Below are 57,671 nucleotides of genomic sequence, written 5' to 3'. Positions count from 1 at the left end.
CGATGTCGGTGTTCTACTCCAAACTTCAGGAGCGGTTCCCCGACGCCCCGTTCTTCTACCTGTCCACCTCGCCGTGGAACGTCGAGGGGTCGATCCGCCACTGCATCGAATACCACGGCTTCCCGGAAGGGCCTCTGCTGCTGCGGGATCTCGATCCGCGGCCGAAAACCTTCATCCAGACCGGCGTGCAGCACAAACTGGAGTTCGTGGAGCAGCTGATGGCCGACTTCCCGCAGATGAAGTTCATTCTGCTCGGTGATGACGGCCAGAAGGATCCGACCACCTACGCCACCATCGCCCAGCGGTACAAGGGTCGTGTGCTGGCGATCGGCATACGGCAGCTCAATCCGGGGGAGAGCGGCATTCCGCTGCAGAAGATGGCCGGGGTCACGGTCACCCCGCCGGCCCCAGCCACCGACGTGCCGGTGTTCTACGGCACGACGGGCATGAATCTGATGAAGACGATGCTGCCGTATCTGAAGAACCTGCACGACTGAGCCTGACTGGGCGTATTCCGGGTGTATTCCGGCGCATTCCGGGCGTTTCCCGCTTGCGCCCTATGATGAACCGCGGCCGCAATGCGCCCATAGTCCGTATGGGCGTGCGATACTGAATCACATGACTTCTTCGGACTATCAGGGAGACCCCGCCTTCGATGACGTGGCCGGGCTCAAACCGCCCTATGCGGTGAAGGAACCGAGCCGTCGTGCGGCGCAGGGCGACGTATTCGACGACCCGTACGAGTGGATGCGCGACAAGGAATCCGCGCGAACCCAGCAGTACGTGGCCGCGCAGAACGAGTATTGCGAACGTCGTATGGCCGGGCTCAAAACACTGCGCGGCACGCTGTTCGAGGAGATCAAGTCGCGCATCCAGCAGACCGACATGTCGGTGCCGACCCGCATGAACGACTACTGGTATTTCACGCGTACCGAGGAGGGCAAGCAGTACGGCATTCAGTGCCGGGTGCCGGTGCGCGATGCGGACGATTGGGATCCGCCGACCATCAACGCGAACGGTATGCTGGCCGACAGTCAGGAGGACCAGACCGAGGAAGTGGTGTTCGACTGCAACGTGGAGTCGGAGGGCCATGATTTCTTCAACGTCGGCGGGCTTGATCTGAGCCACGACGGCCGATACCTGGCCTACAGCGTGGATACGGCGGGCAACGAGCGGTACGATCTGAGGATCCGCGATCTGAGGACCGGGGAGGATTTCCCCGAAGTGATCCACGAGGTCGCCGGCGGCGGATGCATCACGCCGGACGGCCGATGGGTGTTCTACACCCGCGTGGACGAGGCGTGGCGCCCGTACTGCGTGTGGCGCCACCGCATCGGCGCGTCGCCCGACGAGGACGTGGAGGTGTATCACGATCCCGATGACCGGTTCTGGGTGGGGGTCGGCACTTCGTTCGACGAGCAGCACATCATCATCGAATCCAGTTCCAAAACCACCTCCGAGGTGCTGATGCTTCCGGTGGAAACCCCGGAAGGTGAGTTCCGTCCGTTCATCGAACGCCAGCCCGGCGTGGAGTACGACGTGAGCTTCGCGCGCTTCGAGGATGAGCGCGGCGACATTCCGGTGGCGATGGTGATCCATAACGTCTCCAACCCGAATTTCGAGATCGACGTGATCGATATGCGTCTGCATAAGCCGCCGTACAAGCTCGGCGAGGGCATGTGCGTGGCGCAGGGCAGTCCGGCGGGATGCGAGCCGCCGCGCGGCGTGACGCCGTCGCCGGCCACGCGCGCCACGTTCTACCAGTCCGTGGGCACGATCTGCTCGAATCCGCGCAACCCCGCCGTCCTGCAGGACGTTCAGGGGCTGCGCATCGAAGGCATCGCCATGTACAAGCATTTCGTGGCGCTGTCGTACCGGGCCAATAGTCTGCCGCATCTGGCCGTGATGCCCAAACGGCAGGCCAAGGAGGATTTCCTCGCCAACCGGCAGTGGGGGTTCGGTGAGGTTCTGCCGCGCGTGGAGGGCAAGCTGTATTCGATCGGCATGAGTGGCAACCCCTCGTATGAGGCGCCGCGCATGCGCTACACCACCATGAGCTACACGCAGCCGGGGGAGCTGCACGAATACGATCCGGAAACCGACGAGGACGTGCTGCTCAAGCGGTCCACCGTGCTGGGCGATTACAATCCCGCGGACTACGCCGAAAAACGGCTGTGGGTGCGGGTGCGCGACGGCGAGCATGTGCCGGTGTCGTTGGTGTGGCGTCGCGGTACGGTGCCGGCTCTGGAAGGGGCCGCCGAGGGGCTGACCAGCGAGGTGATCGAGGCTCCTCGCGAGCTGACCCTCTCGCTGGAGGACTCCGCCTACAGCCAGTCCGTGCGATCCATGGAAAGCGTGGACGACGATGAGAAGCTGGAGCGGATTCATTCGAAGCCGTTGCGAGCCATGTTCATCACCGGATACGGCGCCTACGAGATCAGTTCGGATCCCACCTTCTCGGTGCCGAGGCTGAGTCTGCTCGACCGCGGCGTGCTGTATGCGGTGCCGCATGTGCGCGGCGGCGGCGAAATGGGTCGTGCGTGGTACGAGCAGGGACGCAAGCTGCATAAGATGAACACCTTCATCGATTTCGTCGACGCCACGGCCGCCCTGCAGCGTGCCGGATACGCCGATCCGCGGCACACCGTGGCCAACGGCGGTTCGGCCGGTGGCCTGCTGATGGGTGTGGTCGCGAACATGGCTCCGCAGCTGTATGCGGGCATCGAGGCCGACGTGCCGTTCGTCGACGCGCTCACTTCGATTCTCGATACCTCTCTGCCGCTCACCGTCACCGAGTGGGACGAGTGGGGCGATCCGCTGCATAATTCGAACGTCTATCGCTACATGAAGGATTATTCGCCGTATGAGAACGTGATGGATGCCGATGAACGCGAGCAGACCTTCGGCACCCGGCATTTCCCCGCCATGTTCATCACCACGTCGATGAACGACACCCGCGTGCTGTACGTCGAGCCGCTCAAGTGGCTCGCCCGTCTGCAGGAGCCTGCTGCCGAGGTCGACGCCGTGGCGAAGATCGAGGTCGAGGCCGGGCACGGCGGTGTTTCCGGCAGGTACAAGCGTTGGCAGGAGATCGCCTACGAGAACGCCTGGTGCCTCGCCGCCATGGGCATCGAGGATTGACGAAGCCGTCCATAAGGTGGTGTTCATAAGGCGGTGTCCACCAGACGGAACAGGGTAGGTTGATTTGGACGCAGCCACCTACCCTGTTGGGTATGGCAAATGACATCAAGACATTGAACCTCGCGGTCATTCCCGGCGACGGCATCGGCAAGGAAGTCACGCCGGTCGCCCAGGCCGTGCTCGAAAAGGCCTCCGAAGGCGTGATCAACTTCAACTACACCAACTTCGAACTCGGTGCCGAACGCTACCTGCGTGACGGCTCGAGCCTTCCCGACGAGGAGCTGGAGGAGATCAAGAAGCAGGATGCCATCCTGCTCGGCGCCGTCGGCGACCCGCGCATCAAGGCCGGCATTCTGGAGCGCGGCCTGCTGCTCAAGCTGCGTTTCGCCCTCGACCAGTACATCAACCTGCGCCCGACCAAGCTGTACAAGGGCGTCACCTCGCCGCTCGCCAACCCCGGCGACATCGATTTCGTCGTCGTGCGTGAAGGCACCGAGGGCCTGTACTGCGGTGCCGGCGGCGCGGTGCGCGTCGGCACGCCGAACGAGGTGGCCACCGAGGTCTCCATCAACACCGCCTACGGTGTGGAGCGCGTGGTGCGCTACGCCTTCGAACTGGCCATGAAGCGCAGGAAGCATGTGACCCTCGTGCACAAGAAGAACGTGCTCGTCAACGCCGGCGACATGTGGCAGCGCATCGTCGACAAGGTGGGCGAGGAGTACCCGGAGGTCACGCACGACTACCTGCACATCGACGCGACCACCATCTTCCTGGTCTCCAACCCGAGCCGTTTCGACGTGATCCTCACCGACAACCTCTTCGGCGACATCATCACCGACGAGGCCGGTGCCGTGGTCGGCGGCGTGGGTTATTCCGCCTCCGGTTGCATCAACGCCAGCAACGAGTATCCGTCGATGTTCGAGCCGATCCACGGTTCCGCTCCCGACATCGCCGGCAAGGGCATCGCCAACCCGACGGCCGCCGTGCTCTCCACCGCCATGTTGCTGCGTCACTTCGGATACGACGACATCGCCGCCCGCATCGACGCCGCCGTGGAAGCCGACATCGAGGAGCTCGGCTCCACCCAGCGCACCACCAAGCAGGTGGGCGACGATATTCTCGCCCGTCTCTGACGTCTCGTCTCCGTGCCGATCGGTACGGCTGCACAGGCCCTTCCACGGATTCCGGTTTCCGCGGAAGGGCCTGTGCGTTTTCCCGCATGCCGTCGGCGAGCGTATCCGCCGAGCGGCAAATCCCGACAGAATCCGGTGGAATGTTGCATCAGCCGGGTAACGTGGATCACATGATCAACAATGAGCCCCAGAAGTATAGTGAGACTCCGAATCGCATCGTGGGGGACGATGCACAACACGGTGATCAGAACCAGTACGGTGATCAAACCCAGTACGGTGATCAAACCCAGTACGGTGATCGAAGCCAGTACGGTGATCAGAACCAACGTAGCGATCAGCATCCGTCGTATGTCCAGCCGATACCGCAAACCGAGTATTCGCAATCGGCGCAGGACGCCTTCGTTCAGGCCGAGCAGGCCGCCGCGCAGTACACCGGCACCCAGCCGCAGTTCGGCGCCGGTGCCGTACCGACATCCGGTGCCGGTTCCGACGATGGGTTCTACGGCCGCGGCGGCGCGTATCAGGGTGGTCCGCAAAGTCCATACCCGCAGCAGCCCGGCTACGGCGCGCAGTATCCGCAAGGCGATCAGCCCGGCCCGTATCCGCAGAGCCCGTATCCGCAGGCCGGACCGTACCAGTCCGGCCCGGCCGGGCAGTATTCCTCCGGCCAGTATGGCCAGTATCCGGCGGGATCGTATCCGCCGGATGGCCAGTATCCGCCGAACGGCCAGTATCCACAGGATGGTCAGTATCAGCCGGGAGATCAATATCCGTCGTACCCGCAGTACGGTCCGTACCAGACCTACGGCGTGGGGGCCAAATCCAAAATCGGTGCCGGTCTGCTCGGTATTTTCCTCGGCTGCTTCGGCGTGCATAACTTCTACCTCGGCTATACGGGCAAGGCGATCGCCCAGCTGCTGCTGACGCTGGTCGGATGGATCGTGCTGTTCGGTCCGCTGGTCTCCTGCATCTGGGGGCTGATCGAAGGCATTCTGATCATCGCATCCAAGCCCGGATCGCCGTGGCACAAGGACGCCAACGGATACGAGCTCCAGGATTGACGGATCGTGCCTGATGGACCATGCTGACGGACGGTGATGATCGATGGGCGCTGTGATCGGCAGAGGACAATGCAAGACCCCGCGAGGCAAGCTTGTGGCGGTTTCGGTACGGCTGGACGGTATCGGCGGCGAGGACATCCGAATCGTCGAAGCGCATGTGGACGGTGATTTCCTCATCGACGTGCGCGGATCATCCGATGACCCCGCGGCGATTGCCGGTGCGGGCACCGATGGTGACGCGAATACGGGCGTTGCGGCCGACGACATGACGCTGATCGCCGATCTGGAACGAACCATCGAACGGCAATCGCCGCCGATCGATCCGGATCGCTTTCGCGCTGATCTGATCACGGTACTGACCGACCATCCCCATGCCGGACTGGTCGGGGTCTCTCCCGATGCGATCATCACGGCCACCGGTCGGGCGATCCGCGACGCCGGGGGCGATGATGCGACCGGAACCGGTGTCGTGACTGCGAATCAAGCTGATTCCGCTGTGCCTGATGCTCCATCGCTTGATGGGCAGGGACTGTTCGCCGAACGATGGCACGATCTTCATCCACAGATCATCCTCGACGCCGAACCCTACGCGCCCGCACTGCAGATGGCCCTCGACCAGACCATCGCCGAAGCCGTCGCCGCCGGATCCATGCCGCCGACGTTGCGATTCTGGCGATGGGCCGGCCCGGCAGTCGTGATCGGCGCCTACCAGTCGGTACGCAACGAAGTGGATGCGCAGGCGGCGGCCGTGGCCGGCTTCGATGTGGTCCGGCGCGTAACCGGCGGTGGAGCCATGTTCGTGCGGCCGGACGACACGATCACCTACTCGCTCTACGTTCCCGCGTCATTCGTGGCGGGAATCCCCGCCGAGGAATCCTACCGGCTCTGCGACGCATGGGCGTTCTCGGCATTGCGCTCGCTGGGCGTGCCGGCCGTCCCCCAGCCGCTCAACGACATCGCCATGCCGGACGGCGGCAAGATCGGCGGTGCGGCACAGCGGCGCTTTCCCGCCCGTCGCGGCTCGTCAGGGCCGGGATGCGTGTTGCACCACGTCACCATGGCCTACGACATCGACGCCGAACAGATGGTTCGGATGCTGCGTGTTTCACGTGAAAAACTCAGCGACAAAGGCGTGCGTTCGGCGAAGAGGCGTGTGGAGCCGATCCGCATGAACACGACGCTGAGCCGTGAGCGTTTCGTCGAGGCCTTGCGCCGCCACGCGCTCGCCGACATCGCGGGCGCGCGATCGGCTGAACTGTCGGTCGACACCATCGACAGGGCCCGTGCGTTGGCCGCCGAACGGTTCTCGAATCCCGCGTGGACCTACCGGATCGATTAGCCGATCTGGTGTTCGGGAGGCCGGATCGAAGAGCCGGGGGAACGGGTACCGGTGAATGGTATCGGGCATCGGCGATTGGCATTCCATGATGGTGTTCCGCAGCGGATGAGTGTAAGAATGGGAGGTATGAATTATGTGTCTCAGTCGCCTTTGCACAACACCGTCAACAAGGTCGCCGTCGACCTGTTCAAATTCGGTTACCGGAACGTGGCCAAGAAGGCCTTCTTCGCGATGCCGCCGGACGATGCCCATGAGGCGATGATCCGGGGATGCCATGCATTCGGCGAGATTCCGCCGGTGATGTGGATTCTGCGTCAGACTCTCGACTACACCGATCCGGCATTGGAGACCGAGGCCCTCGGCCTGAAATTCGCCAATCCGTTCGGACTCTCCGCCGGCCTCGACAAGGACTGCCAGCTGCCCAAGGTGCTCGATGCCGCCGGATTCGGCTTCGAGACCGTGGGCTCCACCACATCCCGTCCGTGCGCCGGCAATCCGCGGCCGTGGTTCCACCGTCTGCCCGAATACGGTTCGATGATGGTGCATGCCGGACTGGCCAACGACGGTTCCGAAACAGTGATCGCCCGCGCCGAGAAGGCATACACCAATATGAGGTCGATGCGGGTCTCGGTGTCGATCGCCCGCACCAATGACCGTCTCGCCGGTGATATCGACGAAGGCATCGAGGACTATCGGATCTCCTTCGAACGGGCCGCGAACCGCACCGACATGATCGAGGTGAACATCTCCTGCCCGAACACCATGGCCGGCGAACCGTTCAACACCGATCCGCGGAATCTCGATCGGCTGTTCGATGCGCTGGACGAGGTGCCGCGCAGCCAGCCGGTGCTGGTGAAGATGCCGCTGAACAAGACCTGGCCGGAATTCAAGGCGCTGCTGGACGTGCTGGCCGAACATAATGTGCAGGGGGTGAGCATCGCCAATCTGCAGAAGGATCGCACCGGCATGCCGGACGTGCCGAAGGACTGGCTCGGCGGCCTTTCCGGTCTGCCCTGCCAGAAGGCCAGCAACGAGATGATCGCACGCACCTACGCCGAATTCGGCGACCGGTTCACCATCGCCGGCATCGGCGGCGTATTCACCCCTCAGCAGGCATACGACAAGATCCGCGCCGGCGCATCGCTGGTGATGTTCATCTCATCGCTGATGTATGTGGGGCCGCAGAACATCGCCACGTTGAAGCGCGGGCTCGCGGAACTGCTGCGTGCGGACGGCTTCGACAACGTCGCCGAAGCCGTCGGTGTGGATGCGATCGCAGGGAAGTGATCGCCGGGTAGGGGCTAGAACGCGCCGCGCAGATACGACGGCGGGTAACCGACCTGTTCGGCGCTGATGCCCAGCTTGTAGGCGGCGCGCAGAGGCCAGTACGGGCTGCGCAACGCGGCCCGGCCGATCTCCACGGCGTCGGCGTCGCCGCGTCGCACGATCTTGTTGGCCTGCTTGGCCTTGGTGATCAGACCGACCGCGGTGGTGCGCACGCCGGCGCGCTTGCGGATCTCGGACGAGAACGGTACCTGGTATCCCGGTTCGACGGGGATCGTGACGCCGGGGATGATGCCGCCGGTGGAGACGTCGATCAGATCCACGCCGTGGCCGCGCAGCACACGGGCCGTTTCCACGGTCTGATCGAGATCCCAGCCGCCCGCGGCCCAGTCGGTGGCGGAAACGCGGACGAGCACCGGCAGATCGTCGGGCCATACGCTGCGCACGGCGTCGACCACTTCGACCAGCAGTCGCATACGACCGTTGAGATTGCCGCCGTATTCGTCGGTGCGTTCGTTGGTGAGCGGGTCGAGGAACTCGCTGAGCAGATATCCGTGCGCCGCGTGGATCTCCACCACTTGGAAGCCCGCGTGCAGCGCGCGCTGGGCCGCCGTGCGGAACTGGTCGATGATGCCGTGGATCTCGTCCACGCTCAGTTCGCGAGGCGTGGCGTAGTCGCCGAATGGAATGGGGGAGGGTGCCACGGTCTGCCAGCCGCCGGCTTCGCCGGGCACGGTCGCGCCCTCATAGCCTACGGTGAACGAACCGGTGGAGCCCTTGCGGCCGGAGTGATTGAGCTGCACGCCGGCCACGGCGCCGGCCGCGCGGATGTCGCTGACGATCCAGCGCCATGCGTCGATCTGATCGTCGTTCCACAATCCCACGTCATTGGGCGAGATGCGTCCCTCCGGGCTTACCGCGGTCGCTTCGGCGATCACCATGCCGAAACCGCCCAGTGCGCGGGACACATAATGCTGATAATGGAACGGTGTGGGCTTGCCGTCCTGCGCCGTCACCGCGTACATATCCATCGGTGGCAGCCAGATTCGGTTGCGGATTTCCAGACTGCGAAGCGTGATCGGATCGAACAGACTGGCCTTGCTCTTGTCGACGTTCTTTGCCATTGGCTCTCCTTAGACGTTTTCGCCCACCAATGGATCCGGAACCATAGATGAATACGGAGACCATAGATGAATACGAAAACAGGCGTAGGGTATGGTTTCATCCCCTACGCCTGTTTTAGCACAAGCCGTCGGCTCGATTCGCGGTGTTACTGCTGCTTCTTGGTGGTGTTGCCGGCAGTGTTGCCGGTGGTGCCGCTGGTGGTTCCCGAGGTGCCGGTGGTGCCGGAGGTCGTGTTGCCGGCTGCGGTGCCCGACGTGCTGTTGCCGCTGGTGCTGCCCGTGTTACCGCTGGTGGTACCAGCGGTTCCGGTGGTGCCGGTGCTGCCCGTGTTGGCGGCCGGTGCGGAGCCGGTGTTCAATGTGGAGGCCGGATCGCCGTAGTTGTTGTCCACCGGGATCTTCGCCGAGGAAAGGTAGTTCTCCATGAACTCCTTCCACGTCGGCAGTGCGATGTCCGCGCCGTACCAGGTGCTGCGGTACACGCCGTTGATCGTGCCCTCCAGAGGGGTGCCGGAGTTCTCCGCATTGGTGATGATCACGAAGGCGGCCACCTGCGGCACGAATCCGGACGTGGCCAGTGCGTTCTGCTCCGAGGTACCGGTCTTCGCGAAGGTCTTGCGGTTGCCGCTCAGCTGCGCGTCCTTGGCGATGCCCTGCGTCACGTTGAGGTTCATCGCATACGCCGTGGTCTGGGCAACTTCCTTCGAGATCGCCTGATGGCAGTTGGCGCTCGGCACCTTGTATTCCTTGCCGCTGCTGTTGGTCACCTTGGTCAGGGCGATCGGGGTGCATTCCACGCCGTTGCCGGCAATCGTGGCGTACACGTTCGCCATCGTCAACGGGGAGGACTGCTCGGTGCCGATCACCATGGAGGGGTTCCAGATCGTGCGCTTGGTGATGTCGTTGCCGTTCGCATTGTGGTATCCGAGGGTCTTGGCGGTCTCCGCGATCTTCTGCAGACCGATCTGCTGGGCCATGGCGCCCTGCGTGGTGTTGTGGGACTGGTTCAAGCCCTGCAGCGGGGTTTCGGGGCTGACGGTGCCGCCGCCCGAGTTCTGCACCTCCCACACGTTGGAGTATCCGCCGGCGCCGGGGATCGAAGCGTAGGAGTAGGCGGTGGAGGTGACCAGCGGTTCGTTGAGCGAACGTCCGGTGCTCAGCCATGCCGCCATGTTGATCGGCTTCCATGTGGAGCCGACCTGGAAGCCGTCGCCGCCGCCGTCCGCACGGTCCACGGCGTAGTTCATCGACGTGCGGGTGGTGCCCGGGGCTCCGTTGACGTCATAGGTGCGGTTCTGGGCCAGCGCCAGCACCTCGCCGGTACCGGGCTTGACCGCGGCCAGAATGTTCTCGTAGCCGCTGGGGTCGTTCTCCGGCAGGTTGTTGCGTACGGCGTTCCATGCGGCGTTCTGCGCGTTGACGTCCAGCGTGGTGTAGATGTTGAGGCCGCCCTCCTTGAGGAGTTTCTTGCGGTCGTCGAGCGTCTTGCCGAATTCGGGGGCGCTTTCGATCTGACGCAGCGCGTAGTCGCAGAAGTATGCGGCGTTGCCCGCGGCCTGGCATCCCACGGCCACGTCCTTGACCTTCAGGGTCTTCGCCAGCGGGATCTTCTTGGCCGCGTCGGTCTGCTTCTTGGAGACGAAGCCCCATTCGCTCATCAGATCAAGCGTGATGTCGCGCTGCTTCTGGGCTTCCTTGGGGTTGACGGTCGGATCGTAGCTGGCCGGGTTCTTGGTGATGGCCGCGATGGTGGCGGATTCCACCAGATTCAGGTCCTTGGCGCTCTTGGAGAAGTAGCGCTGCGCGGCGGTCTCCACGCCGTACACGCTTTTACCGAACTGGGCGATGTTGAGGTAGCCCTGAAGAATCTCGGCCTTGCTGTACTTCTTCTCCAGCTCCACCGAGATCAGCATCTCGCGCAGCTTTCGCGCGATCGTCTCCTCCTGCGCGTGGTAGGCGCCGATCGGATCGTCGTTTTCCAGCGCCTGGTCGATGAGCATGTTCTTCACATACTGCTGGGTGAGGGTGGAGCCTCCCTGGGTGTCGCCCTTCTTGACATAGGTCTGCACGAAGGCTCGCGCGATGCCCTGCGGATCGATGCCGGTGTGATCCCAGAACCGGTGATCCTCGCGCGCCACCACGGCCTTCTGCATCAGGTCGCTGATGTTCTTCAGCGGCACGATGATGCGGTTCTGCTCGTAGAACGTGGCAAGCACGGTCTTGCCGTCGCGGGCGTACATACGGGACTGCTGCGGCAGATCGGCGAGATCGAAGTTGACGTCCTCGGCCTTGAGCTGCTCCGTGAGGTTATTGGCCACGGTATTGGCGCCGAACACAGCGGGAAGCAGGAATCCGGAGGCCACCGCACCGCCTGCGAGACAGAAGATAACGTAGGCGAGCAGCAGCGTGAACACACGACGTGCGGTCTTTGGTTTCTTTTCGGGCATGGTGACCATTCTAAATTGGCCGCTCTACCTTTGATTTGTTCCCGGTCGATCTCCACAGCACCGACAATCGACCGGGAACGTCCTGCCTTCCCCTCCGAGGGGAAGGTGGCCGGCGTATGCCGGTCGGATGAGGTGGTTTGGCGAGGCTTGGTGTTGTTGGGCTGGTGTTGTGTTTGGGGCACCTCATCAGTCTCGTTGCACTCGACAGCTTCCCCCCGTGGGGGAAGCCGAGAAAAGCCGCGGCCGTAGGCCGTCCATTCTTGCGGTGAAGGTGGCCGGCGTAGCCGGTCGGATGAGGTGGAATAAGAGAAGCCGGTGAGATCGACTGCCCGCTTATTTACTGGTTCACTGATGCGCCCGGCGAATCAGCTTGCCTGGCTGGTAGATGATGATCGTCCGGCCTTTGCGGCTGATCCACCCGCGTTGCGTGAACTCCATCAGCGCCTTGTTCACGGTTTCGCGCGACGCCCCCACCAACTGGGCCATCTCCTCCTGGGTCAGATCGTGCGGCACCACGAGTCCGTCCTCGCTGGGCTCGCCGAACCGCTGGGCAAGATCGATCAGCGTTTTGGCGAGACGGCCCGGCACGTCCATGAACACGAGGTCGCCGATGCGCTCGTTGTTGAGTCGGGCGCGGTTGGCCATCACCTGCAGCATGTCGATGGCGACGCGGGGATGCTCGTCCAGCCATTCGAACATGGCGCTGCGCTCCAGTGAGGAGACGACGGTACCGTTGGTCATCACGATGGCCGATGCGGTTCGTGGGCCTCCGGTGGGATCGAACACCGGAATCTCGCCGAGCAGTTCGCCGCGGCCGGTGATCGACAGCAGATGGATGCGGTGATCGGATGATTCGCGGGTGAGCTTGACCCGGCCTGTTTCGACCAGATAGATGCGATGGTCGGTATCGCCTTCGCGAAAGATCGTGTCTCCCTTGGCATAGTATCGGCGCTGTAGATGCGGGAGCAGCTGATCGGCTTCTTCGGGGCGCACCTGCTTGAACAACGCGGTGTGCAGGAGAGCGTTCCGCTGATCCTCCATCGTGTTGGACTCACGGATCACGAGGGTCCTCACCTCCATACGTCATCGTTATTTGGGTTTTCTGACCCTTGGCGTCAATAGTCTAGCGCGTCGCGCGGCCAAGATGAACAATCGGTGACAAAAGATGTCAATTTGTGAATCAAATATAGTGGAATGGTGATGGCGAAAGGGGATTGGCATGGCGAATGGGGCCGATATGCGGACCTTGGTGGTGATGCCCACCTATAACGAGAAGGAGAATCTTCCGATTACCGTGGGGGCGGTGTTCTCCTATTGCCCGGACGCGCATGTGCTGGTGGTGGACGATAATTCCCCGGACGGCACGGGTGATCTGGCCGAGCGGATGGCCCGGGAGCCGGTCGGACGGACCGCGCGGAACGAGCCGCGATTGTTCGTGCTGCACCGCACGCGGAAGAACGGTCTTGGGCCGGCGTATCTGGCGGGATTCCGTTGGGCGCTGGATCGCGGATACGAGGTGATCTGCGAGATGGATATGGATGGTTCGCATCGTCCGCAGGATCTGCCGCGGCTGCTGGCGGCGATCGGTGGGGGGTGTGCGGATCTGGTGATCGGATCGCGTCGCGTGCCCGGCGGTCGCATGGTTGACTGGCCGTGGTATCGCGATCTGATCTCCCGGTGCGGCTCCTGGTATGCGCGGTTCATGCTCGGCGTGAATGTGCGCGATATGACCGCCGGATTTCGGGCGTATAGGGCCGAGACGTTGCGGCGTATGGATTTCGACGCCATTGAATCGGGCGGTTATGTGTTTCAGATCGATATGACCAGGCGGGTGGCTGCGATGGGTGGTGTGATCCGCGAGGTGCCGATCGTGTTCGAGCAGCGGGCTCGCGGGGTGTCGAAGATGAACGGCGGAATCGTGGTTGAGGCGATGGCGCGGGTTACGCGATGGGGGTTGCGGCGGCTGTTCTGCCGGCGTGGATGATTGGCGGATGATTCGTGGGGCATGGTCGGTTGTGGGGAGACGGTTGTGGTCGTCCGTGATGGGTATGGCCGTTTGGCTTCGGCGTTTCCCAATGGTTGCTAAGGGTGCGTGTGGATGTGGGTGTTTCGGGCGGGCTTATCGGCGAGGATTGTTACATTGAGTTTGCTTTTGTGAGTGGTTGTGTGCGATAATGTTCATATGATTTCCTCACAACGACAGCATGTGATCCTGAGCAGGCTTCGCACGCGAGGGGCGGTGCGGATCACCGCACTGAGCAAGGAACTCGGCGTCTCATCGATGACGATCCGCCGAGACATCGCCGACCTCGCCGACAAGGGACTGCTCAAGCGCGTACACGGCGGCGCGGTCACCACGAGCACATTGCTCGCCGAACCCCTGTTCTCCGTCAAATCCCAGATGGACGTCGGTCTCAAGGATGCGATCGCCCGCCGTGCCATCGACTACGTGTCGCCGGGCGACGTGATCGCCATCGGCGGCGGCACCACCGCCTACATCTTCGCCCAGCATCTGCTGGAAAGCGAAAACTCCTCCGGTGTGACGATCCTCACCAACTCGATCCCCGTGGCCGAACTCGTGCAGGCCATGGAAAACAAGGACGCCGAAGTGATCGTCACCGGCGGCGTGCTGAGCCGATCCAATTCCCTCGTCGGCCCGATCGCCGACAAGGTGATCTCCTCGCTGCGAGTCAACACGCTGTTCCTCGGCACGCATTCGGTGTCGATGCCGCGCGGATTCCTCACCCCGAACTCGCTGGAATCCGCCACCGACGCCGCGCTGATCAACATCGCCGACCGCAGGATCGTACTGGCCGACCATACCAAGTGGGACAACACCTCGCTGAGCATGTTCGCCAGTTTCGACGACATCGACGTGCTGATCACCGACGACGGGCTCAACCGTTCATATGCCGAACAGGCCAAGGATTTGCTGAAAGAACTCGTCCTGGCATCCCAGGGCGAACCCGACAAGGAAAGAGAACAGAACTATGAGTGATTTCGCGCAGTATGTTCCGGGCGAATATGCGAGGAAGCATATTCGGATCACGCCGACCAAGCTGGCGGATGGCCGAGACTTCTTCTATCTGGACGATGACCCCGAATACGTTTCCGGGGCCAGGACCCGTGAACTGAAGGATCCCCGTCCGCTGGCATACCGCTTCGCCAACCAGCTGAACGCAGCCGGCGAGGAGGTGCCGTACGCGGCCCCCGAAATGCGCCGCGACCCGCTCACCGGAGACTGGATTCCGATGGCCACGGCCCGCATGAACCGGCCGATCACCGCAGGCCCCGGCGCCACCGCGAAGGGCAATCCGCTGGCCGCCCGCAAACCCGGCGATCCGTATCAGGACGGCGAGGTGCCGGACGTCGACTACAACGTCGTGATCTTCGAAAACCGATTCCCCTCGATGGTTCGGGTGCCGGATCGTTCCGATGCGGTGACCTACGTGGATGACAACCCGCTGTGGCAGAAGAAGATGGCCGTCGGACGCTGCGAGGTGATCTGCTTCGACCCGAACGAGCATGGTCTGCCCGCCGATCTGCCGGTGAGCCGTCTGCGCACGGTGGTGGAGGCGTGGGCCTTCCGTACCGCCGAGATCTCGAAGATCGAAGGCATCGAACAGATCTTCCCGTTCGAGAACCACGGCGCTGAAATCGGCGTCTCGTTGGCGCATCCGCACGGTCAGGTGTACTGCTATCCGTTCATCGCGCCGAAGATGGAGCAGGAGCTCAAGCATACCGAGGCATATCACGAACGGACCGGCGGCAACCTGCTCAAGGACATCATGAACGCCGAGCTCGACGCCGCCGAGCGCGTGGTGATGCGCAACCACAGCTGGGTGGCCTACGTGCCGGCCGCCGCGCGCTGGCCTCTTGAAGTGCATGTGGCTCCGGTGCGCGACGTGCTCACCATCGACGAGCTCAACGACGATGAGCGCTGGGATCTGGCGCAGATGTACTCCACGCTGCTCAAGCGTGGCAATGCCTTCTTCGACAAGGGCGACGGCAAGGGCATGGATCTGCCGTACATCGCGGCATGGCATCAGGCGCCGATCCGCGATCCGCGTCGAGAGAACTACCGTCTGAACCTCCAGTTCTTCTCCTTCCGCCGGGCCGCCAACAAGATCAAGTATCTGGCCGGATCGGAGTCCGGCATGGCCGCGTGGATCTCCGACACCACGCCGGAGCTGATCGCCAAGCGCTTCCATGAGCTTGGCCCCATCGATATCGCCTAGGGGACGTTCGGTATCGTCTGGAGGATGTTCGAGCGTATGAGCATCGGACGGCATGTGTTTCTCGACACGCTCCGGGCCGCTCCGGCCGAGTCTTTACGGTCGAGAAACACATGCCGGCCTCTGCGCTGGCTCAAGCGTTGTCTGGAAAGCCTCGCGGCCGTTGGGGTCGGCGTATGGCTCCCGACCGTAAGCTTGGGGAGGCGTAGCCTCCCCGGCCGAACGGCCTTGAGTGTGTCGGGATCCATACGTCGGCTTCCACCAAGCATGCCGGGTGATCGTGGTGATTGCGTGTTAGGCGCATCCACACTACACTAAACAAATAACGCACAAAACTTAACATTTTTACGACATGTTCTTTCAGCCATGCTGCAAGGAAGGAGAATCATGGCAAAAGTGCAGTTCATCGCTCCGATCGAAGCCGAAGAGGGCGTCGATCGTGCCACCGCATTGTTCGAAACCACGTTCGGCAACAAGCCGGAAGGCGTATGGAATGCGCCGGGCCGCGTGAACCTGATCGGCGAGCACACCGATTACAACGCCGGTTTGTGTCTGCCGATCGCGCTGCCGCATCGCACGTACATCGCGTTGAAACCACGAAACGACACCAAGGTGCGCGTGGTTTCCGACATCGATCCCGACCATGCCGTCGAAGCCGATCTGGAGGGGCTGGAGGCCGGAGGAGTGGAAGGCTGGGCCGCATATCCGGTGGGCGTGGCCTGGGCGCTGCGGCTCAAAGGCTTCAACGTCAAGGGATTCGACGCCGCATTCGTCTCCTGCGTGCCGCTGGGCTCCGGCCTGAGCTCGTCCGCCGCCATGACCTGCTCCACCGCGCTGGCGCTCGACGACGTGTACGGACTCGGCTACGGACAGTCCGACGCCGGCCGCGTGACCCTGATCAACGCCGCCATCAAGTCGGAGAACGACATGGCCGGCGCATCCACCGGCGGGCTCGACCAGAACGCCTCGATGCGCTGCACCGAAGGCCATGCGCTGCTGCTCGACTGCCGTCCCGAGCTCACCCCGCTGGAAAACGTCTCCCAGCAGCCCTTCGACCTCAAGGCCCACAAGCTTGAACTGCTGGCGTTGGACACCCAGGCGCCGCATCAGCTCAACGACGGGCAGTACGCCGAACGCCGCGCCACCTGCGAGAAGGCCGCCGAAATCCTCAAGGTGCCGAACCTGCGCTACTGCGCCGACGGCATCATGAAGGCCGGCGATCCGTTCCAGGCGCTCAAGGAGACGCTGGACGCCCTGCCCGACGAGAACATGAAGCGTCGCGTGCGCCATGTGGTCACCGAAATCGAACGTGTGCGCACCTTCGTCCACGCCTTCGCCGACGGTGACATCGAACAGGCCGGCCGGCTGTTCAACGCCTCGCATGATTCGCTGGCCACCGACTACGAGGTCACCGTGCCCGAGCTCGACGTGGCCGTGGACGTGGCCCGCCGCAACGGCGCCTACGGCGCACGCATGACCGGCGGCGGCTTCGGCGGCTCGATCATCGCACTGGTGGACGAAGGCCGCTCCGAGGAGATGGCGCAGCTCATCGCCGACGAATTCGAACGTCGAGGTTTCCACGCTCCCAGAGCGCTGGCCGCAGTGGCGTCCGCATCGGCATCCCGGAACATCTGAATCGGAGGCGCGGCGGGCGACACGCCCGATTCACTTACGAGGATGCGCGAAACATGCTAGCTTGACAGCTGACTTCCAAAACCGCATGCCTGAAGGCGTTTCATTTCGCCGAACGGCATGCGGTTTTTGTTGTTTTCGCAGTGGGCCGGCGATCCGAGCCGGTCCATCAGTCGACATGAGAAGCGGGGAATCACCCGAGATCGTTCCGGTGTGCATCGCCGGACCATATGGAGAATCAACAAGAGGGTTATGCTGTCTGAATCGCAATCCGCATCCATGCCCGCAGCCGGAAATGCCGCGGGCCCCACTGAATCCCACGAAACCACTGAATCCCACGAAACCGTGGTGCTTCCGGAATCCGCGCCGCGATTCCGTCATCCGCACCGGGTGATGCTCGGTCTGTATGCCGGTGCATTCCTCGGCATGCTGTCGGAAACCTCGATGAACATCGCCCTGCCTGATCTGATGGACGAATTCGCCGTCTCCTCCGGCACCGCCCAGTGGATGGTCGTCGGCTACATGCTGGCCATCGGCGTGGTGCTGCCCTGCGTCGGATTTCTGCTCAAATGGGTCAGAGCCAAGACATTGGTGGTGTTTGCCATGACCTGCTTCCTCATCGGCGCGGTCGTCTCCGCGATGGCCCCCAGCTTCCCGGTGCTGCTCGCCGGTCGTATGCTGCAGGGCGTCGGCACCGGCATCGTGCTGCCCACCATGTTCGCCGCGATCATGCGCGTCTTCCCGCCCACCCGCATCGGCGCCGCGAACGGCGTGGCCGGCCTCGTCGTCATGCTTGCCCCCGTCATCGGCCCCACCCTCGCCGGCGTGCTGATCGGCGCGGTCTCGTGGCGTGCGATCTTCGTGATGTTCGCCGTCGTGGCCGTCATCTCCCTCGTGCTTACCGCCGTGTTCTTCGTCACGCCGATCGAACGGACCCGTCCCTCCGTCGACCTGCTCTCCGTCCTCGCGTCCGTCACCGGTTTCGGATGCCTCGTCGCCGGCGTCAGCCTGATCTCCGATCTGGGCTTCTCGGTCACGGTGATCGCACTGCTCGTCGTCGGCATCGCGGTGCTGGCGTTCTACGCCTACCGTCAGCTCACGCTTGCGAACCCGCTGCTTGATCTGCGGGTGCTCGGCATCGCCGCGTTCCGCACCCCGGCGATTATGGTCACCTGCTCGTTCGCCTGCACGCTGGCGTTCATGTACCTCGTGCCGCAGGAACTGCAGCGAGGCCTCGGCCTGAGCTCCACGCTGGCCGGTCTGCTGATGCTGCCTGCCGGCATCGTCAACGCGGTGTGCTCCCTGCTCGCCGGTCAGATGTACGACCGGCATGGTGCCAAGCGTCTCGTCTGGTTCGGCGGGGCGATGGCCATCATCGGCGGCGCGCTGTTCATGGTCATCGGCGTCGCCTCGCCGGTGGCGCTGTTCCTCGCGGCCCATATCGTGATCATGATCGGCATTCCGTTCATGCAGCAGTCCGCGCAGTCCGCGGCGCTGCGGAGTCTGCCGCGGGAGCTGTCGGCGGATGGCAGCACGGTGCTCAACACCATGCAGCAGGTGGTCGGCGCGGTCGGCACCGCCATCGCCACCTGTCTGCTCGGACTCGGCCAGACCCACTACACCGCGGCCGGCGGAACGAACCCCGCGCAGGGATTCGTGGACGGCTCCCGATACGGCTACGTATTCGGATTGGCGCTGATCGTGCTGGTGTTCGTGTTCTCGTCCGCACTGCACGAGCGCAAACCCGACATCGCCCAGGCCGTGGAGAACGGCTACAAGGCCAAGGAGCGGGTCAAAGCCGCCTGATCTTGCCTTCCCCTTAGGCCGAGCCGTGAAGAAAAAGCCGGAGGCGTTTTCAGGCGAGGGCTCGCCGACAGGCGAGCAGAAAAGGCGCGGCCGTAGGCCGTCCACTCTTGCGGGGAAGGTGGCCGACGAAGTCGGTCGGATGAGGTGGGGGCGAAGTGTGGTGTTGATGGGCTGATGTTTGGTTCGGGCCACCTCATCAGTCAGCTTTGCTGACGGCTTCCCCTCAAGGGGAAGCCGGGTGGAATCAGTTCTTGAAGCTGTGGATCGGGGCGGGAATACGGCCGCCGCGGGTCACGAAGGCCTCGCAGCTGGTCTGGTTCACCGGAATGATCGGCGCATAGCCCATCAGACCGCCGAAGTTCGCCATCTCGCCCACGCCCTTGCCGGCCACAGGGATCACGCGCACGGCGGTGGTCTTCTGATTCACCATGCCGATCGCGGCCTCGTCGGCGATCATGCCGGAAATTGTGGCCGCCGACGTGTCTCCCGGAATGGCGATCATGTCAAGACCGACCGAGCACACGCAGGTCATGGCCTCCAGCTTCTCGATGGTCAGGCATCCGGAGGAGGCCGCGTCGATCATGTTCTTGTCTTCGGAAACCGGAATGAACGCGCCGGAAAGGCCGCCGACATAGCTCGAAGCCATGATGCCGCCCTTCTTCACCTGATCGTTGAGCATGGCCAGCGCCGCGGTGGTGCCGGGCGCACCCACCTGCTCCAGACCTATCTTCTCCAGCACCTCACCGACGGAATCGCCCACGGCAGGCGTCGGGGCGAGCGACAGATCGATGATGCCGAACGGGATGCCGAGGCGGCGGGAGGCCTCCTGCGCCACCAGCTGGCCCACGCGGGTGATCTTGAACGCCGTGCGCTTGATCGTCTCGCACAGGAACTCGAAATCCTTGCCCTTGGCCGCGTCAAGCGCGCGGGAGACCACGCCGGGGCCGGACACGCCCACGTTGATCACCGCGTCGCCTTCGGTCACGCCGTGGAATCCGCCGGCCATGAACGGATTGTCGTCGGGCACGTTGCAGAACGCCACGAACTTCACGCAGCCGTAGGAATCATTGTCGGCCGTACGCTCGGCGGTGTCCTTGATGATATGGCCGAGCAACTCCACCGCGTTCATGTCGATGCCGGTCTTCGTGGAGCCCACGTTCACCGACGAGCACACCAGATCGGTTTCGCTCAGCGCCTGCGGCAGCGAGCGGATCAGCAGCTCCTCGGCCGGGGTCATGGCCTTCGATACCAGAGCGGAGTAGCCGCCGATCAGATCGACGCCCACCTCCTTGGCCGCGCGATCCAGCGCGTGGGCGATCTTGACGAAATCCTCACTCGTCCTGCAGGAGCTCGCACCCACCAGTGAGATCGGGGTGACGGTGATGCGCTTGTTGACGATCGGAATGCCGAAGTCGCGGCTGATCTCCTCGCCGGTCTTCACCAGATCCCTGGCATACGAGGTGATCTTGTTGTAGATGTTGTCGCAGACGGTGTCCACATCCGCGGCCGCACAGTCCAGCAGACTGATGCCCATCGTGATCGTGCGTACGTCGAGCTTCTCCTGCTCGATCATCTGATTGGTCTCATGGACCTCCATGATGTTCAGCATGTCGTGCATCCCTTCCGATCAGACGCGGTGCATCTTGGTGAAGATCTCTTCGCGCTGGCAGCGGATGCGCACACCGATGTCGTCGCCCAGATCCTCAAGGTTGCCGACCATGGCGCTGAAATCCTTGTCGGATTCCGAATAGTCGACGATCATCATCATGTTGAAGAAGCCGTCGATGATGGTCTGCGAAATGTCAAGCACGTTCACATGGTGCTTCGACAGGTACGTGCAGACGCGGGCGATGATGCCGACCGTGTCCTGACCGACGACGGTGATGATTGCCTTGTTCATGAAGTCTCCTCTGAAGGCTGCGATACGACTGAAATCTCAGACCTATCCAGTTTACCGGCCGCAACGTATTTCGGTTCCGGCGTCTCACGCTCCGCCGGCAAATCCCAGTTGGCGCCAGGCTTCGTAGATGGCGATGGAGGCGCAGTTCGTCAGGTTCAGGCTGCGCAGGCTCGGTCGCATCGGCAGACGCACCTGCTCGGCCACATGCGGACCGGCCATGATGTCCATCGGATCGGGGATGTTGCCCGGCTCCGGCCCGAACAGCAGAATGTCGGTCGGCCGGTATTCGATGTCGGTGTACAGCTTCGTGGCGTGCGCGGTGAAGGCGATGATGCGTGAATCCGGCATCGACTCCACCAGATTCTCGAAGTTCGGATGCAGCACCACATGTGCCATGTCGTGGTAGTCGAGGCCCGCGCGGCGCAGTTTCGTATCGCGCAGATTGAAGCCCAGCGGCTCCACCAGATGCAGAATCGTGCCGGTTACCGCGCACAGACGGATCGCGGAACCCGTGTTGCCGGGAATGCGAGGCGAGTAGTAGCACAGGTGAGGGGTGACGGTTTCGGTCTGCGCGGCCTTCTCGGCCGAGAGCATGGCGTCCACCACGCTGATCGGATTGCCGTGCGCGTCGGTCACCAGTTCGTCGGGCCCGTAGTTCGACTTGCGATAGCCGTACTCGAACATCTTCTCCACTTTGGATTCGGGATCGGCGTGATCGATGTGATCGGCGTGATCGACGTCCTTGATTTCGGGATTGTCTGCGGGGTTCTGCTCCATATTCACAGTCGTCAAGAATAAGAACGCCAATCGACACGACTGGGAAGCGGGGCGGATTCGGCGACGGCTCCGGCGCCGGCATCCGATATGGTTCGGTACAGTAAGTCTGCGGGGTCCGGCGAAGGAATTCGGCGAGAGGATCCGGCAGGGAGATTCGGCAGGAAGATTCGATATGGGCGAGGTGGGTGAAACGGCATGGGGGAGACGGTTGATATGACGGAAGCGGACGGTACGCGCGAAACCGTACGGCGGCATCTCGCCGCATGGTGGGAGACCAACGCCCGCGATCTGCCGTGGCGGTTCGGACGAACCACCCCGTGGGGTGTGCTGGTCTCCGAAGTGATGAGCCAGCAGACCCAGATGAGCCGCGTGGTGCCCTACTGGCGGTCGTGGATGGCCGCTTGGCCGGACGCCGCCGCGCTCGCCGCCGCATCCACCGCCGAAGTGATCACCGCCTGGGGGAAGCTGGGATATCCCCGTCGCGCTTTGCGATTGCAGGAGTGCGCCCGCGTGGTGGCGAACGAATGCCACGACGATCTGCCCGAAACCTACGACGGGCTGACGGCTCTGCCCGGCATCGGCGACTACACGGCCAGTGCGGTGATGAGTTTCGCCTACGGCAAGCGGATCGCGGTGATCGATACGAATATTCGACGGGTGCTTTCCCGCGTATTCGACGGCAGGGAGTCGTTGGGCGGCGCGACAAGCCGGGCTGATCGCGAGCTGGCGCAGCGGGTGCTGCCGGACGATGCCGTTCGATCGACGGTATGGAACCAGTCGGTGATGGAGTTGGGGGCGGTGGTGTGCACCGCCAAGAAGCCGATGTGCGAACGGTGCCCGGTGTCGGCCGAATGCCGGTTCCTTGCGGCGGGAAGACCGGGGCTCGGTGAACGTCGGACAAGACCCCGTCAGCGGTTCCAGGGTACGGACCGTCAGGTTCGGGGACTGGTACTGAACGCCTTGCGCGCCAAACCGCAGGGGAGTCAGACCATCGGCCGTGAGGAGATCCGGGCGCTGTGGAAGGATCGGGTGCAGCTCGACGCGTGCATCGCCTCGCTTGACGAGGACGGGCTGATCGAGATGATGCCCGACGGATCACTGCGGTTGCCGGACTGATTCGCCGGTCTGCAGGACTGATTTGCCGGTGGCCGTACACTCGGAGATATGGTCAAGCGCACAACAAGGAAACCCAGCAAACGGCAGCAGGCAATCTATCGACGTCGACGCATCATGGCGGCCGTGCTGCTGGTGGTGGCGCTTGCGCTATGCGGCGGCATCGTCTTCGGCGTGATCAGCGTGGTGCGCGGTATGGCCGGTGGGGAGCAGTCCCGGTCACAGGCGACGAATTCACAGTCGGCGGCGAAGTCCGGCGGCGAATCGTCCGACGATCAGGCATCGCAATCGGCGTCCCCGTCCTCATCGAAGAGCCCGAAGAAAACCGCGGGTATTCCGGACTGCACCGCAGCGGACGTCGATCTTTCCCTCACCGCTCAGAGTGCGGTGGTCGGCGTCGGCGGTTCGGTGACGTTCAAGGCCGCGATCGACCATCAGAGCGATCAGGATTGCCTGATCGACAGTTCCACCAGCGGGCTCGTTCTTACGATCTCCTCCGGTGCCGAGGAGGTGTGGAGATCCAATGTGTGTCCGGCGGACTCCAATCTGCTGCTGCTGAACGGCAACGACAAATACATCCAGTCGATCGTCTGGAACACCAACAGTTCCGGCAGCAAATGCGTGGCCGACGCGAACCTGCCGAAGGTGAACGCCGGCACATACACGGCCCGGGTCTCGCTGCGTGACGCGCCGAAAGCCGAATCCGACCAGCTGTCGGTCACTGTTCAGTAGATGGCACTGTGCAGTAGATGGCACCGTGCAGTAGAGGCTGCTACCGCCGTTCCACGCCCATCGCCTTCAGCGCCCGTGCCAGCGTATCGGCCTCGATGATCTCCAGTCCTTCGATTCGCAACGGTTTCACCCCTTTTCGTCGTCTGGGAACCACCACATGGGTGAATCCCAGACGGGCGGCCTCCCGCAGTCGGTATTCGAGCCGGGGAACCGGCCGCACCTGTCCGGTGAGCGAAATCTCGCCGATCGCGGCCCAATCGCGCGGGATGGGGGTGTGGAACGCGGCGGAGGATAGTGCGGCGGCCACTGCCAGATCGCAGGCCGGCTCCTTGGCCAATCCTCCCGCAATGGTGGAGATGTACAGATCATTGGTGAGCAGTGGTACACGGCCGTGGCGGTACAGCACCGCCACCAGCATGGCCAGACGGTTCGAATCGATGCCGTTGGTGGCTCGTCGGGGGGTGGGGAGCACCGAATTGGTGACCAGCGCCTGGATTTCGATCGGCAGACTGCGATGCCCATCCACGGTGAACGTGACGCAGGTGCCCTCCACGGGCGCATCGGAATCGGAAAGGAACAGCGAGCCGGGGTTGGTCACCTCGTCGATGCCCTCGCCGCTCATATCGAAGCAGCCCACCTCGTCGGTCGGGCCGAACCGGTTCTTCACCGCGCGCAGCATACGCAGCGCGGTCTGCGGATCACCCTCGAACTGGCAGACCACATCCACCAGATGCTCCAGTGTGCGCGGTCCGGCGATCGACCCGTCCTTGGTGACATGCCCGACCAGCAGCACCGGAACATCAAGGGTTTTGGCCACATCGATCAGCGCGCTCGCCACCTCGCGCACCTGCGTCGAACCGCCGGAGATGCCGTCGACGTCCTGCGAAACGATCGTCTGCGCGGAGTCGACCACCGCCAGTTTCGGCCGCACCTGTTCGATGAGGCCTAGGACCGTGGCCAGATCGGTGGTGGAGGCGAGCAGCAGGTCGTCGCTCATCGCCCCGATGCGTCCGGCCCGCATGCTCACCTGCGCCTGCGACTCCTCGCCGGAAACATACAACACCGGTCGGTCGGTTTGCGGCTCATCGCCGTCACCGGTCTGCCGGTCTGCGCTTTGCGCCACGCGCCCTGCGGTTTCCAGCAGCAGGGTCGATTTGCCGATGCCGGGCTCTCCGGCGATCAACGCCACCGATCCGGGAACGATGCCGCCGCCGAGCACCCGATCGAACTCCTCGAACCCGGTGGAAACGCGGGAGACGTCATGCGAATCCACGTCGGTGATCGGGGTGGCGAACCCAACGGGTACCTGTACGGCGCCGGTACGTGATGCGCGAATCGGTCCGCCGCCACTGCCCCGACCGGCTGTCGCGGCGGTGGCGGCTGATGCGTTGGCTCCGCTCGCAGCCACCGTTCGGGAGCGTGCGCTCGGTCGGGCTTCGCGGAACTCCTCGATGGTGCCCCATTGACCGCATTCGGGGCATCGGCCGAACCATTTGCCGCCGCTCCAACCGCATTCCGAACAAAGATACTGAGTCGAGGATTTCGCCATGTCCCAAGCATGGAATCGCATGTGGACAGCGGCTTCGGTGGCCTCGGAGAGTCCACGGCGAGCGTCCTAACGCCGTGAGAGAATCGCCCTATGTCTAATAACGCTTCTACTTCTTCCCGCCGTCGTCTGGTTGTGATCGTCGTTGCGGCCGTGGTCGTGGTGCTTGCTCTGCTGAGCGCGTTCGTATGGCCGGGCTGGGCCGTGCGCAAGCCGTCCACCGAAGCCACCGGGCAGTCCACGTCCACTCAGACGCAGTCCGCTCCCGCCACGCCGACCATCAAGGCATCGCCGCTGCCGAGCAATGCCACCGCCCTGCTGAAGGCGGCCGCGCCGGATACCGTGGATGAAACGGCCTACGCCCGCGTGAAGACGCAGAGCGCCCAGGATTGGGCTTCCGCAAATCCGATCGAGGAATACACGGTTACGTATTCCACCGGTCAGACGGCCAAGGATCTCACGTTGCTGACCGCGCAGTGGTCCGATGCCGCCTCGGCGCAATCCCAGTACAAGAAGGTGACCGATGCGCTGAAGGGGGAGACGCTCGCCCAGGGCAGCGTGAAGGTGTCGGGGGCGGCCAAGGGTTCGTATCTGGTGAAGGTCGACGATGACGATGACGCCAAGGCGGTCGCCGTATGGCAGAACGACACGGTGGTGTTCCAGGTCACCGGTCCGAAGGCCGACGTGCTGGATTTCTACCAGAAATTCCCGCTGTAACCTCCCGTCAATGCCCCGTATCCTTTCGAAAGGTCGTGTTCGTCCGAGAACCGTAGTACTATTGGGCAAGTTGCAATCTTTTCGATATGTATAGGAACGGAGGCTGAGATGGGTTCGGTCATCAAGAAGCGCCGCAAGCGGATGAGCAAGAAGAAGCACCGCAAACTGCTGCGTAAGACTCGCCACCAGCGCAAGTAGTCTTCAGCGCCTCTGGCGCAGAGTCGCGTAATGGTGCGGCCAACGGGAAAGCCCCCGGAATCATTGAGGTTCCGGGGGCTTTCCATATCAACCCCTGAGGAGATCACTTCTTGCCTTCCCCCTAGGCCGTCCATTCTTGCGGTGAAGGTGGCCGACGGAGTCGGGTTCAATTCTTGCCTTCCCCTGCTAGGGGAAGGTGGCCGGCGTATGCCGGTCGGATGAGGTGATGTGGCGAGGCTGGGTGTTGTTGGGCTGATGGTTTGCTCGGGCCACCTCATCAGTCAGCTTTGCTGACAGCTTCCCAGCAAGAGCGGACGGCCTACGGCCGATGTTTTGCTGGCTCGCCTGTCGGCGAGCCTGAGTCCTAAAAACGCCTCTGGCGTTTTCTTAACGGACTCAGCCTAAGGGGAAGCCCGGAAGCAACGCTGAGGGCTCGCCGACAGGTGAGCGGAAAAGGCGCGGCCGTAGGCCGTCCATTCTTGCGGTGAAGGTGGCCTGCTGGGCGGTTTAACCGCTTCTTGCCTTCCCCTGCTAGGGGAAGGTGGCCGGCGAATGCCGGTCGGATGAGGTGGATGTAATACGAACCATGTGCGCGGCATTCTGCACAGAATCCCTGATTTACAATTCGGCATTTTGCACCAAAAAGCCGTTCTAAAATCCGGTATTTTGCACATACAAGGCGGAAAATGTTACTCTCATAAGGGATTTAGAGAGGAACAACCATGCTTGAGCGCAAAATCTCGAACGACCTGCTGGAATGGAAGCGGAGCGGCACTGGCAAGGCACTGCTGCTGACCGGCGCTCGACAAATCGGCAAGAGCTACGCAGTGCGCGAGTTCGCCAAGCGTGAGTATGCCCATTACCTTGAAATCAACCTGTACGAAAACAGGCAGGCGGCCCGCGCGCTCGCGTCGGCAAACGATGTGCAGGAGTTCATCAGTCGCCTGACGCTGTTCTCCTCTTCGCCGCTCGTTCCCGGCAGTACGATGATTTTCATCGATGAGGTGCAGGAGTCGCCGGACGTGATGACCATGGTCAAGTTTCTGGTGGCCGACGGCCGTTTCGATTATGTGTTCTCCGGCTCCATGCTCGGTACCGAGTTCAGGGGCGTGCGCTCCTATCCGGTTGGCTCGGTCATTGAGAAAACCATGCGTCCCATGGATTTTGAGGAATTCTGCTGGGCCATCGGCGTGCGGAAGACGACACTGGAAAGCATCCGGGAATCCTGTCGGTCGGCCACACCGATCGACAGGTACGTTCATGATGTGATGATGACGAACTTCCGTACCTATTTGGTAGTTGGCGGCATGCCGGAAGTCGTCCAGCGTTTTCTGGAGACCAAAGGCGATTTGGCGGCGGTACGCGCGGTGCAGACCGAGTTGAACCGGCAGTATCGACACGATATCTCGCAGTACGCGGGCAATCGCGCATTGCAGGTGCAGGATATCTTTGACCGGCTCCCCGCTCAGCTGATTGACGGCAACGGCAGATTCGCCGTCTCTTCCATCAGTCCCGGTGCCCGGTACGATCGCAACCAGAAGGATTTTCTCTGGCTGGTTGATGCAGGTGTGGCATTGAAAACCAACTGTGTCACCGAACCGAAATCGCCGTTGAAACGTACCTCGCAATCGCCGAAGTTCAAACTATACCAGTCTGATTCCGGCATGCTCATGGCGCGATATCCACAGTCAACCGCTCAGGCCGCATATCTCGATGATTCCTCTCCGAACCTCGGTGCGATCTATGAGAACGTGATCGCCCAGGAGCTGACGGCGCAAGGCGTTTCGCTGTATTACTACATGGCGAAGAAACATGGCGAAGTCGACTTTATTGCAGACACGAATGCCAATTCCGTAGTGCCGTTCGAGGTTAAGTCGGGACGGAGTTACCGCACACACGCCGCAATCAACGCTGTATTGGCCAATTCCGAATATCACGTCTCTCAGGGTGTGGTGCTGTCCCGCTCCAATATCGAGCAGGATGGCGGAACGACCTATCTGCCGCTGTATGCCATGTACTGTCTGCGTGACATCTGCGACCTCGTATCCATTTCGGACGATGGTTCCGCCCCCGGTTTCTCGCTGTCGACACAACCGGTATAACCGAAAGTCTTTTGCCTTCCCCCGGTGGGGGAAGGCAGGGCGGCCTACTTGTTGCCGTTGGTCATCACGCGCGGACCGTTCGGGTCGCCCACGATCACCGTGTCCACCATGTTCAGGAAGAGTCCGTGCTCCACCACGCCGACCATGTTGATCAGATCCTCGGCCAGATCCTGCGGATGGTCGATGCGGTTCAGATGCAGATCAACGATGAAGTTGTTCTCATCGGTGCGCACTTCGACGCCATCGGCGTTCTTGCGCAGCACGGGGTGGTATCCCTTGGCCTCCAGCTTGGAGACCACATGGCCGACGCCGAAGGGGATCACCTCGACGGGCAGCGGGAACGCGCCGATGGTGTCGACCACCTTGGACTCGTCGACGATCCACACGATCCTGTTGGAGTTGATCGCCACGATCTTCTCCCACAGCAGGGCTGCGCCGCCGCCCTTGATGCCGTTGAAGTTCTTGTCCACCTCGTCGGCGCCGTCGATGGTCACATCGATGTGATCGACGTCGTCCACATCCACGATCTTGATGCCGTAGCTTTCGGCCTGAGCCTGCGTACGGCGGGAGGTGGTGACGCCGGTGAACTCCAGGCCCTCCTCCTGATGGCGGCGGCCCAGCTCGTCGACGAGGAACTTCACGGTGGAACCGGTGCCCAGACCGGCGACCATCCCGTTTTCGACGATCTTGGCGGCTTCGATGCCGGCTGCCTTCTTCAGTGCATCCTGCTGTGCCTTATCCATGGGATTCTCCTTCTGATCAATGGTGGACGATCGAACTTTGAACGTTCTTATCACTCCTGTGATCAGTGTATGCAAGGCGGCCGATATTACGCCGCTGCGTCGTCATGCGGTGCCGGACGGGTATGCCGTGCGGCGACCTACTTGACGCGGGCGTGCAGCGTCACCGGCCCTTCGAGCTGCATGGTGCCGTCGGCGGCCACCGTGCCGGTGAAGGTGATCGTGCCGCTGATCGTGATGCTGCCGCCGTGGAACGCCGGCGAGCTGGACGGTGGGGGAGTGATGCGGATGGTTCCCGAAGCATGCAGCCCGCCGGATGAACGTGCGGCGTCGGCCTGTGCTGTCGGGGCCTGCGGCGCTTCCGCGGTATCGACTGCCGTGGCTCTGTCGGCTGCCGGAGTCGTGACCCCCGTATTCAGGTCAGGATTCTTTTCGGCGGCCTGATCGGTACTGAACTGCAGATCCGGTACGCCTTCCGGTTCTGTCAGCATTTCGGCAAGCGATGACTTGCCGGGTCGCTTGCCGCCGGACTGCTCGGCATCCGGCCGTCCGTCGCCGGTTGAACCGGCATCCGCGTAATGCGATTGCGTGCGCAGCGATTCGGCGTCGGCCTGGCCGTCCAGCACCAGCTGCACGTCCGGTGGAACGTCCAGCCCATCCGCATACTCCGATGCGATCAGCGACTGCCATCCTTCGATGGGCAGATATCCGTCACGGGCCCCCGAACGACAGTCGCCGGCATAGGTGCGGGCCAGCTCGTCCACCAGCTCGTTGCCGGCATTGCCGGCATGGCCCTTCACCCACTTGAAATCCACGGAACCGGGGCGTTTGGCGATCTCCTCATCGATCGCCTTGATGATCTGCGCGTTCTTCACCGGCTTCTTCTGCGAATTGCGCCAACCGTTACGCTTCCACCCCTTGACCCATTTGGTCGAACAGTTGATCGCGTACTGGGAATCCGATTCGATCAGCAGTGGTTCATCCCCCGGATGCGCGCGCAGCGCCTCCAATACGGCGCACAGTTCGCCGATCTGATTGGTGCCATTCGTCGCACCTCCCGCATCATAGCCGTGCTCGTCATGCCGATGTCCCGGTTTGCCCCCCGTATGCTTCTCATGATCGGCCCATGCCCAGCCCATCGGCCCGTTGGGATTGCCCAAAGCGCTGCCGTCGGTGGATACCACGATGGTCATGTTCTACTCCTTGTGTGCGTTCATATGCGATGTGCGTCTATATGCGCAACCCCGTCCCGCAGTGCCGTCAGTGCCGTTCTCGACCGCGATTCCGCTGGGTTCGGCATGGTCCCGATGTCCGTTACCAAGCATAGCGGCCGACTGTCGTGTGATCTTTCTCACACCTATTGATGTTCCGATGATGTTCTGATATCGCGCGCGCGATTACGTAGTTTTTCCGGGGAAATCAAGACTTGAGAAGTCGATTTTTCGTCTCGTATATTGCTTTCGATCTTTACGGAGCAGGCCTGTCACAGTCACCATCGGTTGAGGAAGCGGCCGTGAAGAACGAACGTTTCCCCGTGATTCCAAGCGTTTCGCGGCAATGTGGACCGCATGCGGATTCGGGGCGAGGAACATGAGATGAAAGGAACGGCAGTGTTCTCGAACAACAAGCGGATGGCCGCATTCGCCTCGATCGCCGCGCTCGCCATGCTCGGCACGGGCCTTGTGGCACCGGCGGCCTCGGCGGCCGAAACGACTGACTCCACGGTCAGCGACGCCAGCCTCAGCTGGGGCCTGAGCAAGATGGCCACCGGCGGCTCCTGGGTGGGAGGATGCAACTTCCTCTCCGCAGGCAAGGCGGGCAAGGTCGACGCCGGCAAGACCTCCATGGGCGTGTGGACCACGCAGACCCCGCAGCCCGGATACCAGTCGGCCGACGGCAACGTCAGCATCAAGGCCCCCGATGCCAGCGGCAAGCTGACGGTCACGCCGACGTGGGACACCAAGTGCCTGACCCCGACCGGCGCGCAGGCTTCGGCGTACGTGGGCGGCAACGGCACATCCACCGACGCCACGGTCAACTTCAGCAAGGGAGTCGGCACCGTCAACGCCAAGACCAACACCGCCGACATCAAGTGGACCGGTTCCTTCACCGTCGCGTTCTACGGCGGCATGACCTACTGGTTCGCCTCGGATCCGGAGCTCAAGGTCAACGCCGACGGCACCGCAACGCTCACCGCCGACCTCGGCGGCTACGCCTCCGACCGCAACAACCCCGGGTCGCTGACCGACATCCCCGTCGCCAAGGACCAGACCATCGCCCAGCTGAAGAACGTGAAGGTCACCGACAACGGCTTCACCGTCACGCCGGAATACGATTCCATCAAGACCACGGAAGTGCCGGGCGGTGGCTCGTGGCCGCAGGACTTCGTCAGCTTCCAGGACAAGACCGGTCAGTCGTCGTACTGGTACAACTCCGGTACCTCCGACGCGAACGCCAAGGCCAAGTCGCCCACCCCGATCACCGTGGCCTACACCGCCAAGGCGCCCGAACCCGTGGTGAACGTGCCCGGTGCTCCGGCGAAGCCGACCGCCACCGCGGTGAACGGCGGCATGGCCGACCCGTATCAGGTGAAGATCGACTGGAAGGCCCCGGCCGACAACGGCGGCTCCGCCATCACCGGCTACACCGTGACCCTGACCCCGTCCACCGGCAAGGCCGTGACCAAGGACGTTGACGCGAATACCACCTCCGTCACGTTCGGCAAGCTCACCACGCCGAGCGTCTCCTACACCGCCACCGTCGTGGCCAAGAACATCAAGGGCTCCTCGCAGTCCTCCGCCGCATCCAACGCCGTGGTGGCGAACGCCGACCCGACCTCGACCCCGGCCATCACCGCCACGCCGACCGAGAACATCGATCCCTCCAAGAGCAACACCTTCACCGTCAGCGGCACCGGATTCACCGGCGGCGCCGCGGCCTACGGCACCTACGCGTTCGTGATCGACTCCTCCCTGTGGAAGCCCGGTCAGACGTTCGAACTCTCCTATGCCCGCAAGGTCGCCGGAGTCTCCTGGGTGAAGCCCGCGCAGATCACCGACGGCAAGTTCACCGCCACCGTCGATGTGGCGGCAGGCAAGCTCGAATACGGCAAGACCTACGTGGTCGGCACCGTCGCCGCACACCAGCTGGCCCCGACCGATCGTCGCCTCGATGCAGCCCAGGCCATCACCCTCAAGGCTCAGATCCCGACCGCCCCGAGCGATGTGACCATAGCCAAGTCCGGTGAGTCGAACGCCACGGTGAGCTGGAAGGCCCCCGCCGCCGCGGCCAACGACTCCAAGGTCGCCAAGTACACCGTGGTGGTTTCCGACAAGTCCGGTAAGCAGATCGCCACCAAGGACGTCGCCGCGGTCGCCGACCAGCAGGGCTACGTCGTCACGTTCGACGATGTGGCCAAGCCCGCCACCACGCTGACGGCCACCGTCACCGCCGTCGATGCCAAGGGACAGCAGTCCGCCGCCGTCAAGGCCGCAAGCGAACTCGTCACCCCGGCCGTCGCACCGTCCGCCCCGAACGGCGTGACGATCACCGCCGGCGTGCACGAGCTCACCGCCGGCTGGACCGCCCCGTACGACGGCGGCTCCGCCATCACCGGCTACACCGTTACCCTGACCGACAAGGACGGCAAGACCAGCACCGTCACCGTGAAGGCTCCCGTCACTCAGACCACCTTCAAGGATCTTGATCCGACCTCCGAATACACGGTTTCCGTCGCCGCGGTGAACGCCGTCGGCACCGGAGAGGCCGCCACTTCCGCCGCGACGAAGCCCCAGGCCATCAAGCCGACGCTGTCCTTCGCGGACGCCGACAAGAAGGCGATCACCTCGCTGACCCTGAACGCCGCCGAAACGAAGATCGTCTACGCGGTTGTGCAGGGCGAGCTGACCGGAGACGTCACCGTGAATTGGGAGTCCTCCGACACCAACGTCGTCGCGTTCCCCACGCAGGACGCCGATGCCGAGAACACCGAGCAGACCGCCGTCGGCTATGACGAGCAGTCGCTGATCGCGGGCGAGGCCGGAACCGCACAGGTCACCATCACGGCGACCGTTGACGGCACCGAGCTCAGCACCGTACTGCCGGTGACCGTGAAGGCCGCCGCCAGCAACAATGGTGGCAACAGCAACAACGGTGGCAGCCAGAACGGCGGTCAGAACAACGGCCAGTCCGGCACCACCAGCTCCGGCAGTCAGAGCAATGCAGGCGGCACGACCACCAACGGTACGGCCACCAGCTCCGGCACCACCAACGGTTCCGGTACGGCCACCTCCGGCAAGACCGGATCCGCCTCCGCTACCGCGGCGAAGGCCGGCACCCTGAGCAAGACCGGCTCCGCCGTGATGGGCATCGCCGCCGTGACCGTCCTGCTGGCCGCGGGCGCCGGCGTCGCCTTCGCGCTGCGCCGTCGCGTCATGCGCTGACCCCGTCATGCAGTGATCCGCTGACAACAGTGATCCGTCGACGGCAATGATCATCGACGGCGGCATCGATCACCACACACTGTCCGGCCGGAACCGCACAACCGGCCGGGCAGTGTTTTCTGCGGGCAGTGTTTTTCTGCGGACACTGTCCCCGCAGCCGCTGCTGTTCCGCAGACCGCTTCCATAGACCCAGAAAAACCGGAAGGAACCGTTCATGACCAGCGGACATCCGTCCATGAACCACGGACATCCGATCGTCGATCACCGCCGCAGCGCCACGGCGCTGCTCGCCGCGGCCATCGCCGTCGTATGCCTGCTGCTCACGGCCGGATGCGCCAACATCGGCACCATCTCCGAATCCGCACTGGAATCCTGCGAGGTGCCGACGGCCTCCGAAACCCCGAACCCGCCCAAACTGCCGAACGTCACCCGCGCCAATCTCAAGGACCCCAGGCGGATCACCGGCCCGACCACCGCATACACACGTTCCGACCAGATCATCCCGATCTCCAACGCACCCTTCGAACAGCAGAAGCTGCCCGTGACGGTCACCAGCGCCGACGGACCGCGGCAAACCGTCACCGACACCACGCGCATCCTCGCCCTCAACCAGAACGGCGGTCTCGCGGCCGCCGTATATGCGCTCGGCTTCGGATGCAATCTCGTGGGCCGCGACACCGCCACCGGTTCCTCCGGTATGGACCGACTGCCGAAGGTCACCGCCAACGGCATGGATCTCAACGCCGAAGCCATCCTGGCGCTCGAACCCACCGTCATCATCACCGACACCAGCATCGGGCCGTACGACGTGCAGATGCAGCTGAGGCAGTCCGGCGTGCCGGTCGTGTTCGTACCGCTGACCAGCAATGACGGGGTCGCCGGCGTCGGCAGGCAGATCCAGGCCGTGGCCGACGCGCTCGGCGTGACCGATCTGGGCCGCAAACTCGTCACGCGGACGAACAGCGAGATCAGCCAGACCATACAGACCATCAACCGGACCATGGCACCCACCGAGGAAAGCCGCAAGCCGCGCATCGTGTTCCTCTACGTGCGAGGCAAATCCATCTACTACTGGTTCGGCGAAGGCTCCGGCGCCGATTCGCTCATCCAATCCATCGGCGCGAACGACGTGGCCAAGGAAGTGGGTTTCAAGGGCATGGCCGCCACGAACGCCGAAGCGCTGATCAAAGCCAAACCCGACGTGATCCTGGCGATGACCCTCGGCGTGCAGTCGGCCGGCGGCATCGACGGGCTGCTCGACCTGCCGGGCATCAAGGAAACCCCGGCCGGTCAGCATCGACGCGTCGTCGATATGAGCGACTACGAGATCATGAGCTTCGGGCCGCAGACCGCACAGGTGCTGGCCGCGCTCGCCACGGCCGTATACGCGCCCGAACGGTCGTACCAGCCCGAACACGAACCCGAGGCGGTGGAAAAGAGACTTGACGAGATGAAGCAGGAGAACACCAAGTGACACACAGTGCGGCAGACAGTGCAACCCCGGACGCCGAAGCGTCCGTAGTCGGACGGCGAACCGGCGTGCCAGCAGGCCGCAAGCCGCGTATCGGCAGAACGACGCTGACCTTCATCGTGCTGATCGTCGGACTGCTGATCATGACCGTGGTATCGGCCTCGCTCGGCCAGCTGATCATCCCGTTCGATCAGGTGATCGGCTCCGTGCTCAACAAGATCGGCATCCACTGGCTCGAAGGCCCCACACGCGCCTTCGGCAACGAAGCGTTGTGGAACGTGCGGTTCCCGCGCATCGTCATGGCCATCGTGGTCGGTGCCGCGCTCGGCGTCGCCGGCGCCGTCATGCAGGGCGTGTTCGGCAATCCGCTGGCCGAACCCGGCACCGTCGGCGTCTCCTCCGGAGCAGCGGTCGGCGCCAGCGCCTCGATTCTGATGGGATGGAACTTCCTCGGCGCGTTCACCACGCCGTTCCTCGCCTTCGTCTGCGGCCTCGCCACCACCATGTCGGTCTACCTGCTGGCCCGTCGCGGCGGGCGCACCGAAATCGTGACGCTGATCCTCACCGGTGTGGCGGTCAACGCCATCGCCGGCGCACTCATCTCGTTCTTCACCTTCGCCGCCCCCACCAACGCCCGCGATCAGATCGTGTTCTGGCAGATGGGTTCGTTCAACGGCAGTCGCTGGCAGCAGGTGGCGCTGGTCGCACCCATGTGTCTCATCGGCATCATCGCCGTGCAGTTCATGGCTCGTCGTCTCGATCTGCTCTCCCTCGGCGAGAAACCGGCACGCCACCTCGGCGTGAATGTGGAGCGACTCCGATTCGGCTCCATGCTCGCCGTGGCGCTGCTCGTCTCGTCGGCGGTCGCCTTCGCCGGCATCATCTCCTTCGTCGGCCTCGTCGTGCCGCATCTGCTGCGCATGATCCTCGGCCCCGAACACAGAACCCTGCTGCCCGCCTCCGCGCTCGGCGGCGCACTGCTACTCACCATCGCGGATTTCGCCGCCCGCACGACGATCCGGTTCGCCGATCTGCCCATCGGCATGCTCACCTCGCTGGTCGGCGGCCCGTTCTTCTTCTGGCTGCTGCGACGCAGCCGCGCCAAATCAGGAGGCTGGGCATGAGCATATCGATTCGACCGCCATGGAACACCACCCATCGCACGCCGCGCATGCCCGACCCCGGCGTCTGCGTGCTGGCGCTCGACCGGGTAAGCGTCGAGATCGGTGATCGCCGCATTCTCTCCGACGTCACGCTCGACGTCCGCGCCGGCGAGGTGCTGTCGCTGGTCGGGCCGAACGGAGCCGGCAAATCGACGCTGCTGAACGCCATCACCGGCGACGTGCCGCTGTCCGGCGGTGACGTCTCCCTGTTCGGCCGTCCCCTCGCCGCATGGGATGCCGCCGAGCTGGCCATGCGGCGCTCGGTGCTGCTGCAATCCGTCGACGTGACGTTCCCGTTCAACGTGGAAAGCATTGTGCGCATGGGGCGCTCGCCGTGGGAGGGCACCGCCGGCGAGGCGGACGACGACATGATCGTGGATTCCGCCATGCGCATGACCGAGGTCACGCCGCTTGCCGGGCGCGTGTACACGTCGCTGTCGGGCGGTGAGCGGGGCCGTGCCGCGTTCTCGCGCGTGCTCGCCCAGTCCGCGCCCGTTCTGCTGCTTGATGAGCCGACCGCCGCGATGGATATTCGCCATCAGGAGATGCTGATGCGCATCGGCCGGGAGTATGCGGCCGCCGGATGCGCGGTGGTGGTGATCGTCCATGCGCTCGACGCGGCCGCCGCATGGTCGGATCGGGTCGCGCTGCTGGAGCGGGGGCGTCTGCGGGCGATCGGCACGCCGGAGGAGGTGTTCACCTCGACCATGCTCAGCGACGTCTACCAGTGTGAGATCGAGGTGCTTCCGCATCCGGACGGCGGGTTGATCATTCTGCCGAAACGACCGGCGGTGACGCGCAACGTCTACGGGTATCGACGGGTTCGGGAGGACGAACGGTGAGCGGGATGATGAGAAGGCGGCCGGTGTCGGGCCGTGCGGCGAGGTTTGCGGGGCCACTGATCGCGATGCTGACGACGATCATGATGATCGCGGCGATGGTCGTGATGGACGTCGTACGCGACGTGCGGCCCGCGCAGGCGGCCGGCGCTCGGGTAAACGTCAGTGTGGAGGGTGGAACGCTTAATCCGACCGGCAAGACGGTCGTCGATCTTTCCGGCAGTGGATTCCAGTCCGTACAGGGTGGATTCGGCGGCATATACGTGCTGTTCGGGTGGGTGAATGATCCTTCGGGCGGCTCGTGGAGACCGTCCCGGGGCAGCGTGACCGGCGAAAGCTACCGGTATGTGCCCGACGACGAAAGCAATCCCGCGGGATATGACGTGTTCGTGGCCTTTCCGGGAGACACCACGGCTTCGGCGGCGAACGGCGGGCAGATCGCGGCGAACGGCACATGGAGCGCGAAGATCACCGTTCCCGGAGCGAAGTTCACCAGCTACGACCGGTCGAACAATCCGATTGCGGTGGATTGCACTGCCGTGCAGTGCGGCATCATCACCATCGGTGCGCATGGGGTGACGAATGCCGCGAACGAGACGTTCACGCCTCTGCGGTTCGCATCGCAGGGGAACGCGGCCGCCGGCGATGGGAATTCGTCCGGAGCCGCATCGACCTCAGGCGGATCGTCCGGAGCGGCTTCGGCTTCGGCCTCTGCCGCGGCGAAGGCCAAGCAGGAGGCCGCCAAACAGCAGGCGGCCAAGGCGGCGGCCGAAAAGAAGGCGGCCGAGGAAGCCAAACAACGGGCGGCCGAAGCGGCGAACGCGAACGATACGGCCGCAGCAGCGAATACCGATGACGGATCGGGGAACACGATGGAGGGAAATGATATGAGCGCACAGATTCCGGCGCTGGGTATTGCAGGCTGGCTGATCGTGGCCGCGATCATCATCTTCGGTATCGCCGTCATCGTCCTGGCGGCCGGTGTCGGGGGGTATCTTGCGGCGAAGTCGCTGCTGCTCGGCATCTCCCCGGCGGCATTGGATAAGGAGATCGCCAAACGGGAGCGGAAGGCGGAGGCCGTTCGGGCGCGTGAAGCGGTGAAGACCGCCAAACGTCGGCGTCGGCAGTATCGGCGACTGGTCAGGGAGCAGGCCAAGGCCGATCGGGCTCAGTCACTGGCCGAGGATTCCACTGTGGCTTCGGATTCCACTGTGGTCGCGGATTCCACGCTTCGCGGGTTCTTCTCCCGGCACGATGGTGGGCGCGACAAGAGCACGGAACATGACAAGGGTGCTCAGACCGGCAAGGGCACAGAGAACGGCAAGGGGGAGCAGTGATGAGCATCGGTCGGATCATATTGAAAACCCTGTGCGCCGGCGCTTCCGTGGTGGCCATATGCGCCGGTTCGGTCGCGGCGATCGCTCCCGCGGTGGCCGCAACGTCGAACGCTGATTCCGAAACGGGCGGAACGGCTTCGGATTCGCCGATCACCGTCACCGATGCCGTGTTCGACTGGGGGGTCAATCCGGAAAGCGGCGGCGGATCGTATTTCGGCGGGTGCAATGCGCTGTCCGCAGGTACGGCCGGTGACGCCGGGAAGAGCGCCGTGTGGACGGCCTCCTCCACCGGCATCGACGGTAAGGCGCTGTATCGGACGGTCGATGAATCCGCTCACGCCGAGATTCTCAAACCATCCGCCGATGGCACGCTGAAACGGGTGGACGGTTTCTCATCCCGCTGCACCAATCGTGAAGGCACCGACATTTCCGGCGCCACCGGAGGATTGACCTTCGCCAGCGGATCGAATGCCGGTCAGCGTACCTATTCGGAGAACATCGTGCGACTCTCCGGTGGAACGGGAACCATCGACGCCGCGACGAAATCCGCAAGCCTCACATGGAAGGGCGCTTCGTTCACCATCGCCTATTACGGCGGATTGACGTACTGGTCGATCTCCGACCCGACGCTCACCATCGTGAACGGCAAAGGGACGCTTACCGGTAGGGCGTCCGGCTACGGTGCGGATATGAACGATCCGGGCAAATGGGAGAAGATCACATCGGCGACCATCCATCTGGCTGATTTCGCTACCGGATCGGCCAGCGGCGCCGATCCGCAGATCGCATTCGACACCGATGCCGGTACGATCACGGCGCAGCCGGATTATCTGGGCGTGAGAACCGGGGCGTCGGCATCCGCCATGCAGGCTGCGAAAACCTCGGCCAACGCCGGATGGTGGGGAGCGTTTCCGCAATCGTGGGTGTCGTTCAACATGAGTACCGGCCAGTCGTCGTATTGGTTCACGACGAGCGGAGACGCCGCAAGCATTCAGCCGCGTAAGGTGGCGTCGCCGATCACCGTGTCCTGGAAATCGACGTCGTCCACGACCGGAACGCGACCTGGCGCGCCCACGCTCACCGGACATGACACTGCCGGTGCCGATCGGGTCGAAGTGTTCTGGAAGGCCCCGGACGATCAGGGTGATCCCGCCTATTCCGGATTCGTGGCCACCGCCAGACCGAAATCCGGTGGAAGCGCGGTGACCGCCACCTTCGACAGGGATGATCGCAGCGGCGTGATCACCGGGCTGAAGTCTTCGACGGTCTACGAGGTGACCATCGCCGCCGTGAACGCGCTCGGCTCCGGAGGCTCGTCGAATACGCTGACCATCACCACGGCCGCGAACGGCACGACGGATGGCGGTTCCGGCAACGGTACCGGCGGCAACGGTGGCTCCGGTGGTGGTACGGACTCCTCGGGAAGCGCGACGTATCGCAACGTCACGCTGCGCTGGGGTCTCAACGATGAGACGAATTCCGCCTCCTACTACGGTGTGTGCAATTTCATGTCCGCGGGCAAGGCCGGCAACACCGGAGGGGCCAAGGTGTGGGCCTCGGGATTCTACAAGGCCAAGGATGGCAACGTCAGCATCGAAAAGCCCGACTCGTCCGGCAAATGGGTTGCCGCGTCATGGGAAAGCCGGTGCCTCGCAAGGGACGGCAGCACGGTGACGATGCAGAAGAGGGCGGACGGTCGCGCCGTCAATTCGGAATCGCAGGTGGTGCTTTCCAAGGGCTCCGGCGTGGTGAACGCCGATGGGTCGGTCCGGATTTCGTGGTCGGGCTCCTTCACCGTCGCCTATTACGGCGGCATGACCTACTGGAGCGTTTCCGATCCGAAGCTCACGCTGGACGCCTCCGGCAACGGATCCCTCACCGCCACCGCCTCCGGTTACGGGGCCGACATGAATGATGCGGGCAAATGGGTCACGCTTTCGCCCCGGACGATTCATCTCGCCGACTTCCGCGGCGTGGATGTGAAGCAGGCCGTTGCCTCCCACGGATTCACCAAAACCCCGGAATATCTCGGCGTGAAGGTGACCGCGAACGGCTCCCACGGCGGCCAGGCGGCAAAGGATGCCACGAATGCCGCGTACTGGGGATCGTTCCCGCAGAGTTTCGTGGATTTCCAAGTGCAGACCGGACAGTCGGCCTATTGGTACACGGCGAACAGTCAGCGTGATTTCGCCAAGGTGGCGCGACCGCTGTCGGTGCAGTACGATTCCTCGTTCGCGGTTAATGCTCCGGCCGGCAGCCCCACGGTGGCGACTTCCGGCGGTGGGGCATTAGGCTCCGGTGGTGGTGGGGCGGCGTCCTCGTCGGGGTCCGGTTATTCCTCCGGCGGTTTGGGAGGAGTCGCCTCGGCCGCCAATGCTCAGGGCGGCACGGGCGATGCCGCGGATGGTGATGCTGATGGTGCTGGCACTGGTGACGGTGCTGCTGACGGAACCGCCGGTTCGGCGGCGGGAGATTCCGCCGATTCCGCTGTGGCTTCCGCTGGGTCCTCGTCGGGGGGCGACGGTTTGCTGATCGCCGACAATGCGAGAACCATTGCACTGGGTTCGGGTAGCGTCGCCGTGGCGAGTGCGTTGCCGTTGGGTGCTGGATGGTTCATCCGTCGAAGACTGGGGCTTGATCCGGGTGCAGCGCTGGATGAGCGGATTCGACGGTGATCGGCGTTCTCGGTCTCGGGTGAATCGTTGACGGACCAGTGGCGAAACCATTGATGAATCGTTGATTAAACCGTGCGACACGCCTGAAATTTCGCGAAATTTGCATTTTTCCGGCATGTGGTAGTAAAGTGTCACAGGTCTGATCAACCGGGCAGGTTACTGATTGATGGTTCCGATTCGGTTTGATCGGCGCTCGATACCGAGTGTTTTGGGGCTATGGCGCAGCTGGTAGCGCATCTCCATGGCATGGAGGGGGTCGGGGGTTCGAATCCCCCTAGCTCCACAGAGAGGGTTTCAGGCAATAGCCTGAAACCCTTTTTCAATTTCACCCCACCTTGTTTGGCTTCCCCTTAGGCTGAACCCGTTAAGGAAACGGCGGAGCCGTTTCTAGGGTTCAGGCTCGCCGACAGGCGAGCGGACGGAACGCGGCCGATAGGCCGACCGTTGTTGCCGAGAAGCTGTCGGCGTAGCCGACTGATGAGGTGCCATGAGCGAAGCGGCTGCGTTCGATCCCGCCGTATCGATGGATTAGGCTGCGTTTTGCGTGGATGTCGGTCTGATCCATCGAATCCGAAACGGATGGAATCACAAAACCGCATGATTGCAAGGATCCTGCGATTGTGAGAACCGGGTTGCGATGGATTAGGCTGCAAATCGTGATTGTCACGGCCTGATCCATCGCTCCGTTCCTTGGCTTCCCCTGAGAGGAGAAGCTGTCAGCCGGAGGCTGACTGATGAGGTGATGTAACACAAAGGCGGTGTGGTCATGGACGCTCTGCCATGACCACACCGCCTTCACGGTTATGGAATATCGGCTACCCGATCGGTATCGGCTACTCGATCACTCGCCGAGAGCCTTGTCGACCACGTCCTCGGCCTCGTCGAGCACCTTGTCCAGTGCGTCGGGGGAGATGAACGACTCGGCGTACACCTTGTAGATGTTCTCGGTGCCGGACGGGCGTGCGGCGAACCAGTTGTCCTTGGTCGTCACCTTCAGTCCGCCGATCTTCGCGCCGTTGCCCGGGGCTTCGGTGAGCTTGGCGGTGATGTCCTCGCCGGCCAGCGTCGAAGCGGTCACGTCGTCGCCGGAAAGCTTCGCGAACTTCTGCTTCTGCTCCAGCGTGGTCGGTGTATCGACGCGCTTGTACCAGCTTTCGCCGAAGCGTGCCACCTGCTCCTTGTGCAGCTCGGCCGGGTTCTTGCCGGTCTTCGCGGTGATTTCGGCGGCCAGCAGATCGGGGATCAGGCCATCCTTGTCGGTGGTCCACACGCGGCCGTCGCGACGCAGGAAGCTCATGCCGGAGCTCTCCTCGCCACCGAATGCCACCTCGCCCTTGAACAGCGGGTCGACGAACCACTTGAAGCCGACCGGCACCTCCACGAGCTTGGCGCCGATGGAGGCGGCCACGCGGTCGATCAGCGAGGAGCTCACCAGCGTCTTGCCGATGCCCGCACCCGCAGGCCAGTCGGGACGGTTGCCGCCGAAGAGATACTCCACGACGACGGCGATGTAATGGTTCGGGTTCATCACGCCCCAGTCCGGGCAGACGATGCCGTGACGGTCGGCGTCCGGGTCGGTGCCGCCGACCAGATCGTACTTGTCCCACGCGCCGGCGTTGAGCTCGTCGACCAGGCCCTTCATCGCGTACGGCGAGGAGGGGTCCATGCGGATCTTGCCGTCGTGGTCGATGGTCATGAAGCGCCAGGTCGGATCGACGTCGGGACGGACCACGCCGATGTTCAGGCCGTACTTCTCGTTGATGAGAGGCCAGTAGTTCACCGAGGCGCCGCCCAGCGGGTCGATGCCCAGACGCACGCCGGAGTTGCGGATCACGTCGAAGTCGATGACGTTGCCCAGATCGGCCACGTAGTGCTCACGGAAGTCGAAGCCTTCGACGTACTCGGACTTGATGGCCTCCTCGTAGGGCACGCGCTTGACGGACTTGTAGTCGCCGAGCAGTTCGTTGGCGCGGGCGGCGATGGCGTTGGTGGTTTCGGCCGGAGCCGGGCCGCCGGTGACCGGATCGTACTTGAAACCGCCGTCGGTGGGCGGGTTGTGCGAGGGGGTCACCACGATGCCGTCGGCCAGTCCCTCGCCGGTGAAGCGCTGGGTGCCGTCGGCTGCGCGGTTGTGGGTCAGGATGGCCTGGGAGACGACCGGCGTGGGCACGAAGTCGTCACGCGAGTCGATGCGCACATGCACGCCGTTGGCGACGAGCACCTCGACGGCGGTCTTCTTGGCCGGGTCGGACAGTGCGTGCGTGTCGGAGCCGAGGTACAGCGGGCCGGTGACGCCGGCCTTCTTGCGGTATTCGGCGATGGCCTGGGAGATGGCGACGATATGGGCCTCGTTGAACGAGGTCTTCAGGGACGATCCGCGGTGGCCGGAGGTGCCGAAGATGACACGCTGTTCGGGAACGGACGGATCGGGAACGAGGTCATAGTACTTGCCGATGACCTCATCGACGTTGATCAGATCTTCTGGGGTGGCGGGCTTTCCCGCATTGTTAGCAACCATAAGGCCATTTTGCCATACGTCCATTCGGGAACCATGTGTTCGATTCCCCGTGTTGCGAATGTTTTGACAGTGGTGTTTGTGTGTTTATGCGCCGTTCACCGTTGGTGGTCGTCCGTGTGCCCGTGACATGGGATATGGGGTGTCTCGGCCGGTTGATTTGACTTATTCGAATAACTTGGATATAGTTATTCGAACAACCAAAGATGCTTTACTTTGTTATAGATCTAGACAAAATCAATGGGTCATTCCGAAATGCGGACGTGCGACACGCGATATTTGTTAACGATTCGATAACAATGTAAAGTAAATCACGATTCAATTGCAGGGTTGCAAGTCTTCGAGACGCAAGACCTGAGGCGCGGATAGCCGTATCCGTACCTCAGGTCTTTTTGCTTTTGCGGGGGATCGCCTAACGCTGAGATTGATGGAATCAATGGAAGATTCAAGTAAGAAGGAGCAAGGGATGGCTGAATCAACCGCTTCGCAGATCATCACTGCAATCGGCGGCCCGGACAATATCAGAAGTCTGACGCATTGCGCCACGCGTCTGCGTTTCGAGCTCGTGGATTCCGGCAAGGTCGACAAGCAGCGACTGGAAACCATGAAGGGCGTGCTCGGCGCGGTACCGCAGTCCGGCAACCGCTACCAGGTCGTCATCGGCGGCACCGTCGCCTCGATGTACGAGGACATCATGCGTCTGCCCGAGATGGCGAACGTCAAGGCCGGCAACCTCAGCAACGCCGACGTGAAGGCCGCCGAGCGTGCCAAGGCCCGCGGCAAGGTCGCATGGCTCGACGCGTTCTTCGAATATCTGGCCGATTCGTTCCGCCCGATCCTGGGCGTGCTGCTCGGCGCGTCCATCATCATCGCGCTCGTCAACCTGTGCATCTCGCTGAAGCTGGTCGAAAGCGACACCGCGACCGCGACCCTCGTGTTCGTTCAGGCGATCTGGAAGGGCGTGTTCTACTTCCTGCCGATCATGATCGCCTACAACGCCGCGAAGAAGCTCCGCGTCGACCCGTGGCTGGGCGGCTCGATCATGGCCATGCTCATGACCCCGCAGTTCGCATCGCTGGCCGATCCGAAGACCTGGTCCGACACCGTCTGCCACACCGTGATGGGCAGCACCCAGTGCACCGCCAAGGTCTTCGGCCTGCCGATGCAGCTTTCGGACTACTCCGGCAACGTGTTCGTGCCGCTGCTGATGGCCGCCGTGCTGGCGCTCGTCTACCGCGGACTCAAGAAGATCATCCCCGAAAGCATCCAGCTGGTCTTCCTGCCGTTCCTGTCGATGATCATCGTCGGCACGCTGACCGCCTTCATCATCGGACCGATCGGCGTCTGGGCCGGCAACGGCATCGGCGTCGGCCTGTCCTGGATGAACGCCCACGCCCCGTTCATCTTCGCCATCGCGATCCCGCTGCTCTACCCGTTCCTCGTGCCGCTGGGCCTGCACTGGCCGCTGAACGCCCTGATGCTGATGAACATCCAGACCATGGGCTACGACTTCATCCAGGGCCCGATGGGTACGTGGAACTTCGCCTGCTTCGGCGCCACCGCCGGTGTGCTCTTCCTCTCCATCCGCGACCACGACACCCAGATGCGCCAGACCTCCATCGGCGCTCTTGCCGCCGGTCTGCTCGGTGGCGTGTCCGAGCCCAGCCTCTACGGCATCCACCTGCGCTACAAGCTCATCTACTCCCGTATGCTGGTCGGCTGTGGCGTCGGCGGCGTCGTGATCGCCGTCCTCGGATGGATCTTCCCGTCCTCCACCGGCGCGCACGGCGTGACCACCACCGCCTTCGCCTTTACCTCGCTGCTCACCATCCCGGTGTTCGACCAGATGTGGGTGTACGCGATCTCCATCGCCGCGGCGTTCGTCACCTCCCTGTTCCTGATCATCACGCTCGACTACCGCACCCCCGAGCAGAAGGCCGAGCTCAAGGAGCGCGTCGCCCAGGAGAAGGCCGATCTCGCACTTGAGGCCGAAACGAAGTCGGGTGCCGCAACGACGACCGCCGCCGCAACGGCAACCGCCACCAAGGAGGCCGTGACTACCGACATCGTCGGCGCCCCGGTCGCGGGCCATGTGATCGCCCTCGACGAAAGCGGCGATTCGGTGTTCGCATCCCGTGCCCTCGGCGAAGGCGTCGCCATCCAGCCGCGGAACTCCACCATCGTCGCCCCGATCTCCGGCGTGCTGCAGACCGTCGCCGATACCGGTCACGCCTTCGGCATCAAGTCCGATGACGGCGTCGAGGTGCTGGTGCATGTCGGCATCGATACCGTCAAGATGAACGGCGAGGGATTCTCCGTCGCGGTCAGCGCGAACCAGCGCGTCAAGGCGGGCGAGACCCTGGTCACCGTCGACTTTGATAAGGTCAGGGAGGCCGGATTCAGCACCACCACGCTGGTCACCGTGCTGAACACCTCGGCTCTGGCCGGAGTCATGCCCAAGACCGGCATCGACGTCAACGTCGGCGATCCGGTGCTGGAGATCCAGCGCTGATCATTGGTTGGGAGGGACTTTCGTGAAAGTACTTCGCGTCTTCAACAATAATGTCGTGCTCGCCAAGCGAGGCAATCGCGAGGTGATCGCCACCGGCCGCGGTCTGGGGTTCCAGGCCAAGCCGGGCATGCAGCTTGACGACGCCAAGGTCGTTCGCGTGTTCGTCCCGGACGACGGGCGGGATCCCGATCATATCGGGGAACTCCTATCGGTGATTCCGCCCGAGGTCATTCGCATCGTGACCGACGCCATGAGCAGTGTGGGACTTGCGGATCAGGTTGAATCGCAGCCCACTCTGGTCATGGCGCTAGCCGACCATATCACCGGCGCACTGCGCAGGGAGCATGACGGCATCGCCGTGGAATATCCGCTGCAGGCCGAAGTGCAGTCCCTGTACCCGAAGGAGTATGCGCAGGCGGAGGCTTTGAGCGACGAGCTCAACCGCCGGCTCGACCACAAGCTTCCCAAGGGCGAGACGGTCGCGCTGGCGCTCCATTTCGTCAACGCCGGATTCGCCACCGGCGATCTTTCCGACACCTATAGGATGACGGGCGTGATCCAGCAGATGCTCACCGTCATCGAACAGGCGTATTCGATGAAGCTCGACCAGCACAGCATCAGCGTCGGCCGCTTCATCACCCATCTGCGGTATCTGTTCGTCCGCATCAGGCGGGGCAAGCAGTTGAAAAGCGAGCCGTCGCCGATCATCGACTCGATCCGCACCTCATATCCGAAGGCCATGAACTGCGCCTATCTCATCGGAACCGTGGCCTCGCTACGGCTTGGAGCCAGCCTCACCGAGGATGAGATCGCCTACCTCGCCCTTCACATCTCCCGGGTCACTGCCCAGAAGGACTGACGGAACCGGCGGCCGGTTCCGGCACCCGGATGCAAAGAGCCTGATGGTCGACGGTGAACTCGATATGCGAGGTGTATCCCAGAATGTCGCCGTCCACCTGAGCCAATGCGGGCTTGACCAGTCGGATCTCGGCCCGGGAACCCTGGGTCTGATCCACCGACGAATTGGTGGACAGCGGATTCTGCCCGGGGCGGTGGGTAATGGTCTGGTGAAGCACGTCGCCGAACAGATTCGCCCAGCCGATCAGACCACCGGTGGTGTCGATAAGCTCGAAGTCGAGGATGCCGTCGCCGTAATCGGCCTCCGGCATCAATGAGAATCCGGGGATCTGACCGCAATTGCCGGCCATGAACGTGCGGAAGGAGACGTTCCGCGACGTCTGTTCCACGCCGTTCTCCCCGCTGATCGTGATATCCCCCTGATATCTGGGCGTGAACAGATTCTTCACGCCGCCGACGAAATAGGCGAGCCAACTGATGTTCTTCTTCAACGCCGGATCGGTGTCGTCGATCATCGCGGCGTCGAATCCGATGCCCGCGATGATCAGGAATGCATGACGACGATCCGGCTCGTCGGAGTCGATCAGACGCAGACGGCCCATATCGACCTTGCGCGAACCATGCGACGTGGCCACGGTGAGCGCCGCATCCACGTCCGTAAGCGGAATCCTCATGTTGCGGGCGAACAGATTGCCGGTGCCGATCGGAATGATGCCGAACGGGCGGTCGCTGCCCGCCATCACGCTGGCCACCGTGCGCACGGTACCGTCCCCGCCCACGGCCACCACCGCATCGGCGCCGCGTGCTATGGCCTCGCGGGCGCACATCTTGCCGTCCTTGTCCAGCTGGGTTTCGATGAACATCGGCTCGCCAAGATCATGATCGCGGAAGAACGCGCGGATCTGGGTCACCGTCGTGCCGGCCTCCGGCTTGGAGGGGTTGACGATGAACGCGTATTGCAATGGAGCCTCGTCGCGTTGTTCAAGCACCTGCGCAAGCCGTTGCCTCCTGCGGATATGGATGGCGAAGGCGATGGCGGCGGCCACTGCCAGCACGCCGAGAACAACAAGAACGATGATCCATCCGATAGGCATGATCCCCATTGTGAAGCACCGGCTGTTCTCGCGGCCGTAAGATGCGGGGTTTTTCTTCGTTTTCTGCACGAATTTCCCCGTATTCCCGACATATGGAATGCCGATGTCGCAATCGGTCTGCAGGATGATTACGGGATGAGCGCATGATGATCGCGTGACGATCATCGGTGGCCGTTGCCGGTGCCCCGCGTGTCGGCTCGCGGCGTTACGCTTAAAGCCATGCTTGATATTCAATTCATTCGCGAACATGCCGATATCGTCAAGGAATCCCAGCGCAAGCGCGGCGAATCCGTCGAGCTCGTCGACGAGGTTCTGCGCAGCGACGAAGCCCGTCGCACCGCACTGAGGGAATTCGAGACCGCCCGCGCCGAGCAGAAGACCATGGGCAAGAAGGTCGCCTCCGCCCCGGCCGATCAGAAGGCCGCGATCATCGCCGAAACCAAGGAACTGGCCAACAAGGTCGCCGAATTCAAGAGCGAAGCCGACAAGGCAGCCGAGGAATACACCACCGCCATGTGGAAGCTTTCCAACATCGTGGAGCCCGAAGCCCCCGAAGGCGGCGAGGACGATTACGTCGTCGTCAAGAAGGTCGGTCAGATCCGCGACTTCGCGGCCGAAGGCTTCGAACCCAAGGATCACCTGACCCTCGGCACCGGCGTGGCCGGCATCGACATGCGCCGCGGCGTGAAGGTCGGCGGCTCCCGCTTCTACTTCCTGCGCGGCGCCGTGGCCCGCATGCAGATCGCCATGCTCACCATGGCCGTGGATCAGGCCGAACAGAACGGCTTCATCCTCGCCATCACCCCAACGCTCGTGCGTCCCGAGGTCATGGCCGGCACCGGATTCCTCAACTCGCACGCCGATGAGATCTACCGTCTGCGCGAACCCGACGACCAGTACCTCGTCGGCACTTCCGAGGTGGCGCTCGCCGGCATGCACGAGAACGAGATCCTTGATCTTTCCGACGGTCCGCTGCGCTACACCGGCTGGAGCTCCTGCTACCGTCGCGAGGCCGGCGCCGCCGGCAAGGACACCTCCGGCATCATCCGCGTCCACCAGTTCGACAAGGTGGAGATGTTCGTCTACTGCAAGCAGGAGGATTCCCGCGCCCAGCATCAGGCTCTGCTCGCGATGGAGCAGGAGATGCTCGGCAAGGTGGAGGTGCCGTACCGCATCATCGACACCGCGGCCGGCGATCTTGGTTCCTCCGCCGCCCGTAAGTTCGACTGCGAGGCCTGGGTGCCGACTCAGGGCCGCTACCGTGAGCTCACCTCCACGTCGAACTGCACCGAGTATCAGGCTCGTCGTCTGAACATCCGCGAGCGTGTGGAAGACGGCGGCACCCGCCCCGTGAGCACCCTCAACGGCACGCTGGCCACCACCCGTTGGCTCGTCGCCATTCTTGAGAACCATCAGCAGAAGGATGGTTCCATCGTGATCCCGCAGGCCATGCGTCCGTACATGGGCGGCCGCGAGGTCATCGAGCCGACGAAGTGGGAGGCCTGAGTCGCGCTCAGGCTATGTGCCGTTTGACGCCGCTCCTTGGCATCGCGGCTGCTTCTTGCCTTGAATGACGGTGTGCCCGTTGGGGTTGTTTCGGATCCCGCCGGGCACACCGTTTTTCATGCCTGCTGAGTTTTTCCCGTCGTATTCGGCTTCTGGAAGGAGGCTGTGGTGTCCCGTAACACCAGTGAGGTCTCTTGCGTCTGATGGAGAATCTCGGGAGGTTCATGTCGGATGAGGTCCAGCGTCAGTTCTGCGGCGCGGCGGCCGAGCTGCACCGGATCCTGATGGATGGTGGTGAGTCTCGCGATCGGGGCGGTGGCGTTGTCGTCGAATCCGATCACCGAGACGTCTTCGGGGATTCGTACATGCAGTCGTTTCAGCTCCTGCATCAGGGAGATGGCAAAGTCGTCGGTTTCCACGCAGATGCCGGTCGGGCGCTGCGGCAGGGACATCAAATATGCCACGATCTGCGATACGGCATCCTGTGGTGAATGATAGCTGTCTGCGAGTTCGCCTCGGACGACGGTGACGGCATCATCGTCGTAGCCCAGTGTTCGGGCGGAGTCGATGAATCCCTGCGATCGAAGCGAGGAGCTGAATGAGAACGGTTCGGAATCCGGCACTTCCACGAAAGCCAGATTTCGATGGCCCTGTGAGTGCAGAAATCGCACGGCACCGTTCATGGCGTTCGCGTTGTTGATGCATATCGAAGCGTCGAATCCGTCCGTGGTGGGGGTGTTCAATCCTACCGTGGGCATGTCGAGTGTTCTGAGCAGATTCTTGAAGTCCCTGCTGAGGTCAAATGAGGATACGATGGCGCCGTCTGCGTTTTTCCCGCCGCGTAGCAGGGCGAAGAACTCTGATAGCTCCGGGTCGTTGCGGACGGCATAGGGGACGAGATCATATCCCTGTCTGTGCAGTGTCTGATATGCGCCTTGAAGAATCGAGGCGTTGAACCAGGTGTTGATGGCAGGGGAGACCAGCATGAAGATGCGCATGGTTCTGCCCGAGGCGAGGGATGACGCGCTTTTTGACAGGGTGAAGTGAAGCTCTTCGGCCGCTTGGAGAACGCGGTCCTTGGTGGCGGGCTTCACTCGCTTGCTGTCTCGAAGCGCCAGTGAAGCCGTGGACTGGGATACCCCGGCTTTCGCTGCTACATCCATGATCGTCGGTTTTCCCATTGGCTGAGTCCCCCATCTGTGCGCATTCCGGTGGTGGAGGGGTGCGCGATGCTTCGTGTTCGTGCGGATTCGTTGTTCTTTTACTGTACTCGGTGGGAGCTGGTGTGTCGGAAGTTGGACAAATAAAAATCGAAGCGCTACGATAATGATGTCTTTCCAAAAGAGAGATGAGTGACGGACTGTTTCGACGGCATCGGCTCTCTTGACGAGATGCCGATATGGTGCAATCAGCAAGGAAGTACTGCGTTTTGCGCTTGAGATTCGGAAAAGTTCGTTTGCTCGCGATGATTAAACGTTGCTTTTCGGCAATATGGCATATCACATAATCGAAGCGTTTCGATATGATCGTGATACCACGATCTGCCGTATGGCCGAGATTCCAAGGAGGACGATGATGTCAAGGCAGCAGGCGACCGATCCGGCGCTATGGTGGAAGCAGGCGGTGGTCTATCAGGTGTATCCCCGTTCGTTCAAGGACAGTACCGGAAGCGGTCTGGGCGACCTCAATGGCGTGACCGAGAAGATCCCATATCTCAAGCGCCTTGGAGTGGACGCGATCTGGCTTAATCCTTTCTATCCCTCGCACATGGCCGATGCTGGTTACGATGTGGATGATTATCGGAACGTTGATCCACTGTTCGGCAGCATGGATGATTTCTCCCGGCTCACGAAGACCGCACATGAAGCGGGCATCAAGGTGGTCATCGACATCGTTCCCAACCACACATCCAATCACCACGAATGGTTCGAAGCCGCACTCGCCGCAGGCCCAGGATCCCCTGAACGAGATCGGTATATTTTCCGCGACGGCAAAGGGCCCAACGGGGATATTCCACCTACGAACTGGGAAAGCCACTTCGGAGACCCGGCTTGGAAGCGAGTGCCGGACGGCCAGTGGTATCTGCACATGTTCGCCGAGGAACAGCCGGATCTCAATTGGAAGAATCCCGAAGTGCGCGAGGACTTCAAGAAGACCTTCCGATTCTGGCTCGATCACGGTGTGGATGGCTTCCGCATCGATGTGGCGCAGGGATTGGGCAAGGATCTCGATCGTGACGATCTCGACAACTACCACGTCTGGTGCGACAGCACATTGCCGGACGACGGATCCCATCCCGTGATCGACCGCAACGAATCCCACGAGATCTATCGGGAATGGCGGCGAGAGGTGTTCAACCAGTACGATCCGCCGACGTTCGCCGTGGCGGAAGCCATGGTCAATCCGAAACGACTGCATCTGTACGCCAGCACCGATGAGCTGGGGCAGACGTTCAACTTCGAGTTTTCCAAAAAGAACTGGCTGCGTGATGAATTCCATCAGGCCATCGAAGAAGGTCTTGCCGCTGCGCGCGAGGCGGGATCCTCGGCTACCTGGGTGATGAGCAATCATGACATGATCCGACAGGCCACTCGCTACGGACTGCCGCAGGTGAAATCAATCGAACATCATCAGCTGCCGCTCGACTGGCTGCTGCGTGATGGTACAACCTATACCGAGGATCGGGCGCTCGGAGTGAAGCGTGCCCGTGCCGCGATCCTGATGGAGCTGGCTCTCCCGGGCAGCGCCTACGTGTATCAGGGCGAGGAGCTCGGCCTGTTCGAAGTGGCCAATATCCCCTGGGAGCAACTTGAGGATCCATGGGCGTTCAACTCCACCCGTGCATCCGCCAAGAAAGGCCGAGACGGTTGCCGTGTGCCTCTGCCGTGGGATTCCACGGATGCCCCGAAACTCGCCGATCCCAACGACGAATTCGGGTGCGGCGCTTCGTTCGGTTTCTCGCCGAAGACCAAAGCCGACGGATCCTCCCCCGCCGAACCGCATCTTCCCCAGCCCAAGTGGTTCAAGAATCTTGCGGTAGACGTGCAGGATGCTGATCCCGGATCCACGCTGAACCTGTATCGTGCGGCGCTGGCCTTGCGTCACGAATACCGCAATGAGGATGCCGACGTGGAATGGTTTGCGGAGGATCGCGCATCCGACCGGGCCGACGGGGCCAACGGATATCCGGGCGGCGTGATCGCCTACCGCCGTTCCAACGGATGGGCGAATCTGACCAATTTCGGTACGGACCCGATAGACCTGCCCGCCGGAAAGGTACTGCTGTCCTCTGCACCCCTTACCGAGGACGGTCGGCTGCCTCAGGACGTCAGCGTGTGGATGAAGCTCGACTGACGCGAACATACTACCCACGGCGAATTCGATGACGATCGCCGATGAGCAACACATGGAAACGAGAACATCATGACATTGGACATCCCATCTTCGGAAACAGTCGAAAACAGGAACAATGGCGTCGAGAAGATCCGGTACATCGCCGGCTTCATCGCCTATCAGATGCTGAACAACATCGCGTTCTACATCATCGTGTCGATTCTCATACCGCAGAGACTCAAGGATCTCGGTGTGGATAATCCCACGGCGGTGCTCGGCGCCATCAACGGAGTCGGTGCGATCCTTTCACTGTTCTTCAACGTGTTCTTCGGTGCGATGAGCGATCGGACCCGATCTCGTTTCGGTCGTCGCAGCCCGTGGATCCTCTCCGGCATGGTGCTGTATGGCGTCTGCTTCTGGATCATCAGCCTGCCCACCACCGGTCTGACCATAGGCATCGCCTACTGTTGCGCGATGTTCGGCCTGAACATGGCGCTCGCCCCTCTGACGGCCATCCTTTCCGATCGCGTGGATGAAGGCAGCCGAGCCACCGTATCGGCCGCCTTCGGAGGAGGCGCCGTCATCGGCCAAGGCATCGGTGGTCTGATCGGCTCCTTCTTCATCACCCGAACGCAGCTTGGCTTCGTCGTCGCGGCACTGTTCGCAGCATCGGCTGGTATCCTCTCCGTTGCTCTCATGCCGAAGGACCCCTCCACCAAAGACATGCCGCGTGCCGACATCCCCGCTTGGCGTGTGATTCTTGAGGCTTTCCGTCCTCCGCTGAAGAACGCCGGTGACTTCTACAAGGCGTTCATTTGCCGCACCTGCCTGATCGTTGCCTATCAGATGGTCACCTCATTCCAGCTATACATTCTGCAGGATCATATCGGTCAGTCGAAAGTGGAATCCGCCGCTACGATTCAGATCATCTCCCTGATCACCATGATCGTTTCCATCGTTGCACCATTCATCTCCGGCCCGATCTCCGACCGAATCAAACGCCGCAAACCGTTGATCCTATTCTCGTGTGCGCTGTATGCGGTAGGTCTGGCCATGCCGTGGGTCTTCCCGTCACGCATGGGCATGCTGCTGTTCGCCGGCATCGCGGGCTTCGGATACGGCATCTACATGGCCGTTGATCAGGCGTTGAACGTCGACGTCCTGCCGAATAAGGAAGATGCCGGCAAGGATCTCGGCTTCCTTAATGTGGCTACCTGCGCCGGGCAGGCGATGGGATCGGCGATCACTTCGGCGCTGATCACCATGACCGGCTCGTACAACACCGTGTTCCCGGTAGCGATCGCCATCAGCCTCGTGGCTGGATTCTCGGTGCTTACCATCAAACGAGTTCGGTAGTCTCCGGTCACTCGTCACTGCCGTCCTCTTCCCGCTCCGGCCCGCCGCGGCCGCTTGGGAAGAGTAATCGGCAAGCGCTGGATCACTTGGAAATCATGGTGTGCCGTACATGCCGGATTTGTCGAATGACGGCGTTACTTTGCTGTTGCCCCATGTAGTTTGGTTTCGTGGTGCCAAAGCGTCACGCCGATGCCGCGAAACCTCGTTTCGGAAGAGACCAACGATGACGCAGGAGTCGAATCTCGCCAGTCAGAAGAACGTCAAAAGCGAATCCTCCAAGGCCGCGGTTCAGGCCGCCGCCGGGGAGGGCGCTCCCGACCGGTTCTTCACCATGCCGGTGATCTCCCTCATCGCCATGAGCTTTATGCTCGGCATGAGCGAATTCATCGTCGTCGGCATCCTTCCCGACATCGCCGAAGGACTGAACGTCTCCCTGACCACCGTCGGAGGGCTTGTCTCGCTGTTCGCCTTCGTCTACGCGCCGGCCACGCCGATCGGCGCCTCGATCAGCTCCCGGTTCGAACGATTCCGCACCATGATCTTCCTCGCCGTGGTGTTTCTCATCGGCAACCTGCTGTGCGCGTTTGCCGTCGGCTACGGCATGCTCGTCGCCGCCAGAATCGTCATCGCACTGATCTCCGGCACCACGGTCGCCGTGTCCATGACCTTCGCCGACGACGTCGCGTCGAAGAAAAACCGCACCAAATTCGTGGCTTGGGTGTTTTCCGGATTCTCCATCGCCTCGGTGTTCGGCGTGCCGATCGGCACCTCCATCGCCAACGCCTTCGGGTGGCGCTGGGCCTTCCACGTGATCAATCTTCTCACCGTCGCGCTGATCGTGCTCATGTGCGTGGTGCTGCCGAAGAATCATTACGGGCCGAAGTCGCGTTTCCTCGCTCAGTTCTTCATCTTCACCGAACCTCGCATCTGGGGAGGCATCCTCGCCGTGGTGTTCGCCGCAGCGTCAAGCTACGTGTTCTACACGTATCTCACACCGATCCTCGAACAGGAGATCGGCATTCCCTCGCGGTACATTTCATTCGCGCTCGCCGCATATGGCGTGGCCTGCCTCGCCAGCAACCTGTACGGCGGCAAGCTGGGCGACCGCGGGCGTGGCGTCGTGCCGCTGGTCAAAGGTCGGCCGATCTACCTGATCCAGGCCGTGTTCATGATCTCGCTGCCGTTCGCCGTGATGAACGCGGTGGTCGGTTGCATCGTGCTGCTGATGCTCGGATTCCTGATGTATCTGCAGAACACCGCCTCGCAGGTGCTGTACATGGACGTGGCGTCCGCCACCCATCCCGGTTCCCTTAATCTCGCATCGTCGTTCAACTCGATGTCGTTCAACATCGGCATCGCACTGGGCTCTGCGGTGGGAGGTCTGGTGACCGACCATATTGGCATGCGGTGGCTTGGCCCGTTCGGTGCGATCTTCGCCGTGCTGGCGTTCCTGACCGCCGCATGGCTCAACAGCGATCTCAAGCGACGCGAGGCGAATGATGCCCGGGCGGGTGCCTGATCCGCTATTCCGTCGGTGGGTGTCTCCGACAGCGGGTCTCGTCGGCGCGGTGGGTGTCTCCGACGTGTCGGCGCGAGTTTGGCGAAACCGCCGGCATGCATTATGATGTGATCTGTTTTTGCGCGGTTGCACAAAACAATGGACAGGTGTCTGAGCGGTCTAAAGAGACGGTCTTGAAAACCGTTGAAGCGCAAGCTTCCGCGAGTTCGAATCTCGCCCTGTCCGCCTGAGGGCCTTGTTCATTCACTCTTTGGAGCATGCTCTGAAGAGTGAATTGAATGTAAACGGTATGGCACATTTTCGAACATTGGAATCCTTGTAATTCCGCGGTTTTTATGTTCTGTTGAGAATTATTCCCGTTCACTCTTTGAAGTCTGTCGAAAAGAGTGAACGAAAAAAGGAGGCTGCATATGCCGAATGTGATCTTCGACTTCTGCGATGTGCTGTTGCAATGGGATCCTAAGGGCGGGACCTATGACCTGTTCGCAGACGGCTTTCCCGACGGCGTCAAGGTATGGCGGGATTTCTATGACGAAGACGCCGACTTCGGCTTCTGGCACTATGACGGTCTGCTCGACGCCGGCCTGGACGAAGGCGAAGCGGCGCAGGACTACCGGGCCCATCATCGCGGCGAGGAGGGCGAAGGCGCCTTCGATCTGTATCTGGAGCACCGGGATTTGGCGTTCCGGGGCATGATCCCCGGTATGGATACTCTGCTGGAGACGTTGCACACGCGAGGTGTCGCCCTGTGGGGCTTGACGAACTTCACCGACGATGCCGTGAAGTATGTGCAGTCGAAGTACCCGGCCATGAGGCTGCTCAATGACGTCGTGGTCTCGTCGGTGGAGCGGGTGAAGAAGCCGGATCGGCGGATCTACGAGATTGCGATCAAGCGGTTTGGCGTGGACCCGGCCCGGACGGTGTTCATCGACGACAAGCCTTGGAATGTGGATGGGGCACGGGAGTCCGGTTTGCGGTCTTTCGTGTTCGTCAATGCGATGGATGCCCGTTCCCAGCTCGCCAAAGCGGGGATACGATTCTGATTCGCAAGGAACGAGTTGGGAAAGACCACCCATGTCAAATTCGACACGCCGATAGAGGCCTTATTTTTCAAGGGTTTACGGTGAATTCATTTTTGTCGGTTTGCGTTGTGGTGTGTGTTCGTGTAAGTTTCTTACTCGCTGCCCGGCACGGCCGGATCGGTCCGGTTCGGATCGGTTTCGTTTGCTGGTGTGGTGGTGGTTTGAGAACTCAAGAGCGTGTTTTGTACTACTTTTTGATGATTGCCAGTCCGGTCCCGCCCGTGTGCGTGTGAGCGTGGTTCGGGTCCCCGGGAGGGGTTTGATGGGACTGGGTTTTGGAAGGATTTTGTGTGGTGCCATGGTTTCCGGTCTTGGGCCGGGGGTCGTGGCGTCCGTCTTTTTTCTTCTTCTTTTTTTTTCGAGCCGTTTTTCGGCTTTTCACAGGTTTTTTTGTGGAGGGTTCGATTCTGGCTCAGGACGAACGCTGGCGGCGTGCTTAACACATGCAAGTCGAACGGGATCCTCCAAGCTTGCTTGGGGGTGAGAGTGGCGAACGGGTGAGTAATGCGTGACCGACCTGCCCCATGCTCCGGAATAGCTCCTGGAAACGGGTGGTAATGCCGGATGTTCCAGTTGATCGCATGGTCTTCTGGGAAAGATTTCATCGGCGTGGGATGGGGTCGCGTCCTATCAGCTTGACGGCGGGGTGACGGCCCACCGTGGCTTTGACGGGTAGCCGGCCTGAGAGGGCGACCGGCCACATTGGGACTGAGATACGGCCCAGACTCCTACGGGAGGCAGCAGTGGGGAATATTGCACAATGGGCGCAAGCCTGATGCAGCGACGCCGCGTGCGGGATGACGGCCTTCGGGTTGTAAACCGCTTTTGATTGGGAGCAAGCGCAAGTGAGTGTACCTTTCGAATAAGCGCCGGCTAACTACGTGCCAGCAGCCGCGGTAATACGTAGGGCGCAAGCGTTGTCCGGAATTATTGGGCGTAAAG

42 protein-coding genes, 2 tRNA genes and 1 rRNA gene (1 of these 45 running past the window's edge) are annotated in these 57,671 nt (G+C 62.5%); 32 read left to right on the top strand and 13 right to left on the bottom strand.

Annotated features, from left to right (window positions below; translation table 11 throughout):
* The 6 genes from Uis1B_RS07495 to Uis1B_RS07470 form a co-directional block, all read left to right on the top strand.
* Nucleotides 1-497, top strand: partial view of an App1 family protein gene (locus Uis1B_RS07495; RefSeq protein WP_101617023.1) — the end only. The gene continues 778 nt to the left of window position 1, outside the view; the window shows 497 of its 1,275 coding nt (coding positions 779-1,275); the start codon falls outside the window, past its left edge; the stop codon is at nucleotides 495-497.
* A 121-nt stretch (nucleotides 498-618) separates the two neighbouring features.
* Entirely contained in the window at nucleotides 619-3,141 is a 2,523-nt protein-coding gene (locus Uis1B_RS07490; protein WP_101617021.1) for a S9 family peptidase, read from the top strand.
* A gap of 92 nt (nucleotides 3,142-3,233) precedes the next feature.
* Nucleotides 3,234-4,274, top strand: coding sequence for a 3-isopropylmalate dehydrogenase (locus Uis1B_RS07485; RefSeq protein ID WP_101617019.1), 1,041 nt, complete (start codon nucleotides 3,234-3,236; stop codon nucleotides 4,272-4,274).
* 359 nt (nucleotides 4,275-4,633) lie between these two features.
* Nucleotides 4,634-5,335: an NINE protein gene (locus Uis1B_RS07480; RefSeq protein WP_423734876.1), complete on the top strand. Its 702-nt coding sequence runs from the start codon at nucleotides 4,634-4,636 to the stop codon at nucleotides 5,333-5,335.
* Between the two features lie 43 nt (nucleotides 5,336-5,378).
* Nucleotides 5,379-6,674, top strand: coding sequence for a lipoate--protein ligase family protein (locus tag Uis1B_RS07475; protein WP_243390310.1), 1,296 nt, complete (start codon nucleotides 5,379-5,381; stop codon nucleotides 6,672-6,674).
* A 126-nt stretch (nucleotides 6,675-6,800) separates the two neighbouring features.
* The gene (locus Uis1B_RS07470) at nucleotides 6,801-7,961 is read left to right on the top strand and encodes a quinone-dependent dihydroorotate dehydrogenase (protein WP_101617051.1); all 1,161 of its coding nucleotides are present in this window, start codon (nucleotides 6,801-6,803) and stop codon (nucleotides 7,959-7,961) included.
* A gap of 14 nt (nucleotides 7,962-7,975) precedes the next feature.
* Here Uis1B_RS07470 and Uis1B_RS07465 read toward each other — a convergent pair whose 3' ends face one another.
* From Uis1B_RS07465 to Uis1B_RS07455, 3 genes are all read right to left on the bottom strand, one after another.
* Nucleotides 7,976-9,082: an NADH:flavin oxidoreductase/NADH oxidase gene (locus Uis1B_RS07465; protein WP_101617017.1), complete on the bottom strand. Its 1,107-nt coding sequence runs from the start codon at nucleotides 9,080-9,082 to the stop codon at nucleotides 7,976-7,978.
* 146 nt (nucleotides 9,083-9,228) lie between these two features.
* Nucleotides 9,229-11,529: a transglycosylase domain-containing protein gene (locus Uis1B_RS07460; protein ID WP_101617049.1), complete on the bottom strand. Its 2,301-nt coding sequence runs from the start codon at nucleotides 11,527-11,529 to the stop codon at nucleotides 9,229-9,231.
* A gap of 345 nt (nucleotides 11,530-11,874) precedes the next feature.
* Entirely contained in the window at nucleotides 11,875-12,609 is a 735-nt protein-coding gene (locus tag Uis1B_RS07455) for a Crp/Fnr family transcriptional regulator (protein ID WP_243390309.1), read from the bottom strand.
* Between the two features lie 139 nt (nucleotides 12,610-12,748).
* Here Uis1B_RS07455 and Uis1B_RS07450 point away from each other — a divergent pair, with 139 nt between their 5' ends.
* From Uis1B_RS07450 to Uis1B_RS07430, 5 genes are all read left to right on the top strand, one after another.
* Nucleotides 12,749-13,513, top strand: coding sequence for a polyprenol monophosphomannose synthase (locus Uis1B_RS07450; protein WP_243390308.1), 765 nt, complete (start codon nucleotides 12,749-12,751; stop codon nucleotides 13,511-13,513).
* 198 nt (nucleotides 13,514-13,711) lie between these two features.
* Nucleotides 13,712-14,527 carry a DeoR/GlpR family DNA-binding transcription regulator gene (locus Uis1B_RS07445; protein WP_101617015.1) on the top strand — a complete coding sequence of 272 codons (816 nt, stop codon included), beginning with the start codon at nucleotides 13,712-13,714 and terminating at the stop codon, nucleotides 14,525-14,527.
* Complete coding sequence (galT, locus tag Uis1B_RS07440; protein WP_101617014.1) at nucleotides 14,520-15,767, top strand: galactose-1-phosphate uridylyltransferase; 1,248 nt, start codon at nucleotides 14,520-14,522, stop codon at nucleotides 15,765-15,767. The genes Uis1B_RS07445 and galT overlap by 8 nt, the downstream gene beginning before the upstream one ends.
* A 384-nt stretch (nucleotides 15,768-16,151) precedes the next feature.
* Nucleotides 16,152-17,399: a galactokinase gene (galK, locus tag Uis1B_RS07435; protein WP_101617013.1), complete on the top strand. Its 1,248-nt coding sequence runs from the start codon at nucleotides 16,152-16,154 to the stop codon at nucleotides 17,397-17,399.
* Nucleotides 17,400-17,648: 249 nt separating this feature from the next.
* Complete coding sequence (locus tag Uis1B_RS07430; protein WP_243390307.1) at nucleotides 17,649-19,202, top strand: DHA2 family efflux MFS transporter permease subunit; 1,554 nt, start codon at nucleotides 17,649-17,651, stop codon at nucleotides 19,200-19,202.
* 244 nt (nucleotides 19,203-19,446) lie between these two features.
* Here the strand turns inward: Uis1B_RS07430 and Uis1B_RS07425 are convergent, their stop codons facing one another.
* The 3 genes from Uis1B_RS07425 to Uis1B_RS07415 form a co-directional block, all read right to left on the bottom strand.
* Complete coding sequence (locus Uis1B_RS07425; RefSeq protein ID WP_101617012.1) at nucleotides 19,447-20,811, bottom strand: PFL family protein; 1,365 nt, start codon at nucleotides 20,809-20,811, stop codon at nucleotides 19,447-19,449.
* A gap of 18 nt (nucleotides 20,812-20,829) precedes the next feature.
* On the bottom strand, nucleotides 20,830-21,102 hold the full coding sequence (locus Uis1B_RS07420; RefSeq protein ID WP_094664857.1) for an ACT domain-containing protein: 273 nt from the start codon (nucleotides 21,100-21,102) through the stop codon (nucleotides 20,830-20,832).
* 84 nt (nucleotides 21,103-21,186) lie between these two features.
* Nucleotides 21,187-21,786, bottom strand: coding sequence for a tRNA (cytidine(34)-2'-O)-methyltransferase (locus Uis1B_RS07415; protein WP_101617040.1), 600 nt, complete (start codon nucleotides 21,784-21,786; stop codon nucleotides 21,187-21,189).
* A gap of 288 nt (nucleotides 21,787-22,074) precedes the next feature.
* Here Uis1B_RS07415 and Uis1B_RS07410 point away from each other — a divergent pair, with 288 nt between their 5' ends.
* On the top strand, nucleotides 22,075-22,995 hold the full coding sequence (locus Uis1B_RS07410) for an HhH-GPD family protein (RefSeq protein ID WP_165782792.1): 921 nt from the start codon (nucleotides 22,075-22,077) through the stop codon (nucleotides 22,993-22,995).
* A gap of 48 nt (nucleotides 22,996-23,043) precedes the next feature.
* Nucleotides 23,044-23,724 (top strand): hypothetical protein, encoded by a 681-nt coding sequence (locus Uis1B_RS07405; RefSeq protein ID WP_133124880.1) that lies wholly within the window; start codon nucleotides 23,044-23,046, stop codon nucleotides 23,722-23,724.
* 40 nt (nucleotides 23,725-23,764) lie between these two features.
* On the opposite strand, the gene radA is transcribed toward Uis1B_RS07405, so the two are convergent.
* Nucleotides 23,765-25,273: a DNA repair protein RadA gene (radA, locus tag Uis1B_RS07400; RefSeq protein WP_101617009.1), complete on the bottom strand. Its 1,509-nt coding sequence runs from the start codon at nucleotides 25,271-25,273 to the stop codon at nucleotides 23,765-23,767.
* Nucleotides 25,274-25,363: 90 nt separating this feature from the next.
* Between radA and Uis1B_RS07395 the strand changes: the two genes are divergently transcribed.
* The 3 genes from Uis1B_RS07395 (at nucleotide 25,364) to Uis1B_RS07385 (ending at nucleotide 28,287) form a co-directional block, all read left to right on the top strand.
* Nucleotides 25,364-25,987: a hypothetical protein gene (locus tag Uis1B_RS07395; protein ID WP_101617008.1), complete on the top strand. Its 624-nt coding sequence runs from the start codon at nucleotides 25,364-25,366 to the stop codon at nucleotides 25,985-25,987.
* A gap of 108 nt (nucleotides 25,988-26,095) precedes the next feature.
* The gene (locus Uis1B_RS07390; protein WP_004268639.1) at nucleotides 26,096-26,185 is read left to right on the top strand and encodes a 30S ribosomal protein bS22; all 90 of its coding nucleotides are present in this window, start codon (nucleotides 26,096-26,098) and stop codon (nucleotides 26,183-26,185) included.
* Nucleotides 26,186-26,907: 722 nt separating this feature from the next.
* Entirely contained in the window at nucleotides 26,908-28,287 is a 1,380-nt protein-coding gene (locus tag Uis1B_RS07385) for an ATP-binding protein (RefSeq protein ID WP_101617007.1), read from the top strand.
* Nucleotides 28,288-28,331: 44 nt separating this feature from the next.
* Here Uis1B_RS07385 and rpiA read toward each other — a convergent pair whose 3' ends face one another.
* Nucleotides 28,332-29,030, bottom strand: a complete 699-nt coding sequence (rpiA, locus tag Uis1B_RS07380; RefSeq protein WP_101617006.1) for a ribose-5-phosphate isomerase RpiA — start codon at nucleotides 29,028-29,030, stop codon at nucleotides 28,332-28,334.
* A 137-nt stretch (nucleotides 29,031-29,167) separates the two neighbouring features.
* Entirely contained in the window at nucleotides 29,168-30,220 is a 1,053-nt protein-coding gene (locus Uis1B_RS07375; protein ID WP_101617004.1) for a ribonuclease H family protein, read from the bottom strand.
* Between the two features lie 402 nt (nucleotides 30,221-30,622).
* On the opposite strand from Uis1B_RS07375, the gene Uis1B_RS07370 reads away from it, so the two are divergent.
* The 7 genes from Uis1B_RS07370 to Uis1B_RS07340 all read left to right on the top strand — a co-directional run bounded on the left by Uis1B_RS07370 (nucleotide 30,623) and on the right by Uis1B_RS07340 (nucleotide 41,237).
* Entirely contained in the window at nucleotides 30,623-33,469 is a 2,847-nt protein-coding gene (locus Uis1B_RS07370; protein WP_165782791.1) for a fibronectin type III domain-containing protein, read from the top strand.
* 214 nt (nucleotides 33,470-33,683) lie between these two features.
* Complete coding sequence (locus Uis1B_RS07365) at nucleotides 33,684-34,943, top strand: heme/hemin ABC transporter substrate-binding protein (protein ID WP_207763396.1); 1,260 nt, start codon at nucleotides 33,684-33,686, stop codon at nucleotides 34,941-34,943.
* Nucleotides 34,940-36,064: a FecCD family ABC transporter permease gene (locus Uis1B_RS07360; protein WP_207763395.1), complete on the top strand. Its 1,125-nt coding sequence runs from the start codon at nucleotides 34,940-34,942 to the stop codon at nucleotides 36,062-36,064. Before Uis1B_RS07365 ends, Uis1B_RS07360 begins: the two co-directional genes overlap by 4 nt.
* On the top strand, nucleotides 36,061-36,945 hold the full coding sequence (locus tag Uis1B_RS07355; protein WP_101617000.1) for a heme ABC transporter ATP-binding protein: 885 nt from the start codon (nucleotides 36,061-36,063) through the stop codon (nucleotides 36,943-36,945). The genes Uis1B_RS07360 and Uis1B_RS07355 overlap by 4 nt, the downstream gene beginning before the upstream one ends.
* A 65-nt stretch (nucleotides 36,946-37,010) precedes the next feature.
* Nucleotides 37,011-38,279, top strand: coding sequence for a hypothetical protein (locus Uis1B_RS07350; protein ID WP_101616998.1), 1,269 nt, complete (start codon nucleotides 37,011-37,013; stop codon nucleotides 38,277-38,279).
* Nucleotides 38,279-40,954, top strand: a complete 2,676-nt coding sequence (locus Uis1B_RS07345; protein ID WP_101616996.1) for a fibronectin type III domain-containing protein — start codon at nucleotides 38,279-38,281, stop codon at nucleotides 40,952-40,954. The genes Uis1B_RS07350 and Uis1B_RS07345 overlap by 1 nt, the downstream gene beginning before the upstream one ends.
* A 210-nt stretch (nucleotides 40,955-41,164) precedes the next feature.
* Nucleotides 41,165-41,237 (top strand) — tRNA-Ala (locus tag Uis1B_RS07340).
* Between the two features lie 111 nt (nucleotides 41,238-41,348).
* Here Uis1B_RS07340 and Uis1B_RS07335 read toward each other — a convergent pair.
* Complete coding sequence (locus Uis1B_RS07335; RefSeq protein WP_101616994.1) at nucleotides 41,349-41,633, bottom strand: hypothetical protein; 285 nt, start codon at nucleotides 41,631-41,633, stop codon at nucleotides 41,349-41,351.
* A gap of 162 nt (nucleotides 41,634-41,795) precedes the next feature.
* A complete protein-coding gene (gene pgm / locus Uis1B_RS07330; protein ID WP_101616992.1) occupies nucleotides 41,796-43,472 on the bottom strand; it encodes a phosphoglucomutase (alpha-D-glucose-1,6-bisphosphate-dependent) in 1,677 nt (558 codons plus the stop codon).
* 463 nt (nucleotides 43,473-43,935) lie between these two features.
* Between pgm and Uis1B_RS07325 the strand changes: the two genes are divergently transcribed.
* Nucleotides 43,936-45,981: a glucose PTS transporter subunit IIA gene (locus Uis1B_RS07325; RefSeq protein WP_101616990.1), complete on the top strand. Its 2,046-nt coding sequence runs from the start codon at nucleotides 43,936-43,938 to the stop codon at nucleotides 45,979-45,981.
* Nucleotides 45,982-46,003: 22 nt separating this feature from the next.
* On the top strand, nucleotides 46,004-46,840 hold the full coding sequence (locus tag Uis1B_RS07320; RefSeq protein WP_101616988.1) for a PRD domain-containing protein: 837 nt from the start codon (nucleotides 46,004-46,006) through the stop codon (nucleotides 46,838-46,840).
* Here the strand turns inward: Uis1B_RS07320 and Uis1B_RS07315 are convergent.
* Nucleotides 46,821-47,933, bottom strand: a complete 1,113-nt coding sequence (locus Uis1B_RS07315) for a diacylglycerol/lipid kinase family protein (protein WP_101617034.1) — start codon at nucleotides 47,931-47,933, stop codon at nucleotides 46,821-46,823. The genes Uis1B_RS07320 and Uis1B_RS07315 overlap by 20 nt on opposite strands.
* A 219-nt stretch (nucleotides 47,934-48,152) precedes the next feature.
* Between Uis1B_RS07315 and serS the strand changes: the two genes are divergently transcribed.
* A complete protein-coding gene (serS, locus tag Uis1B_RS07310; RefSeq protein ID WP_101616985.1) occupies nucleotides 48,153-49,439 on the top strand; it encodes a serine--tRNA ligase in 1,287 nt (428 codons plus the stop codon).
* Nucleotides 49,440-49,555: 116 nt separating this feature from the next.
* On the opposite strand, the gene Uis1B_RS07305 is transcribed toward serS, so the two are convergent.
* Complete coding sequence (locus tag Uis1B_RS07305) at nucleotides 49,556-50,602, bottom strand: LacI family DNA-binding transcriptional regulator (protein WP_165782790.1); 1,047 nt, start codon at nucleotides 50,600-50,602, stop codon at nucleotides 49,556-49,558.
* A 385-nt stretch (nucleotides 50,603-50,987) separates the two neighbouring features.
* Between Uis1B_RS07305 and Uis1B_RS07300 the strand changes: the two genes are divergently transcribed.
* The 6 genes from Uis1B_RS07300 to Uis1B_RS07275 all read left to right on the top strand — a co-directional run.
* Entirely contained in the window at nucleotides 50,988-52,793 is a 1,806-nt protein-coding gene (locus Uis1B_RS07300; protein WP_423734875.1) for a glycoside hydrolase family 13 protein, read from the top strand.
* 69 nt (nucleotides 52,794-52,862) lie between these two features.
* A complete protein-coding gene (locus tag Uis1B_RS07295; RefSeq protein WP_101616980.1) occupies nucleotides 52,863-54,128 on the top strand; it encodes an MFS transporter in 1,266 nt (421 codons plus the stop codon).
* Nucleotides 54,129-54,459: 331 nt separating this feature from the next.
* Entirely contained in the window at nucleotides 54,460-55,647 is a 1,188-nt protein-coding gene (locus tag Uis1B_RS07290; protein ID WP_243390311.1) for an MFS transporter, read from the top strand.
* Between the two features lie 140 nt (nucleotides 55,648-55,787).
* Nucleotides 55,788-55,872, top strand: a tRNA-Ser gene (locus tag Uis1B_RS07285).
* 185 nt (nucleotides 55,873-56,057) lie between these two features.
* Entirely contained in the window at nucleotides 56,058-56,690 is a 633-nt protein-coding gene (locus Uis1B_RS07280) for an HAD family hydrolase (RefSeq protein ID WP_101616976.1), read from the top strand.
* A 428-nt stretch (nucleotides 56,691-57,118) separates the two neighbouring features.
* A 16S ribosomal RNA gene (locus Uis1B_RS07275) occupies nucleotides 57,119-57,671 on the top strand; the annotation flags it as partial.

Origin of the sequence: Bifidobacterium margollesii, from assembly GCF_002860355.1 — a bacterium.
GTDB lineage: Bacteria > Actinomycetota > Actinomycetes > Actinomycetales > Bifidobacteriaceae > Galliscardovia > Galliscardovia margollesii.
This window is presented reverse-complemented; position numbering and strand designations above follow the sequence as displayed.

Bases quoted from the DNA above. Each gene is read 5' to 3' on its own strand.
- Uis1B_RS07490 (WP_101617021.1), top strand. From the start codon at position 619: ATGACTTCTTCGGACTATCAGGGAGACCCCGCCTTCGATGACGTGGCC.
- Uis1B_RS07485 (WP_101617019.1), top strand. From the start codon at position 3,234: ATGGCAAATGACATCAAGACATTGAACCTCGCGGTCATTCCCGGCGAC.
- Uis1B_RS07475 (WP_243390310.1), top strand. From the start codon at position 5,379: ATGGGCGCTGTGATCGGCAGAGGACAATGCAAGACCCCGCGAGGCAAG.
- Uis1B_RS07470 (WP_101617051.1), top strand. From the start codon at position 6,801: ATGAATTATGTGTCTCAGTCGCCTTTGCACAACACCGTCAACAAGGTC.
- Uis1B_RS07465 (WP_101617017.1), bottom strand. From the start codon at position 9,082: ATGGCAAAGAACGTCGACAAGAGCAAGGCCAGTCTGTTCGATCCGATC.
- Uis1B_RS07460 (WP_101617049.1), bottom strand. From the start codon at position 11,529: ATGCCCGAAAAGAAACCAAAGACCGCACGTCGTGTGTTCACGCTGCTG.
- Uis1B_RS07455 (WP_243390309.1), bottom strand. From the start codon at position 12,609: ATGGAGGTGAGGACCCTCGTGATCCGTGAGTCCAACACGATGGAGGAT.
- Uis1B_RS07450 (WP_243390308.1), top strand. From the start codon at position 12,749: ATGGCGAATGGGGCCGATATGCGGACCTTGGTGGTGATGCCCACCTAT.
- Uis1B_RS07445 (WP_101617015.1), top strand. From the start codon at position 13,712: ATGATTTCCTCACAACGACAGCATGTGATCCTGAGCAGGCTTCGCACG.
- galT (WP_101617014.1), top strand. From the start codon at position 14,520: ATGAGTGATTTCGCGCAGTATGTTCCGGGCGAATATGCGAGGAAGCAT.
- galK (WP_101617013.1), top strand. From the start codon at position 16,152: ATGGCAAAAGTGCAGTTCATCGCTCCGATCGAAGCCGAAGAGGGCGTC.
- Uis1B_RS07430 (WP_243390307.1), top strand. From the start codon at position 17,649: ATGCTGTCTGAATCGCAATCCGCATCCATGCCCGCAGCCGGAAATGCC.
- Uis1B_RS07425 (WP_101617012.1), bottom strand. From the start codon at position 20,811: ATGCTGAACATCATGGAGGTCCATGAGACCAATCAGATGATCGAGCAG.
- Uis1B_RS07420 (WP_094664857.1), bottom strand. From the start codon at position 21,102: ATGAACAAGGCAATCATCACCGTCGTCGGTCAGGACACGGTCGGCATC.
- Uis1B_RS07415 (WP_101617040.1), bottom strand. From the start codon at position 21,786: ATGTTCGAGTACGGCTATCGCAAGTCGAACTACGGGCCCGACGAACTG.
- Uis1B_RS07410 (WP_165782792.1), top strand. From the start codon at position 22,075: ATGGGGGAGACGGTTGATATGACGGAAGCGGACGGTACGCGCGAAACC.
- Uis1B_RS07405 (WP_133124880.1), top strand. From the start codon at position 23,044: ATGGTCAAGCGCACAACAAGGAAACCCAGCAAACGGCAGCAGGCAATC.
- radA (WP_101617009.1), bottom strand. From the start codon at position 25,273: ATGGCGAAATCCTCGACTCAGTATCTTTGTTCGGAATGCGGTTGGAGC.
- Uis1B_RS07395 (WP_101617008.1), top strand. From the start codon at position 25,364: ATGTCTAATAACGCTTCTACTTCTTCCCGCCGTCGTCTGGTTGTGATC.
- Uis1B_RS07390 (WP_004268639.1), top strand. From the start codon at position 26,096: ATGGGTTCGGTCATCAAGAAGCGCCGCAAGCGGATGAGCAAGAAGAAG.
- Uis1B_RS07385 (WP_101617007.1), top strand. From the start codon at position 26,908: ATGCTTGAGCGCAAAATCTCGAACGACCTGCTGGAATGGAAGCGGAGC.
- rpiA (WP_101617006.1), bottom strand. From the start codon at position 29,030: ATGGATAAGGCACAGCAGGATGCACTGAAGAAGGCAGCCGGCATCGAA.
- Uis1B_RS07375 (WP_101617004.1), bottom strand. From the start codon at position 30,220: ATGACCATCGTGGTATCCACCGACGGCAGCGCTTTGGGCAATCCCAAC.
- Uis1B_RS07370 (WP_165782791.1), top strand. From the start codon at position 30,623: ATGAAAGGAACGGCAGTGTTCTCGAACAACAAGCGGATGGCCGCATTC.
- Uis1B_RS07365 (WP_207763396.1), top strand. From the start codon at position 33,684: ATGACCAGCGGACATCCGTCCATGAACCACGGACATCCGATCGTCGAT.
- Uis1B_RS07355 (WP_101617000.1), top strand. From the start codon at position 36,061: ATGAGCATATCGATTCGACCGCCATGGAACACCACCCATCGCACGCCG.
- Uis1B_RS07350 (WP_101616998.1), top strand. From the start codon at position 37,011: ATGCTGACGACGATCATGATGATCGCGGCGATGGTCGTGATGGACGTC.
- Uis1B_RS07345 (WP_101616996.1), top strand. From the start codon at position 38,279: ATGAGCATCGGTCGGATCATATTGAAAACCCTGTGCGCCGGCGCTTCC.
- Uis1B_RS07335 (WP_101616994.1), bottom strand. From the start codon at position 41,633: ATGGATCAGGCCGTGACAATCACGATTTGCAGCCTAATCCATCGCAAC.
- pgm (WP_101616992.1), bottom strand. From the start codon at position 43,472: ATGGTTGCTAACAATGCGGGAAAGCCCGCCACCCCAGAAGATCTGATC.
- Uis1B_RS07325 (WP_101616990.1), top strand. From the start codon at position 43,936: ATGGCTGAATCAACCGCTTCGCAGATCATCACTGCAATCGGCGGCCCG.
- Uis1B_RS07315 (WP_101617034.1), bottom strand. From the start codon at position 47,933: ATGCCTATCGGATGGATCATCGTTCTTGTTGTTCTCGGCGTGCTGGCA.
- serS (WP_101616985.1), top strand. From the start codon at position 48,153: ATGCTTGATATTCAATTCATTCGCGAACATGCCGATATCGTCAAGGAA.
- Uis1B_RS07305 (WP_165782790.1), bottom strand. From the start codon at position 50,602: ATGGATGTAGCAGCGAAAGCCGGGGTATCCCAGTCCACGGCTTCACTG.
- Uis1B_RS07300 (WP_423734875.1), top strand. From the start codon at position 50,988: ATGGCCGAGATTCCAAGGAGGACGATGATGTCAAGGCAGCAGGCGACC.
- Uis1B_RS07295 (WP_101616980.1), top strand. From the start codon at position 52,863: ATGACATTGGACATCCCATCTTCGGAAACAGTCGAAAACAGGAACAAT.
- Uis1B_RS07290 (WP_243390311.1), top strand. From the start codon at position 54,460: ATGCCGGTGATCTCCCTCATCGCCATGAGCTTTATGCTCGGCATGAGC.
- Uis1B_RS07280 (WP_101616976.1), top strand. From the start codon at position 56,058: ATGCCGAATGTGATCTTCGACTTCTGCGATGTGCTGTTGCAATGGGAT.